Source organism: Micromonospora sp. NPDC005324 (assembly GCF_040607155.1).
Taxonomy (GTDB): Bacteria; Actinomycetota; Actinomycetes; order Mycobacteriales; family Micromonosporaceae; genus Micromonospora; species Micromonospora trifolii.
Genome location: NZ_JBEXGE010000001.1, coordinates 291,875 through 346,927, shown reverse-complemented (window position 1 = coordinate 346,927; position 55,053 = coordinate 291,875). Strand labels below are relative to the sequence as shown.

60 protein-coding genes and 3 pseudogenes (2 of these 63 only partly in view) are annotated in these 55,053 nt (G+C 71.3%); 29 read left to right on the top strand and 34 right to left on the bottom strand.

Annotated features, from left to right (window positions below):
- A protein-coding gene (locus ABZS40_RS01755) for an HAD-IB family hydrolase (RefSeq protein ID WP_354940685.1) crosses the window boundary here: on the top strand, nt 1-668 show its 3' portion. Its footprint begins 202 nt before the window's first position; 668 of the gene's 870 nt are visible here — the last part of the coding sequence; the start codon falls outside the window, past its left edge; it ends in the stop codon at nt 666-668.
- Nucleotides 669-703: 35 nt separating this feature from the next.
- Here the strand turns inward: ABZS40_RS01755 and ABZS40_RS01750 are convergent, their stop codons facing one another.
- The 11 genes from ABZS40_RS01750 to ABZS40_RS01700 form a co-directional block, all read right to left on the bottom strand.
- Nucleotides 704-1,585: a lysophospholipid acyltransferase family protein gene (locus ABZS40_RS01750; protein ID WP_238682137.1), complete on the bottom strand. Its 882-nt coding sequence runs from the start codon at nt 1,583-1,585 to the stop codon at nt 704-706.
- Nucleotides 1,586-1,785: 200 nt separating this feature from the next.
- The gene (locus tag ABZS40_RS01745) at nt 1,786-2,865 is read right to left on the bottom strand and encodes an NAD-dependent epimerase/dehydratase family protein (RefSeq protein WP_354940682.1); all 1,080 of its coding nucleotides are present in this window, start codon (nt 2,863-2,865) and stop codon (nt 1,786-1,788) included.
- Between the two features lie 116 nt (nt 2,866-2,981).
- Entirely contained in the window at nt 2,982-3,083 is a 102-nt protein-coding gene (locus ABZS40_RS01740; RefSeq protein WP_007465623.1) for an AURKAIP1/COX24 domain-containing protein, read from the bottom strand.
- A gap of 270 nt (nt 3,084-3,353) precedes the next feature.
- Nucleotides 3,354-3,563 (bottom strand): helix-turn-helix domain-containing protein, encoded by a 210-nt coding sequence (locus tag ABZS40_RS01735; RefSeq protein ID WP_007465625.1) that lies wholly within the window; start codon nt 3,561-3,563, stop codon nt 3,354-3,356.
- Nucleotides 3,564-3,775: 212 nt separating this feature from the next.
- Nucleotides 3,776-4,960, bottom strand: coding sequence for an ABC transporter permease (locus ABZS40_RS01730; protein WP_354940679.1), 1,185 nt, complete (start codon nt 4,958-4,960; stop codon nt 3,776-3,778).
- On the bottom strand, nt 4,957-5,883 hold the full coding sequence (locus tag ABZS40_RS01725; protein WP_354940676.1) for an ABC transporter ATP-binding protein: 927 nt from the start codon (nt 5,881-5,883) through the stop codon (nt 4,957-4,959). Before ABZS40_RS01725 ends, ABZS40_RS01730 begins: the two co-directional genes overlap by 4 nt.
- Complete coding sequence (locus ABZS40_RS01720; RefSeq protein WP_354940874.1) at nt 5,880-7,235, bottom strand: efflux RND transporter periplasmic adaptor subunit; 1,356 nt, start codon at nt 7,233-7,235, stop codon at nt 5,880-5,882. The genes ABZS40_RS01725 and ABZS40_RS01720 overlap by 4 nt, the downstream gene beginning before the upstream one ends.
- A 79-nt stretch (nt 7,236-7,314) precedes the next feature.
- Nucleotides 7,315-8,604, bottom strand: coding sequence for a hypothetical protein (locus ABZS40_RS01715; RefSeq protein ID WP_354940673.1), 1,290 nt, complete (start codon nt 8,602-8,604; stop codon nt 7,315-7,317).
- Between the two features lie 69 nt (nt 8,605-8,673).
- A complete protein-coding gene (locus tag ABZS40_RS01710; protein WP_354940670.1) occupies nt 8,674-9,249 on the bottom strand; it encodes a WHG domain-containing protein in 576 nt (191 codons plus the stop codon).
- A complete protein-coding gene (locus tag ABZS40_RS01705; RefSeq protein WP_354940667.1) occupies nt 9,242-10,042 on the bottom strand; it encodes an alpha/beta hydrolase in 801 nt (266 codons plus the stop codon). The genes ABZS40_RS01710 and ABZS40_RS01705 overlap by 8 nt, the downstream gene beginning before the upstream one ends.
- A 105-nt stretch (nt 10,043-10,147) precedes the next feature.
- On the bottom strand, nt 10,148-11,068 hold the full coding sequence (locus ABZS40_RS01700) for a proline dehydrogenase family protein (protein ID WP_354940664.1): 921 nt from the start codon (nt 11,066-11,068) through the stop codon (nt 10,148-10,150).
- Nucleotides 11,069-11,174: 106 nt separating this feature from the next.
- Here ABZS40_RS01700 and ABZS40_RS01695 point away from each other — a divergent pair, with 106 nt between their 5' ends.
- The 3 genes from ABZS40_RS01695 to ABZS40_RS01685 are packed head-to-tail and all read left to right on the top strand — an operon-like array spanning nt 11,175 to nt 13,221.
- Nucleotides 11,175-11,447, top strand: coding sequence for a hypothetical protein (locus ABZS40_RS01695; protein WP_354940662.1), 273 nt, complete (start codon nt 11,175-11,177; stop codon nt 11,445-11,447).
- A gap of 1 nt (nt 11,448) precedes the next feature.
- Nucleotides 11,449-12,615, top strand: coding sequence for a glutathionylspermidine synthase family protein (locus tag ABZS40_RS01690; RefSeq protein WP_354940659.1), 1,167 nt, complete (start codon nt 11,449-11,451; stop codon nt 12,613-12,615).
- A gap of 18 nt (nt 12,616-12,633) precedes the next feature.
- Nucleotides 12,634-13,221 (top strand): CGNR zinc finger domain-containing protein, encoded by a 588-nt coding sequence (locus tag ABZS40_RS01685; protein ID WP_091402753.1) that lies wholly within the window; start codon nt 12,634-12,636, stop codon nt 13,219-13,221.
- Between the two features lie 32 nt (nt 13,222-13,253).
- On the opposite strand, the gene ABZS40_RS01680 is transcribed toward ABZS40_RS01685, so the two are convergent.
- Nucleotides 13,254-14,060, bottom strand: coding sequence for a sugar phosphate isomerase/epimerase (locus ABZS40_RS01680; RefSeq protein ID WP_354940656.1), 807 nt, complete (start codon nt 14,058-14,060; stop codon nt 13,254-13,256).
- A gap of 75 nt (nt 14,061-14,135) precedes the next feature.
- On the bottom strand, nt 14,136-15,080 hold the full coding sequence (locus ABZS40_RS01675) for a Ppx/GppA phosphatase family protein (RefSeq protein ID WP_354940653.1): 945 nt from the start codon (nt 15,078-15,080) through the stop codon (nt 14,136-14,138).
- An 80-nt stretch (nt 15,081-15,160) separates the two neighbouring features.
- Here ABZS40_RS01675 and ABZS40_RS01670 point away from each other — a divergent pair, with 80 nt between their 5' ends.
- The 3 genes from ABZS40_RS01670 to ABZS40_RS01660 are packed head-to-tail and all read left to right on the top strand — an operon-like array spanning nt 15,161 to nt 16,577.
- Entirely contained in the window at nt 15,161-15,958 is a 798-nt protein-coding gene (locus ABZS40_RS01670; protein WP_354940871.1) for a hypothetical protein, read from the top strand.
- 35 nt (nt 15,959-15,993) lie between these two features.
- Complete coding sequence (locus ABZS40_RS01665) at nt 15,994-16,194, top strand: hypothetical protein (protein WP_354940650.1); 201 nt, start codon at nt 15,994-15,996, stop codon at nt 16,192-16,194.
- The gene (locus ABZS40_RS01660) at nt 16,194-16,577 is read left to right on the top strand and encodes a type II toxin-antitoxin system death-on-curing family toxin (RefSeq protein ID WP_354940647.1); all 384 of its coding nucleotides are present in this window, start codon (nt 16,194-16,196) and stop codon (nt 16,575-16,577) included. Before ABZS40_RS01665 ends, ABZS40_RS01660 begins: the two co-directional genes overlap by 1 nt.
- 15 nt (nt 16,578-16,592) lie before the next feature.
- Here the strand turns inward: ABZS40_RS01660 and ABZS40_RS01655 are convergent, their stop codons facing one another.
- Nucleotides 16,593-17,171 carry a TetR/AcrR family transcriptional regulator gene (locus tag ABZS40_RS01655; RefSeq protein WP_354940644.1) on the bottom strand — a complete coding sequence of 193 codons (579 nt, stop codon included), beginning with the start codon at nt 17,169-17,171 and terminating at the stop codon, nt 16,593-16,595.
- A gap of 311 nt (nt 17,172-17,482) precedes the next feature.
- Between ABZS40_RS01655 and ABZS40_RS01650 the strand changes: the two genes are divergently transcribed.
- Entirely contained in the window at nt 17,483-18,136 is a 654-nt protein-coding gene (locus tag ABZS40_RS01650; RefSeq protein WP_354940641.1) for an NAD(P)-binding domain-containing protein, read from the top strand.
- Between the two features lie 61 nt (nt 18,137-18,197).
- On the opposite strand, the gene ABZS40_RS01645 is transcribed toward ABZS40_RS01650, so the two are convergent.
- Both ABZS40_RS01645 and ABZS40_RS01640 read right to left on the bottom strand, forming a co-directional pair.
- Nucleotides 18,198-18,881, bottom strand: a complete 684-nt coding sequence (locus tag ABZS40_RS01645) for a response regulator transcription factor (RefSeq protein ID WP_030329696.1) — start codon at nt 18,879-18,881, stop codon at nt 18,198-18,200.
- 24 nt (nt 18,882-18,905) lie between these two features.
- The gene (locus ABZS40_RS01640; RefSeq protein WP_354940637.1) at nt 18,906-20,189 is read right to left on the bottom strand and encodes an ATP-binding protein; all 1,284 of its coding nucleotides are present in this window, start codon (nt 20,187-20,189) and stop codon (nt 18,906-18,908) included.
- Nucleotides 20,190-20,393: 204 nt separating this feature from the next.
- Between ABZS40_RS01640 and phoU the strand changes: the two genes are divergently transcribed.
- The gene (phoU, locus tag ABZS40_RS01635; protein ID WP_091403559.1) at nt 20,394-21,047 is read left to right on the top strand and encodes a phosphate signaling complex protein PhoU; all 654 of its coding nucleotides are present in this window, start codon (nt 20,394-20,396) and stop codon (nt 21,045-21,047) included.
- 64 nt (nt 21,048-21,111) lie between these two features.
- Here phoU and ABZS40_RS01630 read toward each other — a convergent pair whose 3' ends face one another.
- Nucleotides 21,112-21,879 carry a phosphoglyceromutase gene (locus ABZS40_RS01630; protein ID WP_354940633.1) on the bottom strand — a complete coding sequence of 256 codons (768 nt, stop codon included), beginning with the start codon at nt 21,877-21,879 and terminating at the stop codon, nt 21,112-21,114.
- A gap of 152 nt (nt 21,880-22,031) precedes the next feature.
- Here ABZS40_RS01630 and ABZS40_RS01625 point away from each other — a divergent pair, with 152 nt between their 5' ends.
- Together ABZS40_RS01625 and ABZS40_RS01620 are read left to right on the top strand one after the other, a co-directional pair.
- Nucleotides 22,032-23,312 (top strand): MFS transporter, encoded by a 1,281-nt coding sequence (locus ABZS40_RS01625; protein WP_354940630.1) that lies wholly within the window; start codon nt 22,032-22,034, stop codon nt 23,310-23,312.
- Nucleotides 23,313-23,386: 74 nt separating this feature from the next.
- On the top strand, nt 23,387-24,682 hold the full coding sequence (locus ABZS40_RS01620) for an MFS transporter (protein WP_354940627.1): 1,296 nt from the start codon (nt 23,387-23,389) through the stop codon (nt 24,680-24,682).
- 365 nt (nt 24,683-25,047) lie between these two features.
- Here ABZS40_RS01620 and ABZS40_RS01615 read toward each other — a convergent pair.
- The 4 genes and pseudogenes from ABZS40_RS01615 to mshA all read right to left on the bottom strand — a co-directional run.
- Nucleotides 25,048-25,416 (bottom strand): annotated as a pseudogene (locus ABZS40_RS01615) (hypothetical protein); the annotation flags it as partial.
- Nucleotides 25,417-25,992: 576 nt separating this feature from the next.
- Nucleotides 25,993-26,295, bottom strand: a pseudogene (locus ABZS40_RS01610) (hypothetical protein); the annotation flags it as partial.
- Between the two features lie 336 nt (nt 26,296-26,631).
- Nucleotides 26,632-27,147, bottom strand: a complete 516-nt coding sequence (locus ABZS40_RS01605) for a YbjN domain-containing protein (protein WP_266304348.1) — start codon at nt 27,145-27,147, stop codon at nt 26,632-26,634.
- Nucleotides 27,148-27,204: 57 nt separating this feature from the next.
- On the bottom strand, nt 27,205-28,569 hold the full coding sequence (gene mshA / locus ABZS40_RS01600; RefSeq protein ID WP_354940624.1) for a D-inositol-3-phosphate glycosyltransferase: 1,365 nt from the start codon (nt 28,567-28,569) through the stop codon (nt 27,205-27,207).
- Nucleotides 28,570-28,774: 205 nt separating this feature from the next.
- Between mshA and ABZS40_RS01595 the strand changes: the two genes are divergently transcribed.
- A complete protein-coding gene (locus ABZS40_RS01595; protein ID WP_354940621.1) occupies nt 28,775-29,542 on the top strand; it encodes an SDR family oxidoreductase in 768 nt (255 codons plus the stop codon).
- A gap of 125 nt (nt 29,543-29,667) precedes the next feature.
- Complete coding sequence (locus ABZS40_RS01590; RefSeq protein WP_354940618.1) at nt 29,668-30,456, top strand: class I SAM-dependent methyltransferase; 789 nt, start codon at nt 29,668-29,670, stop codon at nt 30,454-30,456.
- 172 nt (nt 30,457-30,628) lie between these two features.
- Here the strand turns inward: ABZS40_RS01590 and ABZS40_RS01585 are convergent, their stop codons facing one another.
- Nucleotides 30,629-31,711, bottom strand: a complete 1,083-nt coding sequence (locus ABZS40_RS01585) for a UDP-N-acetylmuramate dehydrogenase (protein ID WP_354940615.1) — start codon at nt 31,709-31,711, stop codon at nt 30,629-30,631.
- Nucleotides 31,712-31,780: 69 nt separating this feature from the next.
- Between ABZS40_RS01585 and ABZS40_RS01580 the strand changes: the two genes are divergently transcribed.
- From ABZS40_RS01580 to ABZS40_RS01545, 8 genes are all read left to right on the top strand, one after another.
- Nucleotides 31,781-32,539, top strand: coding sequence for a maleylpyruvate isomerase family mycothiol-dependent enzyme (locus tag ABZS40_RS01580; protein ID WP_354940612.1), 759 nt, complete (start codon nt 31,781-31,783; stop codon nt 32,537-32,539).
- A 227-nt stretch (nt 32,540-32,766) separates the two neighbouring features.
- Entirely contained in the window at nt 32,767-34,071 is a 1,305-nt protein-coding gene (locus tag ABZS40_RS01575; RefSeq protein ID WP_354940609.1) for an extracellular solute-binding protein, read from the top strand.
- Between the two features lie 69 nt (nt 34,072-34,140).
- Nucleotides 34,141-35,124, top strand: coding sequence for a sugar ABC transporter permease (locus tag ABZS40_RS01570; protein WP_354940606.1), 984 nt, complete (start codon nt 34,141-34,143; stop codon nt 35,122-35,124).
- A complete protein-coding gene (locus tag ABZS40_RS01565) occupies nt 35,121-35,954 on the top strand; it encodes a carbohydrate ABC transporter permease (protein WP_354940603.1) in 834 nt (277 codons plus the stop codon). The genes ABZS40_RS01570 and ABZS40_RS01565 overlap by 4 nt, the downstream gene beginning before the upstream one ends.
- A complete protein-coding gene (locus ABZS40_RS01560; protein WP_354940600.1) occupies nt 35,951-37,399 on the top strand; it encodes a GH1 family beta-glucosidase in 1,449 nt (482 codons plus the stop codon). The genes ABZS40_RS01565 and ABZS40_RS01560 overlap by 4 nt, the downstream gene beginning before the upstream one ends.
- Nucleotides 37,400-37,418: 19 nt before the next feature.
- Nucleotides 37,419-38,426 carry a LacI family DNA-binding transcriptional regulator gene (locus tag ABZS40_RS01555; RefSeq protein ID WP_354940597.1) on the top strand — a complete coding sequence of 336 codons (1,008 nt, stop codon included), beginning with the start codon at nt 37,419-37,421 and terminating at the stop codon, nt 38,424-38,426.
- Nucleotides 38,427-38,484: 58 nt separating this feature from the next.
- Complete coding sequence (locus ABZS40_RS01550; RefSeq protein WP_354940594.1) at nt 38,485-38,898, top strand: RidA family protein; 414 nt, start codon at nt 38,485-38,487, stop codon at nt 38,896-38,898.
- Between the two features lies 1 nt (nt 38,899).
- On the top strand, nt 38,900-39,796 hold the full coding sequence (locus ABZS40_RS01545; protein ID WP_354940591.1) for a GNAT family N-acetyltransferase: 897 nt from the start codon (nt 38,900-38,902) through the stop codon (nt 39,794-39,796).
- A gap of 273 nt (nt 39,797-40,069) precedes the next feature.
- Here the strand turns inward: ABZS40_RS01545 and ABZS40_RS01540 are convergent, their stop codons facing one another.
- On the bottom strand, nt 40,070-40,375 hold the full coding sequence (locus ABZS40_RS01540) for a hypothetical protein (protein WP_354940588.1): 306 nt from the start codon (nt 40,373-40,375) through the stop codon (nt 40,070-40,072).
- Between the two features lie 199 nt (nt 40,376-40,574).
- Between ABZS40_RS01540 and ABZS40_RS01535 the strand changes: the two genes are divergently transcribed.
- A complete protein-coding gene (locus ABZS40_RS01535; RefSeq protein ID WP_354940585.1) occupies nt 40,575-41,378 on the top strand; it encodes a helix-turn-helix transcriptional regulator in 804 nt (267 codons plus the stop codon).
- Nucleotides 41,369-41,560 carry a DUF397 domain-containing protein gene (locus ABZS40_RS01530; protein ID WP_354940582.1) on the top strand — a complete coding sequence of 64 codons (192 nt, stop codon included), beginning with the start codon at nt 41,369-41,371 and terminating at the stop codon, nt 41,558-41,560. Before ABZS40_RS01535 ends, ABZS40_RS01530 begins: the two co-directional genes overlap by 10 nt.
- Before the next feature lie 256 nt (nt 41,561-41,816).
- Here ABZS40_RS01530 and ABZS40_RS01525 read toward each other — a convergent pair whose 3' ends face one another.
- On the bottom strand, nt 41,817-42,341 hold the full coding sequence (locus tag ABZS40_RS01525) for an O-acetyl-ADP-ribose deacetylase (RefSeq protein ID WP_354940579.1): 525 nt from the start codon (nt 42,339-42,341) through the stop codon (nt 41,817-41,819).
- Nucleotide 42,342: 1 nt separating this feature from the next.
- Complete coding sequence (locus ABZS40_RS01520) at nt 42,343-43,134, bottom strand: EI24 domain-containing protein (RefSeq protein ID WP_354940576.1); 792 nt, start codon at nt 43,132-43,134, stop codon at nt 42,343-42,345.
- A 200-nt stretch (nt 43,135-43,334) separates the two neighbouring features.
- Between ABZS40_RS01520 and ABZS40_RS01515 the strand changes: the two genes are divergently transcribed.
- Genes ABZS40_RS01515 through ABZS40_RS01495 form a run of 5 tightly spaced genes read left to right on the top strand, consistent with a single transcriptional unit; the run spans nt 43,335 to nt 47,899 of the window.
- Nucleotides 43,335-44,243 (top strand): ABC transporter ATP-binding protein, encoded by a 909-nt coding sequence (locus tag ABZS40_RS01515; RefSeq protein WP_354940573.1) that lies wholly within the window; start codon nt 43,335-43,337, stop codon nt 44,241-44,243.
- 11 nt (nt 44,244-44,254) lie between these two features.
- The gene (locus ABZS40_RS01510; RefSeq protein WP_354940571.1) at nt 44,255-44,989 is read left to right on the top strand and encodes an ABC transporter permease; all 735 of its coding nucleotides are present in this window, start codon (nt 44,255-44,257) and stop codon (nt 44,987-44,989) included.
- A gap of 11 nt (nt 44,990-45,000) precedes the next feature.
- On the top strand, nt 45,001-46,269 hold the full coding sequence (locus ABZS40_RS01505; RefSeq protein ID WP_354940568.1) for a sensor histidine kinase: 1,269 nt from the start codon (nt 45,001-45,003) through the stop codon (nt 46,267-46,269).
- The gene (locus tag ABZS40_RS01500) at nt 46,266-46,907 is read left to right on the top strand and encodes a response regulator transcription factor (RefSeq protein ID WP_354940565.1); all 642 of its coding nucleotides are present in this window, start codon (nt 46,266-46,268) and stop codon (nt 46,905-46,907) included. The genes ABZS40_RS01505 and ABZS40_RS01500 overlap by 4 nt, the downstream gene beginning before the upstream one ends.
- A 23-nt stretch (nt 46,908-46,930) precedes the next feature.
- On the top strand, nt 46,931-47,899 hold the full coding sequence (locus ABZS40_RS01495; RefSeq protein ID WP_354940562.1) for a WYL domain-containing protein: 969 nt from the start codon (nt 46,931-46,933) through the stop codon (nt 47,897-47,899).
- Here the strand turns inward: ABZS40_RS01495 and ABZS40_RS01490 are convergent.
- From ABZS40_RS01490 to ABZS40_RS01465, 6 genes and pseudogenes are all read right to left on the bottom strand, one after another.
- Nucleotides 47,890-48,804, bottom strand: coding sequence for an SDR family oxidoreductase (locus ABZS40_RS01490; protein WP_354940559.1), 915 nt, complete (start codon nt 48,802-48,804; stop codon nt 47,890-47,892). The genes ABZS40_RS01495 and ABZS40_RS01490 overlap by 10 nt on opposite strands.
- Before the next feature lie 55 nt (nt 48,805-48,859).
- Nucleotides 48,860-49,597: an alanyl-tRNA editing protein gene (locus tag ABZS40_RS01485; RefSeq protein ID WP_354940556.1), complete on the bottom strand. Its 738-nt coding sequence runs from the start codon at nt 49,595-49,597 to the stop codon at nt 48,860-48,862.
- Nucleotides 49,598-49,608: 11 nt separating this feature from the next.
- A complete protein-coding gene (locus tag ABZS40_RS01480; RefSeq protein WP_354940553.1) occupies nt 49,609-50,496 on the bottom strand; it encodes an alpha/beta hydrolase in 888 nt (295 codons plus the stop codon).
- Nucleotides 50,493-50,807: a DUF2516 family protein gene (locus tag ABZS40_RS01475; protein ID WP_030327754.1), complete on the bottom strand. Its 315-nt coding sequence runs from the start codon at nt 50,805-50,807 to the stop codon at nt 50,493-50,495. Before ABZS40_RS01475 ends, ABZS40_RS01480 begins: the two co-directional genes overlap by 4 nt.
- Before the next feature lie 71 nt (nt 50,808-50,878).
- Nucleotides 50,879-51,517, bottom strand: coding sequence for a hypothetical protein (locus tag ABZS40_RS01470; RefSeq protein ID WP_354940550.1), 639 nt, complete (start codon nt 51,515-51,517; stop codon nt 50,879-50,881).
- A gap of 113 nt (nt 51,518-51,630) precedes the next feature.
- Nucleotides 51,631-52,089, bottom strand: a pseudogene (locus ABZS40_RS01465) (helix-turn-helix transcriptional regulator); the annotation flags it as partial.
- A 112-nt stretch (nt 52,090-52,201) separates the two neighbouring features.
- On the opposite strand from ABZS40_RS01465, the gene ABZS40_RS01460 reads away from it, so the two are divergent.
- On the top strand, nt 52,202-52,999 hold the full coding sequence (locus ABZS40_RS01460) for an alpha/beta hydrolase (RefSeq protein WP_354940547.1): 798 nt from the start codon (nt 52,202-52,204) through the stop codon (nt 52,997-52,999).
- A gap of 21 nt (nt 53,000-53,020) precedes the next feature.
- On the opposite strand, the gene ABZS40_RS01455 is transcribed toward ABZS40_RS01460, so the two are convergent.
- The 3 genes from ABZS40_RS01455 to ABZS40_RS01445 all read right to left on the bottom strand — a co-directional run.
- Nucleotides 53,021-53,980, bottom strand: coding sequence for an asparaginase (locus tag ABZS40_RS01455; protein ID WP_354940544.1), 960 nt, complete (start codon nt 53,978-53,980; stop codon nt 53,021-53,023).
- A gap of 94 nt (nt 53,981-54,074) precedes the next feature.
- Nucleotides 54,075-54,902 (bottom strand): 3-keto-5-aminohexanoate cleavage protein, encoded by an 828-nt coding sequence (locus ABZS40_RS01450; RefSeq protein ID WP_354940541.1) that lies wholly within the window; start codon nt 54,900-54,902, stop codon nt 54,075-54,077.
- 23 nt (nt 54,903-54,925) lie between these two features.
- Nucleotides 54,926-55,053, bottom strand: the 3' end of a protein-coding gene (locus tag ABZS40_RS01445; RefSeq protein WP_354940538.1) for a folate-binding protein. The gene runs 985 nt beyond the window's last position; 128 of the gene's 1,113 nt are visible here — the last part of the coding sequence; its start codon lies beyond the right edge, outside the window — the gene reads right to left on this strand; the stop codon is at nt 54,926-54,928.

Sequence of the window (55,053 nt, the reverse complement as noted above, 5' to 3'; positions counted from 1 at the left end):
ACCTGGCCCGATTCGCCTGGCAGCAGCTCCGCTTCCGCCTGCTGGCCCGGGAGCACGCCGGTGACATGTCAGTGGCCAAGGAGGCGGCGCTGGCCTTCGTCCAGGGCTGGAGGGTCAACGAGGTCGAACACCTCGCCGAGGAGATCTTCGACGAGATGATGGCCCCTCGGATCTGGGCCGGCACCCACCAGCTCGCTCAACGTCACCTGGACGCCGGTCAGCGGGTCTGGCTGGTCAGCGCCGCCCCCGTCGAGATCGGCCGGGTGATCGCCGCCCGGCTCGGCCTGACCGGCGCCATCGGCACTGTGGCCGAGGTGCTCGACGGGGCGTACACCGGGCGGTTGGTTGGTGACCTGATGCACGGGCCGGCCAAGGCTGAGGCGGTCACCCAGCTCGCCGCCGTGGAAGGGCTCGACCTGGCCCGCTGCGCGGCCTACAGCGACTCGACGAACGACCTGCCGCTGCTCTCCGCGGTGGGCCGGGCGGTGGCCGTCAACCCGGACGGCGCCCTGTTGCGGCAGGCCCGCCAGCACGGCTGGGAGGTGCGGGACTTCCGCGCCGGCCGCCGAGCGGTCAAGATCGCGGTGCCGTCGACCGCGGCGGCGGGGCTGGTCGCCGGCGCCGTCACCGCCGGCCTGGCCCTGCAACGCCGCCGCCGCGCCGCCTGAGCCGCCCGTTCGGGGCGTACGTCGAAGCCCGCGCCCTAGGGGCCGAACGGGTCGGGGCGTCGCTCCAGCAGCGTGTGCAGGGTCTGCTGGATGGTCTCCCGCACCTGGTCGGCGAGGTTGAAGACCACCAGCGGGTCGTCCGCCGAGTCGGTCAGGTGTGCGGTGGGGATCGGCGGGCAGAACTCGATCAGCCACTTGCTGGGCAGCGGCACCATGCCCAGCGGGCCGAGCAGCGGGAACGTCGGCGTGACCGGGAAGTAGGGCAGCTTCAGCAACCGTGCCAGGGGCTTGATGTCGGCGAGCATCGGATAGATCTCCTCGCCGCCGACGATGGCGACGGGCACGATCGGGGTGCCGGTGCGCAGCGCCGCCGAGACGAACCCGCCCCGCCCGAAGCGTTGCAGTTTGTAACGGTCGGCATAGAGCTTGCCGATGCCCTTGAAGCCCTCAGGGAACACACCGACCAGATCGCCGCCGCCGAGCAGCCGCTCGGCGTCCGGGTTGCAGGCCACAGTGCCGCCGGTCTTGCGGGCCAACTCGGAGACCACAGGCATCCGGAACACCAGGTCGGCGCCGAGCAGCCGCAGGTAGCGGTGGGCGGGATGCTTGTCGTGCAGCGCCGCCGAGAGGATCAGGGCGTCCAGTGCCACAGTCCCGGAGTGGTTGCCGACCACCAGGGCGGGCCCATCCACGGGGACGTGCTCCACCCCACTGACCTCGGTGCGGAACCAGTCCCGGTAGAGCAGCCGCAGCAGCGGGTGGAAGACCGCGTCGGTCAACTCCGAGTCGAAACCGAACTCGTCGACCTCGTAGTCACCGGAGAGCCGCCGGCGCAGGAACGCCAACCCGTTCGCGACCTTGCGGTCCCAGTGGTCCCCGGGCCGGTCCGACACCGCCGGCTCGGTGCCGCCGGACAACACGGCGTCGACAGCGTCGGCCGGCGTCGGGGTCGGGGTCGACGGCACGGTCGGGGCCAGCGGCGCGGTCGGGGTCGGCGCGGCCTGTGCGGCCGGTCGATGTCCGTTGCGCCGCGCCGGCTCCGCGTCCGGCGGAGGCACCTGCGCGGGTACGTCGAACCGCCCGACCGACTGCGGGTCGCGCCCCTCCTCCGGCCCACTCATGATGAACGCTCCCGGACCGCTGAACGGACCTGCCGGATGCCGTCCAGGACGAGTTGCTCGGCGGCGGCCAGTTGATCCCGCGTGACCACCACCCCACCGTGGTGGGCCCGGATGAAGTCCTCGAACGCCTCGGCGGTCGACCGGGGCGTGAAGCCGTACTCCTGCTCAAGCCGGCTGGTGTCGACCACCCGGCCGTGCACGAAGAGGTCGACCTGGTCCAGGCCGTAGCGGCCGAAACCCATGGTGCGGGCCATCGCGGCAGCCCCGGAGAGACCTGGCTCCAGCACCGGCACGGCGACCCGTCCGGCGCGCCGGATCGCCTGGGACAGCGACAGCACCCCGGGGCCGGCGACGTTGTACGTGCCGGGATGGTCCTCCACGATCGACCGGTGCAGCACCTCCAACGCGTCGTCGAAGTGCAGGAACTGCAGGCGGGGGTCACGGCCGAAGACTGTCGGCACGAACGGCTGCGAGAAGTAGCGGGTCAGCGTGGTGTCGGCGGTCGAGCCGATGAACGGGGCGAAGCGCAGCACCGTGGCGGTGACGTCGGACCGGCGGCGGCGGAAACCGCGCACGTACCCCTCAAGGTCGAGAATGTCGCGGCCGAAACCGCCGCGCGGCACCTCGCGGGGTTCGGTCTCCTCGGTGAAGACCGCCGGATCCCGGAACGACACCCCGTACGCGGCGGTCGACGAGCGGACCACGAGCTTGCGCAGTCGGGGCGCCCGCTGGCAGGCGGCGAGCATCTGCATGCTGCCGATGACGTTCTGGTCCTTCATCCCGGACCGGCCGCCGTGCTGCGGGTCGGGTGAGGTGACCAGCGCGAGGTGCACCACCGCGTCGACGTCCAGGTCGGCGAGGAGGCCACCGAGGGAAGCGCCGTCGACGCGGATCCGTTCGACCCGGTCCAGCAGGTCGGTGAACTCGGTGCCGGAGTCCGGTGCGTCGACCCCGATGACCCGTTCGATGCGCGGGTCGGCGGCCAGCCGGGCCGCCACGTGGGCGCCCAGGTAACGGCCCACTCCGGTGACGACGACGACCCCCGGAGCACCTGATGAGGTGCCACCGGGGGTCATCTGACGCACCTACGCCGGCAGGATGGACCGAGCCGGGACGACCACGGCCTGATCACCTGAGCCTCCGGGGGTCGACAGTTTGGCAAGTGACGCCGGGCCCATGAGCCCGGCGGCGATCACTTGCCGAGACGGCGACGCTGGACGCGGGTCTTGCGCAGCAGCTTGCGGTGCTTCTTCTTAGCCATGCGCTTACGGCGCTTCTTGACCACCGAGCCCATACGACAGCCTTTCGATACAACGTGCGGGGCGGACCGGATGACACCACGCAGGTGGCGACGGCGACCGCTTGCGGACAACGGACCGGACCAGTCTGGGCGGCGGGGCGCACCGGTGGGGTCTCGGTCGGGCTCCAGGGTAGCCGGAGGGCGTCAGCCGGACCAACGCGCCCCCGTCGCGGCCGCCTCTGGTTCGCGACCGCGGGGCCCGCGGGCTCACTTCTTACGCCCCCCGACGCCGGTCAACCGGCGATCGGAGGGCGGGGCGGTGGCTCAGGCGGTCTCCTGAAAGGCACCCCGGAGATATTCGTGCACCGCATGCTCGGGCACCCGGAATGACCGGCCGACCCGGACGGCGGTGAGCTCACCGCTGTGCACCAGGCGATAGACAGTCATCTTCGACACCCGCATGACCGTCGCCACCTCCGCAACGGTCAGGAACTTGACCTCCGACAGCCGTCCGTCGGACTGTGACCCGGCCATGGCTCACCGACCCATCCCATGCCCGGCGCGTGCCAACCCGACGGATGCTCCGGGCCGGGCCGGCGACGCGCGTGTTACCAGTACGGTAGCGGGGCGGTTGTGACCGGCGCGATCCCTTCCTGCAACTGATCATGCTTCGGTGGCCGGTTCACCCGATCCGTGCTCCCGGTAACCGCCCGTCCGCGTCCGTCGTCCGGTTGCTCCGGCACTGCTCATTCGGTGCGCAGCGCGACCACCGGGTCGAGACGGCCGGCGCGCTGCGCGGGAACCACCCCGAAGACGATGCCCACCACCGCCGACACACCGAAGGCGAGCGCCAACGACCACCAGGTGATCGCCGCCGGAATTGGCGACAGCGCGTTGACCAGCAGTGCGGTTCCCACGCCCAGCGCCATCCCGGTGAGCCCGCCGATCGTGGTGAGCAGCACCGCCTCCAGAAGGAACTGCACGCCGATGTCGCGGGGACGCGCGCCGACGGCCTTGCGCAACCCGATCTCCCGGGTCCGCTCCCGGACGCTGACCAGCATGATGTTGGAGACGCCGACGCCGCCGACGAGCAGCGAGATGCCGGCGATGGCCGCCAGCACGCCGGTGAGGACACCGAGGATGTCGCCGAGCACGCCGAGGATCTGCTGCTGGGTGACGGCGCTGAACTCGGTGTCCGGGTGGCGGCGGTTCAGCTCGGCGACGATCCGTTGGCCCAGCTCGTCGATCCGCTCCCGGTCCGGTGCCTTCACCGCGATGCCGTCGACCCGCTGGGTGCCCCAGAGTCGTTGCGCGGCGGTCACCGGCACGTGCACCTCGTCGTCCCGGTCGACGCCGAGGCTCTGCCCGAGGGGCGCGAAGACACCGATCACCCGGAACCGCACCCCGGCCAGCGCCACCTGCTGGCCGAGCGGGTCCCGATCGGGGAAGAGCGCACGGGCGACCGAGTCACCGAGCACCGCCACCCGTCGGCTGGTGTCCACGTCGGTACCGGTGAGGTAGCGTCCCCGCGCCAGCGACCTGGTGAACACCGCCGGGGTCGTCTCCAGGACGCCCTGCACCGTGGTGAAGTCGGATCGGGCGCCGGCCCGCGCGGTCGCCCCGGAGGCGACGGTGACCGCCACCCGATCGGGGTCGCCGACCACCCGGGTGACGGCGTCCACGTCCTTGAGGGTCAGCGGCGAGACCACCGGCGCGTTGCCCACCTCGATCCGGCCGGGGACGACCAGCAGCAGGTTGGAACCGAGACCCTCGACCTGTTGCTCGACCTTCTGTTTGGTGCCGGTGCCGATCGCCACCAGCAGCACCACCGAGGCCACCCCGATGATCACCCCGAGCATTGTCAGCGCGCTCCGCAGCCGGTTGGCCCGCAGGGCGTCCAGCGCCACCCGCCACGCCTCGGCGACCCTCACGCCGTACCCCCGGGCCGCTCGACCTCGCGCGGAAGGCGCCCGGTGGCTCCGGCGGCGCCACCGGAGCCACCGGACGGGTGCCCCGGACCGCTTCCGGACGCGGACCGGGGCTCCGCGCTGGGAGCGGGGACCAGTGTCGCAGGTCGACCGTGATCAACGGACGGCGGTCGATCATGGGCGGAGCGCGGGTCGGCGCTGTCCGCCACGACCACCCCGTCGCGCATGGTGATTCGGCGGCGGGCGCGGGCCGCCACCTCCTGGTCGTGGGTGACCATCACCAGCGCCACCCCGGACTCCGCGTTCAACTGTTCCAGCAGCTCCAGCACCGCGGCGCCGGTGACGCTGTCCAGGTTGCCGGTGGGTTCGTCGGCCAGCAGCACCGTCGGCTCGGTGACCAGAGCGCGGGCGATCGCCACCCGCTGCTGCTCACCGCCGGACATCTGGTTGGGCCGGTGTTCCAACCGGTGCCCGAGGCCGACCCGGCCCAGCATCGCCGCCGCCCGCTCCCGCCGCTGCCGGGCCGACACCCCCCGGTAGACCAGGGGCAACGCCACGTTCTCCACCGCCGAGGTACGCGGCAACAGGTGAAACGCCTGGAAGACGAAGCCGATCGTCTCGTTGCGCAGTGTCGCCATCTCCGGTGGGGCGAGGGCGTTGACGTCCCGCCCGCCGATCACCAGACGGCCACCGGTGGGCCGGTCCAGCCCTCCGAGGAGGTGCATGAGGGTCGACTTGCCCGAGCCGGACGGGCCGACCAGTGCCACGTAGTCCCCCGGCTGCACGGTGAGCGACACCCCCCGCAGCGCCTCCACCGACACCCCGTCGAGCTGGTACGTCCGGGACACGTCCACCGCCTCGATGGCCGGAACGCGCTCCCCTGCCGGCCGGTCGTCGCGCGGATCGGCGACGGCGGACTCGGTCACCGGACTTCCTGGCCGTCGCGGACCTGGTCGGCGCCACGCACCACGATCCGATCTCCGGGCTGCACGCCGTTGAGGATCTGCACCAGGTCGGACCCCTGGACGCCCACTGTCACCGACGCCCGGCCCGCCCTGCCGTCACGGACCACCCAGACCGCGTCCCGGCCGTCGGCGGAGAACACCGCCGAGGCGGGGACGGTCACCGCGTCGACGGCCTCGCGGACCCGCAGGTGCACTATCGCGTTCATGCCGGGGCGGGGCGTCGGGGCCGGCTCGTCCTCGGCCAGCTTCCCGGCGCCCAGCGCGAGGCGGACCCGGTAGGTGACCCCGCCCTGCGCGGAGTTGGTGGGCAGCACGTCGACCGAGCGGACGGTGGCGTCGTAGCTGGCGCCGGTGACGGCATCCAACTCGACGGTGGCCGGGACGCCGGCCTTGACCAGCAGCACGTCGGTCTCGTCCACCTCGGCGAGCAGACCCAACTGCCCGGTGTCCACAACTGTCAGCACCGGGGTGCCGGCGGTGACCTGACCGCCGACCGCGACGGCGTCGTCCACGCCAGCCGGCGGCCCACCCTGGTTGGGGGCCAGCACGGACGGGTTGAGGCCGGCCGCCTGCGCGCCACCGGCCTGCTCCAACAGCCCGGCCAGGCCGCCGTTCGCGCCACCACCGGCCCGGGTGCCGCCGGGCTGCACCACCCCGGCGATCGGGGCGCGCAGGGTCAGCGCGTCGACGCTCGCCTTCGCCAGGTCGTACGCCTGCTGGGCCTGGAGCCGTTGCGCCGCGGAGAGCGCGCCGACGGCGGAGCTCAACCCGTTGATCCCCCGCTGCACCGCGCGGACCGCCTGGTCGGCGCTGCGCGCGGCGGCCGTGTACTGGCGTTGCGCGGACGTCACCTGGGTCAGCAGCGCGTCGCGCAGTTGCGGGTCGGCGATCTTCTCGGCGGCCTTCCTGGCCGCGTCGAACGCCTCGTCGGCGGCCTTGTCGGTGCCACGCCGGCTGCTGGTCAGACTGCCCGCCCCGACGCCTCGACCGGCGCGCTTCGCGGCGGCCAGCGCCTCCTTGGCCTGACGGAGACGCTGTTGCGCGCTCGGTGAGTCGACCACGGCCAGCACCTGACCCCGCTTGACCCGCTGTCCAGGTTGGACGCGCAGGCTGGACAGGGTGCCGTCGGCGGAAGCGGTGAGGGTGGCGGCGGCGCGGGCGGTCACCGTGGCCGGTGCGTCGATCACCTCGGTGACCGGGTTGCGGGCGGCCGACGCCAGCGTGAGATCGGGGCCTTCGTCGCCACAGGAGGCGGCGGTGGTGGCGGTGAGGACGACGACGGCGGTCAGGGCGATGAGCAGGCGGGGCCGCATGGTGCCGGCGGGCCGTGACAACTGGGGACGGCGCACCCATCGATGGTACGGCGCACCCCCGCACCGCCTCCGAGCTGCGTCAGGCGGCGGTGGCGCGGACGTACGCCACGCACTCGTCGTGCAGGGTCGACCACTGCTCACCGAACGCCTTCTCGGAGGCCGCGTCGATGGTCCTGCCGTCGTGCACCACGGTCTTGAAGAAGGTGAGCAGCCGCAGCGGCCCGTACCTGTCGACGAGGTGCCGAACGGCCAGGTAGCCGATGCCGTAGCTGGCGGCGACCCGTTCCGCCGACGCGTCGTCGGCGGGGTTGACGCCCTCCAACTTGCCGTCCCAGCCCCCCCGGACCATCTTGCGCACGTCGGCGATGCCCTCGTACCGGTCGACCGCCTGACCGCCGGCGCCGGCGAACTCGGCCAGGCCCTCGACCAACCACCAGGTGAGCTTGCCCGGGTAGCCGCGCTCCGGCAACGACGCCGCGTGGGTCAGCTCGTGGCGCAGCAGGTCGTCGGTGCCGCTGTTGGAGAGCCCTTCGGCGTTGAGCACCACCTCGTGGTGGCCGCCGCCCACTGTCACCGCGTAGCCGCCGGTCCATTCCGGGCGCTCCCCGCCGTACCAGCGCTGCCACTCGGTGCGGCCGGCGTAGAAGATCCGGTATCGGTCCGGCGGTGAGCCGGTCACCGCGTACCCGTCGGCGACCTTCGCCGCCGCCTCGGCCTGGGCGAGCAGGCCGGGAAGCTTGCCGCGCAGCGCCGGGGTGGTGGCGACGATGGTCCGCGCGCCGACGGCGACCGCCAGGTCGCTGATCTCCCACGGTCGGGTGCCGGTCTCCACCGACTTGGATTCCTCCATGGCGACCATCTGGGGCTGGTCGCCGTTCTCCCGCCACCGGGTGCCGATCAGCACCGGGCTGGGCCGGCAGTTCGGCGTGACGAAGCAATACTGGAAGCGCACCAGCAACCGCCACTCACCCGGCTTGCCGATGATCGGCACGGGCAGGCCACTCGGCTCGGCCCGCCAGCCGGTCACCCTGAGCTCGCGGAGCGCGGCGAAGCGGCGGCGCAGGTCGTTGTGGGCGGCGGGATCGGCGACGGCGAGGAACCCGGCCCGGTCGCCGCCGAGGAGTGCCGCGGACTGCTTGTGGAGCTGGGCGGTGATCCGGTCGGACAGCCCACGGGCCACTGCGGTGGCGGGGTCGTCGGCCGCCGAGGAGCCGACCCGGCTGACAGTGGGGCGCGAGTCTGTCTCCCGGATCACTCCGACGACGAGCGCCGCCGGCAGGCCGCAGCCCAGCACCAGGACGACCACCACGAGCACCGTCCACAGCGGCCAGAGCCGCCGTGGTGCTGGCTGCTGCACCTCGTCAGTCACCCGCCGAAGGGTACGACCACTACCTGGATGCGGCGAGGCCGCCCCGTGCCGATCGGCCCGGTCGCTGGCTCACCCGCCGCTGCGCGGCCAGGAGCGGAACGAGATGTCCATGCTCGCGACCAACTGGTGGTACGAACGGCCGACGTCGCGGGGCAGGCCGAAGCCGCCTGCGGCCTCCAGGGTCACGAAGCCGTGCAGGGCGCTGCGCAGCGCGCGGGTCGCGTCCACCGCGTCGTCGCCGGTGAGCCCGTACCCGCGCAGCACCGCGAAGATGGCACCGACGGCGCGTTCGCCCGCCTCGACGTGTTCCGGGTCGGCCGGGTCGGGCACCCGCTGCGTCGCCGGGTAGCGGCCGGGGTGCCGGAGGGCGTAGTCCCGGTAGGCGTCCGCCATGGCCCGGAGCGCGTCGCCACCGGAGCGGCCGACGGCGGCGGTGCTCATCTCGGTGGCCAGCTCGGCGGTGGCCAGGGCGGCCAGTTTCTGGGCCAGGGCGTCCGCCCCCCGCACGTGCTTGTAGAGGCTGGGCAGCGCCACACCGAGACGGCTGGCGAGCGCGGCGAGGGTGAGCTGTTGGAAGCCGACCTCGTCGGCCAACCGGGCCGCCTCCCATACGACTGTCTGCTGGTTCAGGCCGACCCTAGGCACCGGCGCACACCGCCAGGAAGCCGAGCAACTGCTCCGCGGTGCGCTGCGGCTGGTCGGCGTGCGGGTAATGGCCGGACTCCTCGATCATTCGGGCCTCGGCGGTGCCGAAGAGCCGCCGGGCGGCTCGCGCCTCGGCTCCGGGGTCGGGGAAGTCCGGGTCCTTGGACCCCATCAGCACCAGCACGGGTTGCCGCACCTGCGGGGCGCGGGCGGTCCAGTGCGGCTCGGCCGGTGCGATCACGCCGCGCGTCGCGGCCATCCGGCCGGGCTCGCGCAGGTTGGTCACCATCGAGCGGCGGTAGGCGGCGTCGTCGGCGGGTCGGTGCACCGGGAACAGGGTGTTGTGGAACATCCCGAACAGTCGAGGGCTGTGCAACACGGACCACATCGCCATTCGCAGCAGCGGGTTGAGCTTCGGCTGACCGACGAAGGCGCCGATCTGCACGATGCCGGTGACCAGCTCGGGCGCGTCGGTGGCGGCGAAGACCACCGCCGCCGCGGCGGACGAGCTGCCGACCAGCACGGCCGGACCGGCGTCGAGGTCGCGGACCACCGCCAGCAGGTCCGCGCCGACCTCCGCCGGGGCGTACGTGGGCCAGCCGGCGCTGGACTCGCCGTGCCCCCGGACGTCGACCGAGGCGACCCGGTGACCGGCGGCCACCAGCAGCGGCACGAGGTGCCGGAAGCTCGCCCTGTTCTCGCCCATGCCGTGCGCGAGGACCACCAACGGCCCCTCGCCCTGCACCTCGTACGCGATGTGTCCGCCGTCCCGCCGCACCTGGCTAGTAGTCATAGCTTTAAAGCTAAGGCACTTAGCCAACGCTGGCAAGCCGGATATGCGAAACGGGCCGACGGTGACCCGAGGGGTCGCCGCCGGCCCGTCGCCGCACCGTGGGGACTACTTCTTGGAGATCAGGGCGCGGCCGAAGAAGACCAGGTTGGCGGGGCGCTCGGCGAGCCGGCGCATCAGGTAGCCGTACCACTCGTCGCCGTACGGGACGTAGGTGCGCACCGTGTAGCCCTCGCCGGCCAGCCGGGCCTGCTCCTCTGGGCGGATGCCATAGAGCATCTGGAACTCGAAGCGCTCCGGCCCCCGGTCGAACCACCGGGCCCGGTCCTCACCGATCGAGATAATCCGCGGGTCGTGGGTGGCCAGCATCGGGTACCCGTCGCCGGACATCAGGATGTTCATGCAACGCACGTACGACTTGTCCACCTCACGGGCCGACTGGTACGCCACCGACTCCGGCTCCTTGTAGGCGCCCTTGCACAGTCGCACCCGCGACCCGGCCGAGGAGAGCTCCCGGCAGTCCGACTCGGTCCGGCGAAGGTACGCCTGGAGCACCGCGCCGGTCGACGGGAAGTCCTTGCGCAGCCGGCTCAGCACCTCCAACGTCGAGTCGGTGGTGGTGTGGTCCTCCATGTCCAGGGTGACAGTGGTGCCCGCCGCGTCGGCCGCCGCGCAGATCGCCCGCGCGTTGTCGTACGCCAACTGCTCGTCGAACATCTGGCCGAGGGCGGAGAGCTTCACGCTCACCTCGGCGGCCGGGGTGAGCCCCGCGTCGCCGAGCATCTTCAGCAGTTTCAGGTATTCGTCGCGGGTGGCGGTGGCCTGTTCGGGGCGGACGGTGTCCTCACCGAGGTGGTCGAGGGTGACCGCGAGGCCGTCGTCGACGAGCCCGCGGGTCGCGCGCAACGCGTCGTCGGTGGCGGCGCCGGCGACGAACCGGCGGACGACGTCCCGGGTGTACGGGGCAGTCGCGACGAGCCGCTCGACCTGGGATGACCGGGAGGCGGCGAGGATGACGGAACGGAGCATGAGCCGAGCGTAACGCCCCTGCGAGGGGCCCCGCCGAGGGGCGGCCGGGCCACCTCGACATGGGGGCGGGGCGGCGGCGGTGGCGTCGATCGGCTACAACGATGCCGTGGACCAACGCCCCCGCCGCCGACTCCGCTCGGCCTCCGTGCAGCTCGGCGCGCTCACCGCTCTCGCGCTCGCCCTCTCCGGCTGCAACATGACCTCGGACGACGACGATGACGACGACTGCGCCCTCGGGCCGGTCGGCGGCGGTGACACCGTCGCGCTGGCGATGCGGGTCACCGACCCGGCCGCCGGCCGCACCGCCCCGGAGCCGACCACCACGGCCCTGCCCGATCGCGGCGGCTTCGGCACCCACCTCGCCGCCTGCGGCGGCTGACGTGCGCCGCGAGACGGTCACGCCACGCCCCGACTGGGACGCCACCATCCGGTCGCAGGGGCTGGTCTACGTCGACACCGAGCTGCCCGACGGCGGGATCATGTCGTACTGGGACGAGACCGCCGCGTACGCGTTCGACCTGGACGAGGTGAGACGTCTGGAGGAGGCCACCGAGGAGCTGCACCGGATGTCGGTGGCCGCCGCCGAGCACGTGGTGGCGCAGCGCCGGTACGCCGAGTTCGGCATCCCGGAGTGGGCGGCCGAGGCGGTGGCCCGGTCTCTGCGGGAGGCTCCGCCGACCCTGTACGGCCGCTTCGACCTCGCGTACGACGGCACCTGGCCCCCGAAGATGTTGGAGTACAACGCGGACACCCCCACCGCGCTGGTCGAGGCGAGCATCATCCAGTGGTACTGGCTGGAGCAGACCCGCCCGGAGCTGGATCAGTGGAACAGCCTGCACGAGCGGCTGGTCGGCGCCTGGGCGAAGATCGGGGCCGGGCTGCACGACCTCCGGGTGCACGTGCTCTGGTCGAACGAGGAGGAGTCCGGCGAGGACCACATGACCGCCGGCTACCTCGCCGAGACCGCCCGGCAGGCCGGCCTCAGCGTCGAGCTCCAGCCCATCCAGGAGATCGGCTGGGACGGCCGACGCTTCGTCGACGCCGACGACAACCCGGTGACGACCTGCTTCAAGCTCTACCCGTGGGAGTGGATGCTGGCCGAGCCGTACGGGCCGGCGGCCCTGGCCCCGGGCACCCCGACCACCTGGATCGAGCCGGCCTGGAAACTGCTGCTCTCCAACAAGGCGCTGCTCGCGGTCCTCTGGGAGCTGTACCCCGGCCACGAGTACCTGCTCCCGGCGTACCTCGACTCGCCACGCGGCATGGCGGAGTACGTCGCCAAGCCACTGCTCGGCCGCGAGGGCGGGTCGGTACGCATCGTCACCGCCGATGAGGAGATCACCAACCCGGGGATCTACGGCGACGAGGGCTGGTGCTACCAGGAGTTCCGCGCGTTGCCGCAGTTCGCCGGCTACCGGATGGTGCTGGGCAGCTGGATCGTCGACGGCGAATCGGCCGGCGTGGGTGTGCGGGAGAGCGCGAGTCTGATCACCGATGGCTACGCGCGGTTCCTGCCGCACTACATCGACGCGCCGCGCACCCGCTGAGTCGTCTACCGTTGGGGCGTGAACTTCGACGCGTACGCCCGGACCGGCGTTGACCTGGTCAACGCCCGCCTGGACGACCTCGACGACCTGCGGGCCCTCTTCCCCGACGAGAACGCCTGGATGCGCGACGAGGTCGCGGACCGGGACGTGGCTATTTTCCGCCGGGCGCAGAAGCGGTTGCGGGACGTCTTCGAGTACGGCACCTCGGGGCGGGACGCCCAGGCGGTCACCGAGCTGAACGCGCTGCTCGAGGCGTTCCCGGTGCAGCCGCGCATCTCCGGGCACGACTCCAGCGACTGGCACATGCACGTGACCAGTCGGGGCGCCTCGGTCAGTGCCGAATACCTGGCCGGCGCGGTCTGGGGGCTGTCGGTCTGGCTCTGCGAGTACGGCAGCGCCCGGTTCGGGGTCTGCGCCGACGAACGGTGCGGCAACGTCTACCTGGACACGTCGTCCAACTGCTGCCGGCGGTTCTGCTCGGAGCGCTGCGCCACCCGCTCGCACGTCGCCGCCCACCGGGCCCGTAAGCGGGCGGCGGTCGGCGAGCAGGTGACTGTCGCCCCGCAGCCGACCTCCGCAGCCGATTCCCTCTCACCGGTCAGCTGACGCCGCTGCCGCCCGATCGTGGGCGGAGGAGGTCAGGCGTCGACCGGTGACGACGCGGTCAGGTGCTGGCGGGCGAACTCCAGCGCGGCCCGCAGGTCCGCCTCGCGCACCGCGCGGCTCTTCGCGCCCCGGGTGGCGACCTCCACCGCCACCGCCCCGGTGAAACCCCGGCCGGCCAGCGAGGAGAGCAGCTCCCCGCAGGGCTGGGTGCCGCGCCCGGGCACCAGGTGCTCGTCGCGGCCCTCGCCGGTGCCGTCACCGAGGTGTACGTGCGCCAGCCCGGCGCCCATCCGGTCGGCCATCTCCAGGGGGTCGCTGTGCGAGGCCGCGCAGTGCGACAAGTCCAGGGTGTACGACGGGTAGCCGGCGTCGGTCGGGTCCCAACCGGGCACGTACGGGACGAACTGCCGGCCCGCCATCCGCACCGGGTACATGTTCTCCACAGCGAAGCGCAGCCCGGTGAACCGGTCCGCGACGGTGGCCAGACCCTCGGCGAAGTTGCGCGCGTAGTCGCGCTGCCAGCTGAACGGTGGGTGCACCACGACGGTCGGCGCGCCCAGCGTCTCGGCCAGCTCCGCGGCCCTGCGCAGCCGCTCCCACGGGTCCGGGCTCCACACCCGCTGGGTGACGAGCAGGCAGGGCGCGTGCACCGAGAGCACCGGCACGTCGTAGTGCGTGGAGAGGCCGCGCAGCGCGCCCGCGTCCTGGCTGACCACGTCGGTCCAGACCATCACCTCGACGCCGTCGTAGCCGAGCGCCGCGGCCAGTTGGAACGCCGCCGCGGTCGGCTCGGGAAAGACCGACGAGCTGGACAGGAGCACGGGAACGCGGGAAGTCACATCAGCCAGCGTAGCCCGGCAGCGCCGGGGGCATCGTGACGAGCGCCGGCAAACCGACCGAAAACGGCCGCCTGATCAGATCGGTTCAAGTTGATCGAGCCGGCGGAGAATGACACCCTCCCGCAGCGCCCACGGGCAGATGTCCAGCGACTCCAGATCCAGGCGGCGCATCACCGCCTCGGCGACCACGGCACCGGCCAGCAACTGGTGGGCCCGACCCGCGCTGACCCCCTCCAGCTCCATCAACTGCGCCGGTGGGATGTGCCGGATGAAGCCGATGACCTGCCGCAGACCGGGCCGGGTCAGGCTGCGTCGCGCCCACAGCCCGGAACCGGACGGGGCGGCCCCGGCCAGTCGGGCCAGGGTGCGGAACGTCTTCGAGGTGGCCACCGTCCGGTCCCAGCCGACCTGGGTGATCTGGTCGACGACCTTGTCCAGCCTGCCGTCCACGTACTCCCGGAGCTTGTCGACGGCCTCCGCCGACGGCGGGGCCGCACTGGCCGGATCGACCCGCAGCCGCTCGCGGGTCAGCCGCCCGGCCCCGAGCGGCAGGGAGACCGCGACGTCCGGGTCCTCGTCGATGCCGGCGGCGATCTCCAACGAGCCGCCACCGATGTCGAGCACCAGCAGCCGGCCCGCCGACCAGCCGAACCACCGCCGGACGGCCAGGAACGTCGACCGCGCCTCGTCCGCCCCGGAGAGCACCGCCAGGCGTACGCCAGTCTCGTCCCGGACCCGGGCCAGCACCTCGGCCGCGTTGGTGGCGTCGCGCACCGCGGACGTGGCGAAGGCGATCAGGTCGTCGGCCTCCAACCCGGCCGCCGCCGCCTTGGCCATGCCCACCGCCTTGACCAGGCCGTCCGCGCCCGCCTCGGTCAGCGCGCCGTCGGGGCCGATCTGCTCGGCGAGCCGGAGCACCACCTTCTCGGAGTGCGCCGGCCACGGGTGCGCGCCATGGTGCGCGTCCACCACGAGGAGATGCACCGTGTTGGATCCGACGTCGAGGACACCCAGTCGCATGGTGAAGACAGTAGGCGCAACACGTTTGCGCGGCTCACCGGCCTGCGGACGTCACCGCGCGTACGCTGGGCCGAGTGACGATGGAGCTCCGTGTGCTGGTGGACGACCCGGGTGACCCGCGTAGCCGTGAGGTGCCCCTGGACTTCCCTCGGGAGTGGATCGAGTTCACCGACCCGGCCGACGAGACGCACCTGATCCGGGCCGACCTGACCTGGTTGCTCTCCCGCTGGACCTGCATCTTCGGCAAGGGCTGCCACGGCATCATCGCCGGTCGGGCCGCCGACGGTTGCTGCTCGCACGGGGCGTTCTTCACCGACTCGGACGACGAGAAGCGGGTCCGCAACGCCGTCCGGCGGCTCATTCCGTCGACCTGGCAGCATTTCCGGCGCGGGTTCAAGAACTGGACCGACGAGGACACCATCGACGGCAAGACCCCGGCCCGTCGTACCGCCACCCAGGGCCCCGACGGTCCGTGCGTGTTCCTCAACGACGCCGACTTCGCCGGCGGTGGCGGTTGCGCCCTGCACGCCCAGGCGCTGCGCGACGGGGTGCACCCGTTGGAATACAAGCCGGATGTCTGTTGGCAGCTGCCGATCCGCCGCGATCAGGACTGGGTGAAGCGACCGGACGACAGCAAGGTGCTGGTCTCCACACTGTCCGAGTTCGACCGGCGGGGCTGGGGAGCCGGCGGGCACGACCTGGACTGGTGGTGCACCTCCTCGACGGACGCGCACGTCGGCGCCGAGCCGATGTACCTGTCGTACTCCCCGGAGTTGACCGCCCTGATCGGCGCCGCCGCGTACGAGCGGCTGGCTGAGCTGTGCGCGACCAGGACGAAGCAGGGCATGATCGCCCCGCATCCGGCCGACGAACTTTAACGGATCTTGGTAGCAACCTTGCTACCATCTGCGGCATGGCCATGACGCTGCGACTCGACGACGACCGTGAACGGCGACTTCGTCTCGTTGCGGACGAAGAGGCGCGGTCGATGCACGCCGTCGTCGTCAATGCAATCGACGACTACCTGGCCCGGCGGAACGCCAAGGAGTTCGGAGAACTGGCGGACGAGATCATCGAACGCCACGCCACACTGCTCGCCCGCCTGGCGGAGTGATGACGGAAATCCGCTACCCCACACTCGCTGACGTTGCCAGCATCGCCCACAAGATCGGCGTCGGAATCCGGGACGCCGGCCTGGTGGAGTCGGCCGTGGCCCGGCCGCAGACGAGCGTGTTCGGGGAAGACGCCTACCCCGACCTGTGGACCAAGGCCGCGGCGCTGCTGCATTCGCTGGTCAACAACCACCCGTTCGTGGACGGCAACAAACGGATTGGCTGGATCGTCGCCATCACCTTCCTGCTTCAGAACCGCGTCATCACTGTCGCGCAGCTCGACGAGACCGACCAGGACGTCGCGTATGACATGGTCATCAGCGTGACGGAGAGCCGGCTGACCGAGGTCGCCGAGATCGCCGCCGCGCTGCGCAAGCTGTTCTGAGCGCTTAGCGGCGGGTCAGCGCAGGGCGTCGTCGACCAGGGTGCGGGCGCTGCGTCGGGCCGCCTCGGCGATCGCCGGGTCGCCGTCCAGCACACCGCTGGCGAGCCCACCGTCGAGCAGCAGTGTGAGCTGCCGGGCGAGCAACTCCGGGTGGGCCGCGCCCGCCTGACGGGCCAGCTCGGTCACCCAGGCGCGGACCACGGTCTTGTGTTCGACAGTCCGGGCGTGCACCGGGCCGCCGGCCGACGACTCGGCGGCGGTGTTGATGAACGCGCAGCCGTGGTAACCGTCCCGGCGGCAGGCTCCGGCCAGCGCGTCGAACATCCCGATCAGCTGCTCGCGCGGCTCGTCGCCGGCATCCCGGGCCGCCGCCCGCAGCGCGCCGAACCACGCCTGGTCGACCCGGTCGAGGTACGCCAACACAAGGTCGTCCTTGCGCGGGAAGTGCTTGTAAAGCGTCGCCTTCGCCACGCCCGACTCGGCGATGACGGTGTCCACCCCGACGCCGCGCGGCCCGTGCGCGTAGAAGAGCCGGAACGCGGTGTCCAGGATCCGATCCCGGGCTGAGCCGGCCGGTGTGCGTTGCGCGGGCATCGGGACTCCCTCGACGTGCTGGTGGCGGACCGATTCTACAGACAGCTCCGTCTGCGGGCCGCATCCGCACCACCGTTGACGAGCAGCCAGGAAACGCGTCGAGATGCCTCTGGAGCTGATTCGTTTACGACATCAGCGGTTGACTCGTTTACGACATCAGCTCCACAGCGCCGCAGCAGGGTCCCTGTCCCGGCCGGAGCATCGCCCCGGCGCCTTCAAACATCAAGAGGGCAGACGGTAGACAGACCTGTCTGTTAGCCTGCCTGCAACCGGCGCGACTCCACCCGCGCCCGAGTGGAGGATCGATCGACATGCGCATCGCAGTTCTCGGCACCGGCTCGGTCGGCCAGGCCGTCGCCGCCCGCGCGGCGGAGCTGGGCCACCAGGTCACCATCGGCACCCGCGACGTCGAGACCACCCGGGCCGGCGGGTACGCGGCCTGGGCGGCGCAGCATCCCGAGGTGGGCCTGGCGACCCAGGCAGACGCGGCCGTCGACGCCGACCTGGTGGTCAACGCCACTAGCGGCGACGGCTCCCTGCCCGCGCTCACCGCGGCCGGCGCGGCGAACCTGTCCGGCAAGGTCGTGCTCGACATCTCCAACCCGCTCGACTTCGGCGCAGGCTTCCCGCCCACCCTGTCGGTGCACAACACCGACTCCCTCGCCGAGCGGATACAACGGGAGTTTCCGCAGGCGAAGGTCGTCAAGTCACTCAACACGGTGACGGCGGAGCTGATGGTGCGCCCACGTCAGCTCGCCGACGGCGCGCACAGCGTCTTCGTCTCCGGCGACGACGCGGAGGCCAAGCGCATCGTCACCGGGCTACTCGTCAGCTTCGGCCACACCGACGTGATCGACCTCGGTGACCTCTCGACCGCCCGGGGCGTCGAGATGCTACTGCCGCTCTGGCTGCGACTCTACGGGCGGCTCGACACCGCCATCTTCAACATCAAGGTCGTCCGCTGACCAGGCTCGGACAGACCGAAGGGGGCCTGCGTCGATCGCAGACCCCCTTCGGGTACGCCGATCACGGCTCGAACTTGTAGCCCAGACCCCGAACGGTCACGATGAAGCGCGGCGCGGACGGCTCTGGCTCGATCTTGGAGCGCAGCCGCTTGACGTGCACGTCCAGCGTCTTGGTGTCACCGACGTAGTCGGCGCCCCAGACCCGGTCGATGAGCTGGCCGCGGGTGAGCACCCGGCCCGCGTTGCGCAGCAGCAGCTCCAGCAGCTCGAACTCCTTCAGCGGCAGCTGCACGGCCCCGCCGTCGACTGTCACCACGTGCCGCTCGATGTCCATCCGCACCGGGCCGGCGGCCAGCGTCGGCGCACCCGCCTCGGCCACCTCCGGGCTCTGCCGGCGCAGCACCGCCCGGATCCGGGCGACAAGCTCCCGCGGCGAGTACGGCTTCGTGACGTAGTCGTCTGCGCCGATCTCCAGCCCGACCACCTTGTCAATCTCGCTGTCCCGGGCGGTGACCATGATGATCGGCACGGCGGAGCGCTGCCGCAACTGCCGGCAGACCTCGGTCCCCGACATCTCGGGCAACATCAGGTCGAGCAGCACGATGTCGGCGCCGGTCCGGTCGAACTCGGTGAGGGCGTCGGTGCCGGTCGCGGCGACCGAAACCTCAAAGCCCTCCTTACGGAGCATGTACGACAAGGCGTCGGAGAACGACTCCTCGTCCTCGACCACGAGAACGCGGCTCAACGGGGATTTCCTTTCCATTTGCTGTCAGACCTGCCGTAGCCCAGTCGGACCGGACTCGATCCCAACCGGCGGCAGTGTCGCCAGGAGGTCATCCGGTGGACTGGCGGGCAGCCGGAGGGTGAACGTCGATCCACCACCAAGAGTGCTCGACACCTCGACCCGTCCGCCATGGTTGCTCGCAATGTGTTTCACGATCGCCAGACCGAGCCCGGTGCCGCCGGTGGCACGCGAGCGGGCCTGGTCAGCCCGGTAGAACCGCTCGAAGATCCGGTCGACGTCGGTGGGGGCGATACCGATGCCCTGGTCAGCGACGGCGACCTCGACGTGCTCGTCGTCGCCGCGGAGGGTCACCCGCACCGTGGTGTCCTCGCCCGAGTAGTTGATGGCGTTCTCCACCAGGTTCGCCACCGCCGTGGCGAGTTGAGAGTCGCTGCCGTACGCGGTGAGACCACGCGCCCCGTCCACTGTCACCGCGACACCCCGGGCGGAGGCCGTGGTGCGCGTCCGGTCGACCACCTCGGCGATCACCCAGTCCAGCGCGACCGGCTCCGGTGGCGGCTGCGGCTCAGCACCCTGCAACCGGGTCAGCTCCAGCAACTCCTGCACCAGCCGACCCAGCCGGGTCGACTCGTGTTGGATCCGTTCGGCGAACCGGCGGGCGGCCACCAGGTCCTCGGAGAGGTCGGGCGCTGCGGCGTCGGCCGGCTCGGTCGCGTCCAGCAACGCCTCGGCGAGCAGTTGCAGGGCCCCGATCGGGGTCTTCAGCTCGTGGCTCACGTTGGCCACGAAGTCGCGTCGTACCCGGGCAAGCCGGTGCGACTCGGTCACGTCGACCGCCTCGACAGCGATGAAGCCGTTGCCGAGACCCATCGCCCGCAGGTGCACGCCGAGCGGGTTCTCCCCCGCGCTGTCGCGACCTCGGGGCAGGTCCAGCTCGATCTCGCGGCGCACGCCGGTGCGTCGCACCTGGCCGGCAAGGGTACGGATCAGCGGGTGCGCGGCGATCGAGCCGGGGGTGCTGCCGGTACGCAGCAGTCCCATCGCGCGGGCGGCCGGGTTGATCAAAACGGGAACGTCGTCGTCGTCCAGAACCACGACACCGGCCCGGAGTGAATCGATCGTCCGTCGGCCGAGCCCGGCCTGCTGCTCGTCGGCGATCGCGGGCCTCCCCCTGCTCCAGCGGAAGCTGACGCTCCCCGTCGACGTGGAGTGACCGGCCCGCCTCGACAGGAACCGGGGCAGCAGCAGACCGGCGGCCATCCCGGCCACCAACGCCAGGGCCACCACGACCGCCACCGCCCACTCCACCCGGCGATCGTAGGGTCATTGTTAACCTGGCTACCACACAGAACGGGACGAACTACCCTCACTTACGGAAGTGTTCACCCCCACGTCTGGCGTCGTTCACCGTGGTTCATCCGGGATCCGTCCACGCGCCCTACCGTTGGCGTCGCACCTGCTCAACCCCCTGCGCCGGCACCCGTCGGCGGCGACCGACCACAGGACGTGATGATGCGCGACGAGTTCCGGGCCGACCTCCAGATCGTCAGCCAACTGCTGGTGGACATGGCGGAGGGCGTCCGCGCCGCCATGCGCCAGGCCACCCGGGCCCTGCTCACCGCCGACCGGCAGGCCGCCGAGACGGTCATCGAGCGGGACGCCGAGATCGACGACCTCTACCGGCACGTCGAGGAGCGGGTCTGTGACCTGCTCGCCCGACAGGCGCCGGTCGCCTCCGACCTCCGGGCGATGATCACCGCGCTGCACGTGGCCGCTGATCTGGAGCGGATGGGCGACCTCGCCGAGCACGTGGCGAAGACCGCGCTGCGCCGGCACCCCTCCCCCGCCGTCCCGGCCGAGCTGCGGACGGTCTTCACCGAGATGTCCGAGATCGCCGACCGGATGGCCGTGAAGATCGGTTCGGTGCTGGCGAAGCCCGACGCCGACCTCGCCGGCGAACTGGACCGCGACGACGACGCCATGGACGAGCTGCACAAGAACCTGTTCGCGGTGCTGCTCGGCGACGACTGGCCGTACGGGGTGGAGACGGCGATCGACGCCACCCTGCTGGGCCGCTTCTACGAGCGCTTCGCCGACCACGCTGTCAACGCCGGGGAGCACGTGATCTACCTGATCACCGGGGAGAGCGCGCCCAGCAGCAACTGACCCGACGGGAAGGGGCCCCTCGGCATCGCTCTCCGCGATGCCGAGGGGCCCCTTTGCTGGTCGCTCAGCGCCCCTGGTTGGCCACCGCCGCGGCGGCTGCCTTCGCAGCGGACGGGTCGAGGTAGGTGCCGCCCAGGGTGAGCGGGCGCAGCTGCGGGTCGAGGTCGTAGCGCAGCGGGATGCCCGTCGGGATGTTCAGCTTGGCGATCGCCTCGTCGGAGATCTGGTCGAGGTGCTTGACGAGGGCGCGCAGCGAGTTGCCGTGCGCGGCCACCAGCACCGTCCGGCCGGCCAGGATGTCCGGCACGATCGAGTCGTACCAGTAGGGCAGCATCCGGTGGACGACGTCCTTGAGGCACTCGGTGCGCGGCATCAGCTCGGTCGGCAGCAGCGCGTAGCGCGAGTCACCCACCTGCGACCACTCGTCGTTGTCGTCGATCGGCGGCGGTGGCGTGTCGTACGACCGGCGCCAGAGCATGAACTGCTCCTCGCCGTACTCGTCGAGGGTCTGCTTCTTGTCCTTGCCCTGCAGGGCGCCGTAGTGGCGCTCGTTGAGCCGCCACGACCGGCGCACGGCGATCCAGTGCCGGTCGGCGGCGTTGAGCGCCAGCTCGGCGGTGCGGATCGCACGGCGCATCACGCTGGTGTGCACGACGTCCGGCAGCAGGCTGTGCTCGCGCATCAACTCGCCGCCGCGCCGCGCCTCGCCCTCGCCCTTCTCGGTCAGGTCGACGTCCACCCAGCCGGTGAAGAGGTTCTTGGCATTCCAGTCGCTCTCACCGTGTCGCAGGAGGACCAGCGTCCCGACGGTGGGCCCTTCGCTCGCAGTCATGCGGATCATCCTGCCTCAACCGCCGGGCGGACACGCGGGCAGCCGTCGTGACGACCACCACGTGAAAAAGCTGATGACCAGCGGATCCGGCCGCCACTAGGGTTGTAAGGCACGCCAGACACATCGGTCATTACTTGCAAGCGGGGCGCCATATGCGGACGATGCGGAGTTGGTTCCGGGACACCACCGGCGGCCTACCGACCACCTTCTGGTACCTGTGGTCAGGCACTCTGATCAACCGACTCGGCTCGTTCGTCCTCGTCTTCCTCGCCATCTACCTGACTCAGGAACGTGACTTCTCGGCCTCGCAGGCCGGCCTGGTGATCGGCCTCTGGGGCGTCGGAGGGGCGTTCGGCACGACCGCCGGCGGCACCCTGGCGGACCGGTGGGGCCGGCGGCCGACGCTGCTCACCGCCCACGTGGGCGCGGCGGCCATGATGCTCGGGCTCGGGCTGGCCCGGGATCTCTGGGCGGTGGCGTTGGGCGCGCTCCTGCTCGGCATGTTCGCCGAGGCGGCCCGTCCCGCGTTCGGGGCGATGATGATCGACGTGGTGCCGGCGAAGGACCGGCTGCGCGCCTTCTCGCTCAACTACTGGGCGATCAACCTGGGCTTCGCCTGCGCAGCCGTCCTCGCCGGCCTCGCCGCACAGGCCGACTACCTGCTGCTGTTCGTGGTGGACGCGGCCACCATGCTGATCACCGCGCTGATCATCTTCAGCAAGGTGCCGGAGACCCGACAGGCCGGCCCCGCCAACACCGCCACGGCAGCAGCGGCTCCGCGCGGCGCGCTGCGCACGATCCTCAACGACCGGGTCTACCTCGGCTTCGTGGCACTCAACCTGTTCGCCGCGCTGGTGTTCCTCCAGCACATCTCGATGCTGCCGATCGCGATGGGCGACGACGGTCTGAGCCCGGCCACCTACGGCTCGGTGATCGCGCTCAACGGCGTCCTCATCGTGGTCGGCCAGCTCTTCGTGCCCCGACTGATCCGGGGGCGGAGCCGCTCGCACGTGCTCGCGCTGGCATCCGTGGTGATGGGCGTGGGGTTCGGGCTGACCGCGTTCGCCGGCACCCCCTGGTTCTACGGGCTGACAGTGCTGATCTGGACGGTCGGCGAGATGCTCAACTCGCCCTCCAACTCCACGCTGATCGCCGAGCTGTCCCCGGGCGAGCTGCGCGGTCGCTACCAGGGAGTCTTCTCCCTCTCGTGGCAGATCGCCGGGGCCAGCGCGCCGATCCTCGGTGGCCTGGTGCGCGAGCACGCCGGCAATGACACGCTCTGGTACGGGTGCGCCGCGCTCGGCCTCCTGACCGCGGTGGCCCACCTGGTGTCGGGCCCCGCCCGCGAACGGCGAGCGGCCGCGCTGCGCCGCTCCGGCGAGGCACTGGTGCCGGCCACCGCCTCCCGCACGCCGCAGCCCGCCGAGGCGTGACAACTGGCGCTACGGTGCCGGATTTTCTACTGTGCAGCGGAAACAGTTAACAACCTGAACTGTCGGGAGGTCGGGTGCACGCCCTGCGGCGCTGGTGGCACGACACCGCAGGCGGACTCCCCGCCACCTTCTGGTACCTCTGGGCCGGCCTGCTGATCAACCGGGCCGGCGCGTTCGCCATGCTGTTCCTCTCGCTCTACCTCACCGACGTACGCGGCGCGAGCGAAGGACTGGCCGGCACCGTGGTCGGCGCGTACGGGGCCGGCGGGGCGGCCGGAGTGCTGCTCGGCGGGGTGCTCGCCGACCGGTGGGGCCGCCGGGCGACACTGCTCGCCGCGCATCTGACCACCGTCGGCCTGATGGTGACGCTCGCCTTCACACGACCCCTGCTGCTGATCGCGGTGCTCTCCGCGCTGATCGGCGTGGTCCACTCGATGCCCAGCCCGGCGTTCGTGGCGGCGATCGTCGACGTGGTGCCCGCCGAGCGCCGCTCACGGGCGTTCAACCTTCAGTTCTGGGCGTTCAACCTGGGCATGGCGGTCGCCTCGCTGCTCGCCGGGGTCCTGGCCGAGGCGAGCTTCACCGCACTGTTCCTGGTCGACGCGGGCGCCACACTGACCGCCGCCGCCGTGATCGCCTGGAAGGTGCCCGAAACGCTGCGGCTGACCCGGCCAGCGGCCGGCCCACCACCCACCACAGGCGCGGCACCGAGCTCCATCCGGACCCGCCGGCCGGGACTGCACACCGCACTCACCGACCGCACCTTCCTGGTCTTCGTCGGGCTCACCTTCGTGCTGGCCGTACTCACCATGCAGACGTCGACCATCATGCCGCTGGCCATGCGCGCGGACGGCCTGGGCCCATCGTCGTACGGGCTGGTGGTGGCGCTCGGCGGCGCGCTGATCGTGGTCGGGCAACTGTTCGTGCCCCGGCTGATCGACCGGCACCGCAAGGACGTCGTGCTGGCCGCCTCCACGGCGCTGCTCGCGCTCGGTTTCGGGGCGCTCGCCATCGCCGACGAACTGACCGTCTACCTGGGTGCCGCAGTGGTCTGGACGGTCGGCTCGATGCTCGCCGCCCCGCCCAACGCGCAGATCAACGCGGATCTGGCGCCACCGCAGCTACGAGCGCGCTACCAGTCGGTCTTCTACCTGACGTTCCCAGCCGCGGCGTTCGTCGCGCCCACCCTCGGCGGGGTGAGCCTCCAGCACCTCGGCGACCGGCACTGGCTGATCGTGGGCGGGCTGGGTCTGCTGGCCGCGCTCGGGCACCTGCTCGCCGGACCACGCCGGGAGCGGCACGTTGCCGCGCTGCGCCGGGTGGTCGACCAGGAGCCGACAACCCCCGCAGACCGCGTACCGACCGGATAACCGACGCAAAGCGCCCACCACGTCCCTGAGGTCGTGGTGGGCGCCCGCCGGTGGGGCCGGCGGCGGCGGGCAACACTCACCCCCGTAAGCATCGCCCGCTCACGCCGCCGGTCCAAACAGGTGGGAACCGTCCCCCAACGGTTAATCCACCCGTCCCCTCGCGCCTCGTCTGGTGCGCGGATCTGATCGATCCGCCGCTCCCCCGAACGTTTCCAAACGTGGCGCGGTGCAATAAAGCTAGTTCGCCCGGATTCTGGATTCAACCCAGAACGGCTGTCTCGCCGGTCACAACTGGCGAGTATCCGCTGCTCCGGCCTCGTCCGTTGGCAACAGGCGTCTACCCGTCGGCCATTCCCGCAAACACCTCAACCGTCTTCCCGATCGGGTGACTCGGTCCGGAAGAAGCTGCTCTGCCGTCCGTTGCGCAACTGTTCCTGATAAATCAGGTTCAGCCGGCGCAGGTCAAACGTGTAAAACCACTCATCCCAGGTGATCTCGCGAATCCGGCTACTTTCCCGGTATCCGGGAATGTTGAAGGTCAACACACCCGCCCGACCGTCCCGCTCGGTGCCGGCGATGGTCGCCGGCTTCGCCCCGCGTTCCCGGGCCCAGCGCTGGATCACCTCGTGGTTCGCCGTGATCAAACTCCGCCCCGGCCGCTCCGGCCGATCCATGATCGACGAGATCACCTGCGAGCTGCGGACCGACCGACCCGTACCCCGTCCGGTCCGGATCCCGCCGGCCGCCGTCCCGCCACCGGTCGACGGCGTCAGCGTGCGCCTGGCCGCCGTGCTCTTGGCCGGTGCCGTGTCCTTGGCCGGTGCCGTGCTCTTGGCCGGTGCCGTGCTCTTGGCCGGTGCCGTGCTCTTGGCCGGTGCCGTGCGCTTCGCTGCCGCGCTCTTGGCCGGCGCCGTGCGCTTGGCAGTCGTGCGCTTGGCAGTCGTGCGCTTGGCAGTCGTGCGCTTCGCTGCCGTACTCCTGGCCGGCGCCGTGCGCTTCGCCGCCGGTCGTGCCGGCGCCTTCTTCGGCGGCGCCTTGCGCGCGGGCGCCGTACGCGCCGTCGCTGTCTTACGGGCCGCGGCGGTCTTCCGGGCGGCGGTGGTCCTGCTCGCAGCAGTGGTCTTGCGGGCGGCCGTCGACGTCGCCGCTGTGGTCCTCTTCGCGGTGGTCGCCTTCTTCGCCGGCGCCCTCTTCGCCGCCGCCGTCGACTTCCGCCCGGCGGTCGCCTTCGTGGCGGCGGCCCGCTTGGCGGGCGCGCTCTTGTTCGCCGGCGCGGCCTTCGCGCGGCTCGACGCCGGCCTGGCCGCCGACTTCCTGGTGGCGGCGGCACGACCCGCCGACGCCCGCGTGCCGGTGGCCCGGCCCGACGGGCCGGTGCTGCTCCGACCCGCGCCGGCCCGCATCGAGCGCACCAGCTGTTTCACCAGCTCGGGCTTGCGCAATGCGGAGATCCCGGAGACCCCGCGTTTGCGCAGTTGCCCGCGGATGTCGTCCACCCGCATCCGGGAAATCTCCGACTCGGAGACTCCGGGCGTACCCGGCGTCTGGTTGCCGGCCTGTCGCTTCGTCCTGGTCGCAGTCGCGCCGCGACCTGAGCTGTTCCGCTGAGCCATGGGACGCTCCGCTCCTTGGCACTCCGTCATCGGCGCGCGGGGGTCCCTTGCCGCACCGCGCGGTGCGGCATACCCGTCAGGAGCAGTCCGAACCACAGTCAGCTCGCCATGACGTGCTGGCCCGCGCCGATCTTGCGTTTTCGGTCGCCGAAAAGCGTGGAACGCCCCCTGTGCCGGGACAGTAAGTGCAAGATCGCGGCCGCACCCTGTCGATCATGGAGTTGTGGTGCCTGGTTTGGTGCGATGCAGGAACTTTGTCACCCACCACAACTCCATGATCGGCGGGGTGCGAGGCCGAGGGCGGGGGTGCGAGGGCGAGGGCGGGGTGGGGGTGGGTCAGGTTGGGTCGGGGCCGGCGCCGGAGGGCTCGAAGAGGTGGGCGAAGGCGGCCAGGTTGGCGGTCGACTCGCCCCGCTTCACCCGCCACTCGTACTCGCGGCGGATCGAACTGCCGAAGCCGATCTCCAACATCGTGTCGAACGACTCGTCGGCGTACGTGAGCACAGCGCCGAACAGTCGGTCCAACTCGTCGGCGTCCACGCCGGCCGGGTTGACCCGACCGGTGAGGTACACGTCGCCGACCGCGTCTGTGGAGAAGGAGACGCCGTACATCCGGGCGTTGCGCTGCAACAGCCAGGCCCACAACTCCTCGCGGCGCTCGTCCGGCTGGCGCATCACGAACGCCTCGACCCGCAGCGCGTGCTCGCCGACGATCAGATTGCAGATCGTCTTGAGCTTGTGGGTGCCCGGCAGCGTCACCGCATACGAGCCGGGGCCGGTCGACTCCCAGGCCAGGTCCCGCTCGGCGCAGACCGACTCGATCAGGGTCGCAAGATCGCTCTTCGGGCTCACCGGACCCACTCTACGACCGACAGGGCTCGCCCACCGGGTGGCGACCGACGCCCGCGGTCACCAGGAGCAGGAGAGCGCCGGGTCACACGCCAGGTCGGCCGCGAGCCGGGCACGCTGCCCGGCGATCGCCTCGCCGTAGACCCTGAGCAGACCGGCGACCGTACGTTCCCAGGAGAAGTGCCGGGCGTGCTGCTCCGCACCTCGGGCGAGCACCGACCGGAGGGCCCGGTTCGGCAACAGGCTTCCCATCGCACGGGCCCAGTCGACCGGGTCGTGCCCGTTGATCAGTACGCCACTGACCTGGTCCCGTACCGCGGTGACCAGCCCTCCGACGGCGGCGGCCAGCACCGGCGTACCGCAGGCCTGCGCCTCCAGGGCGACCAGCCCGAACGATTCGTTGTGCGACGGCACCGCGACCAGGTCCGCCGCCCGGTAGAGGGCCGGGAGGTCGTCCCCGGTGAGCGGTGGCAGGAACCGCACCCCGTCGGTGACCCCGAGCTTGGCGGCCAACTCGATCAGGGCGGTCGGTCGGTCCAGCCCACTGCCGCTGGGCCCACCACAGATCACCACTGTCACCTGGTCGGCCAGCGCCGGGTCGCGCTCCCGCAACGCGGCGATCGCCCGGATCAGCACGTCGGGGGCCTTGAGCGGCTGGATCCGACCGACGAAGGCAACCACGTACCCGTCGACGGGGAGCCCCAGCCGGCGACGGGCCTGGCGGGCGGCCGCGGACCGGTCGCCCGGCGCGGGCCGGAACCGGGCCAGGTCGACACCTGGCTGCACGACGGACACCCGGGTCGGGTCGGCGTCGTACCGGTCGAGCAGGTCGCTGGCCTCGACCCGGGTGTTGGCGACCAGCCGGTCCGCCTCGGCGACGACCTGCTCCTCGCCGATGACGCGGGCCTTGGGCTCCGGCCGGTCACCGGCCGCGAGTTGCGCGTTCTTGACCTTCGCGAGGGTGTGCGCGGTGTGCACCAGCGGCACCCCCCAGCGCTCCTTGGCCAGCCAACCGACCTGGCCGGAGAGCCAGTAGTGGGAGTGGATCAGGTCGTAGTGGCCGGGCGGGCGGGACGCCTCGGCCCGCAGCACCCCGGCCGTGAAGGCGCAGAGCTGACCGGGCAGCTCCTCCTTGGTGAGACCTTCCAGGGGGCCGGAGGTGATGTGTCGGACCTGCACGCCGGGCGCCATCTCGACCACCGGGGGGAGATCACCGGAGGTGGCCCGGGTGAAGATTTCCACCTCCACGTTGGCCTCGGCGAGACGCCGGGCGACTTCGAGGATGTAGACGTTCATTCCGCCGGCATCACCCGTGCCGGGCTGGTGCAGGGGTGAGGTGTGAACCGACAGGGTGGCGATGCGGCGAGGACGGGGCCACGGTCGGGCACCTCGCTGACGCCCGACACCGGTGTGCATTTCCGCCACATCCGCTCCTTCTTCACGGTTGATGCCGTCTCGCACGACCGGCGCTTCTCGGTCAACCTGTACGCCGGATCTCATCTTCCCCATCGGGCTTCGGAAATTCCCCGGCGCGGCCCCTCGGGGTGACGGACCTCATCACCGAACACCCGTCAATGGCTGCCGTACGCCCGGTCGGGGCGTGTCGTACGCCCGCTGTGACAATGTCGGAATGACCTCAGTCGCCATCGTCACCGGAGCGTCCAGCGGAATCGGCGCTGCCACCGCCCGCCGGCTCGCCGCCGAGGGCTTCCACGTGCTCGCCGCCGCCCGCCGCGCCGAACGGCTCGCCGACCTGGTCGCCGAGATCACCGCCGCCGGCGGACAGGCCACCGCGGTGACCTGCGACATCACCTCGGACGAGTCGGTGGCCGGGCTGGCCGAGGCCGCCGCCCAGGCGCCCGGGCCGGTCACCCTGCTGGTCAACAACGCCGGCGGAGCGCGCGGGCTGGACCCGGTGGAGTCCGGCTCGGTCGCCGACTGGCAGTGGATGTACGACGTGAACGTGCTCGGCACCCTGCGGGTCACCCAGGCGCTGCTGCCGGCGCTGGATGCCTCCGGTTCCGGCACCATCGTGGTGGTCTCCTCCACCGCGGGCCTGACCCCGTACGAGGGCGGAGGCGGCTACACCGCAGCAAAGCACGCGCAGACCGCCATCGCCGGCACGCTGCGCCTGGAGCTGTGTGGCCGGCCCCTGCGGGTCATCGAGATCGACCCGGGCATGGTGAAGACCGACGAGTTCGGGCTGGTCCGCTTCGAGGGCGACGCGGCACGGGCGGCCGCCGTCTACGCCGGGGTGCCCGGGCCGCTGGTCGCCGAGGACGTCGCCGACTGCATCGCCTGGTGCGCCACCCGCCCCGAGCACGTCAACATCGACCGACTGGTGGTCCGGCCACGGGCACAGGCGGCCCAGCACAAGGTGCACCGAGTCGGCCAGTGAAGCGCGAGGAGTGAGCCGGGTTTGCGAGCCCCGCAGTCGCAAACGAAGACCACGCAGTGAAGCGCGAGGAGTGAGCCGGGTTTGCGAGCCCCGCAGTCGCGAACGAAGATTGGCCTGAGGTCGACATGAGCCCTGCGGCGCGGCGCCGGCCGGTCGGCGCGGTCACGCGCGGCACGACGAACCCGAACCGGCTCCGTCGGGTGGACAACTGGATCGTCGCCACCTGCGCCGACCGGCTGTTGGCGGCGGACGACCCTTTGGTGGTCGACCTCGGCTACGGCGCCACCCCGGTGACCGCTGTGGAGTTGCGCGCTCGGCTGGCGGCCGGGGTCCGTCCGGACGTACGGCTGGTCGGGTTGGAGATCGACGCGGCCCGGGTGGCGGCCGCGGCACCGGCCGCCGACCCACCCGGGCTGACATTCGCCCGGGGTGGGTTCGAGTTGGCCGGGCTCCGGCCGGTGCTGGTCCGCGCGTTCAACGTGCTGCGACAGTACGACGAGAGCGAAGTGGCCGCGGCCTGGCAGACGATGACCGCCGCGCTCGCCCCCGGCGGAGTGCTCGTCGAGGGCACGTGTGACGAGTTGGGGCGGCTCGCCAGTTGGCTGCTGATCGACGCCGACGGCCCCCGGACACTGACCCTGGCCGCGAAGCTCACCACGCTGGGCAGCCCCGCCGAGTTGGCCGAGCGGCTACCCAAGGCGCTGATTCACCGCAACGTTCCCGGTGAGCCGGTGCACGCGCTGATCCGCGCCCTGGACGACGCCTGGCAGGCCGCCGCCCCGTACGCCACCTTCGGCCCCCGCCAACGCTGGCTGCGCGCCGTGACCCGCCTCCGCGAAACGGGCTGGCCCATCCTCGACAACCCCACCCGCTGGCGCCAGGGCGAACTAACGCTCCCCTGGCCCCTCCCCTAACCCGCACCCCACCCCACCCCACCGCTCCACTGCGCGCCGTCCCCCCACGTCGGCGTCGATCATGGAGTCGTGGTGGGCGCTTTAGCCCCGACAGAAGCAAATGCCCCCCACCACAACTCCATGATCGACAAGGTTGGGCGGGGTGCGGGCGCGGGGAGGGGTGGGTGGGGGTTTAGAGGGTGCAGTTGATGAGGACTGGCTCGGGGTGCAGGGTTACGCCGAAACGGGCGTGGACCTGGTCGCGGATGGTGCGGGCCAGGGTGAGCAGGTCGCCGGTGTGGGCGGTGCCGCTGCGGTTGGTCAGGGCAAGGGTGTGCTTGCTGGAGATGGCCACCCCACCCTCGCCGGGGTGGCCCTTGGCGAAGCCGGCCTTGTCGATCAGCCAGGCGGCGCTCACCTTGACCAGGCCGTCCGCCCCCGGCCAGGCGGGCGGGTCGCCCAGCTCGGCGGAGCGTTCCAGGAGCTGTTCGTACGTCGCCCGGTCGAGCACGGGGTTGGTGAAGAAGGAGCCGACCGAGCGAGTGTCGGGGTCGTTGGCGTCCAGCACCATCCCCTTGCCCGCCCGCAGCCGCAGCACGACCGCTCGGGCGTCCGCCAGCGGCACCTGGTCGCCCACCTCGACACCGAGGGCTCGCGCCAGTTCCGCGTAGCGCACCGGCCCGGAGAGCGGAGACCTGGTGAGCCGGAAGTCGACCGAGAGCACCACCCAGCGGTCCACGTACTTGAAGATGCTGCCCCGGTAGGCGAAGCCGCAGTCGGCGGCGGGGATGACCTGACGGGTGCCCTCGACCCGGTCGTACACCTCGACGCCGGTGATCGTCTCGGCGACCTCCTGGCCGTACGCGCCGACGTTCTGGATCGGGGTGGCGCCGGTCGAGCCGGGGATGCCGGAGAGGCACTCCAGCCCGGCCCAGCCGTTGGCGACAGTGGCGGCGACGAGGTCGTCCCACGGCTCGCCGGCGTCGACCCGTACGGTGACCGAGGTGGCGTCCTCGGCGATGACCCGCACGCCACGGGAGCGCACCAGCACGACGGTGCCGCGGAAGCCGGTGTCGCCGATCACCACGTTGCTGCCCCCGGCCAGGATCAGGACCGGCTCTGCCGCGGCGCGCACCGCCTGGACGAGCTCGTCGGCACTGCCCGCGGCCACGATCCGCTCGGCCGGCCCACCCGTTCGGAGGGTGGTGTAGCCGGCGAGTGGACCGGGGATGGCACGATCGGCGTCGGTTGTCGGCTGGGCGGAGGCGTCTGGCACGCCCTTCACCTTAGGCTGACAAGTAGCCGTGGCACCCACTGGTCGCCCGGCACCCCCGGGAGGATGGCGATGAGCAGACTGCAGGGCAGCAAGGATTTCTGGATCGGGGCGCTCCGGACGGAGGGTCCGGCTTTCGCGGCAGCGGTGGCCGAGGCACCGCCGGAGACACCGGTGCTGTCCTGTCCGGGCTGGACGGTCAACGACCTCACACTGCACATGACCGGCATCTACCACTGGGTTTCGTCGTTCGCCGGTTCCGGCCAGACCAGCCAACCGCCTCGGCGGGAGAAGATCGAGGCCGACCCGGGCGTGAACGCGCTCCAGCTGTGGCAGCAGGGTTACGACCGGGTGATGACCCTCTTTGACGGGCTCGACCCGGAGGCGCCGACGTGGAACTGGGCCCCGCAGCCGAAGAAGGCCGGTTTCTGGCCGCGTCGGATGGCGCACGAGACGGCCGTGCACCGCTGGGACGCCCAGCTCGCCATCGCCGCTGGTGACCCCGTGGAGGCCAAGCTCGCGGCCGACGGCGTGAGTGAGGTGCTGGACACCTGGCTGCCGGCGGGCCGGCGGCAGGTGCCGGGCGACTGGCACGGGGTGGTGCAGCTCTGCGCGACCGACGCGGCCCAGGAGTGGTATCTGCGGTTGCGCGGCGAGGGGGTGGCGCTGCTCGACACCGCGACCATTTTCGACCACGACGATCACCATGCCCGCGCCCAGGTCAGCGGCACCGCGAGCGACCTGCTGCTGGCGCTCTGGGGTCGGGTGAGCTTCGAGACGCTGGACGTCGTCGGTGACCGCACCCTGTTGAACGGTCTGCGCACCGGCTGACCGACCCACCACGAACGAGGGCGTCATCCCGGCGGGGGTGGCGCCCTTGTCGGCGTCCGGGGGTCCACCGCGCACCGGCCCCCTGTGCCCGGGCGACCGTCCATCACGGGACCACAACGCTGAGAGAGCGCTCTCTTGACAGCGGGTTGGCGACCCACCACCCTGTCGTGAGAGCGCTCTCTTAGCCATCTGCCATCACCCGCCCGCCTTGAGAGAGGTCGAAATCCATGGCTGTCTTCCCGCGCCGCCGCCTCGCCGCGGTGGCCCTCGCCGCCGCCACCGCCCTACTCGTCACCGCTGGCTGCGGCGGCGGCGACGAGCCGGGCGACGGACCGGTCACTCTGACCGTCGACGTCTTCGGCCAGTTCGGCTACGAGCAGCTCTACCAGGAGTACATGACCGCGAACCCCGGCGTGAAGGTCGTCGAGCGCGGCACCGGCACCAACCTCGACGAGTACTCACCGAAGCTGACCCAGTGGCTCGCCGCCGGCCGAGGCGCCGGCGACGTGGTGGCCATTGAGGAGGGTCTGCTGGTGGAGTACAAGGCCAATCCGGCGAACTTCGTCAACCTGCTGGACCACGGCGCCGCCGACCTCAAGGGCAACTTCCTGGAGTGGAAGTGGAACGCCGGCCTGACCGCCGACGGCAAGCAGCTCATCGGCCTCGGTACCGACGTCGGCGGGATCGCCATGTGCTACCGCAAGGACCTCTTCCAGAAGGCCGGCCTGCCCACCGAGCGGGAGGCGGTCTCGAAGCTCTGGCCCACCTGGCCGGACTACATCGCCACCGGCGAGAAGTTCACCGCGGCGAAGACCGGCGCGTCGTTCCTCGACGGGGCGACCAACACCTTCAACACCATCCTGCTGCAGACCGCCGGCAACAGCAGCGGCTACAGCTACTACGACACCAGCGAGAAGCTGGTCGTCGACAGCAACCCGGCAGTGCGACAGGCCTACGACATTACAATGGACATGATCGACTCAGGGCTCTCCGGAAAGTACGGCTCCTGGTCGGAAGAGTGGGTCTCCGCCTTCAAGCAGTCGAAGTTCGCCACCATCGCCTGCCCCGCCTGGATGACCGGCGTCATCGAGGCCAACGCCGGCACGGGCGCCCAGGGCAAGTGGGACATCGCCCAGGTCCCCGGCAACGGCGGCAACTGGGGTGGATCGCACCTCGCCGTGCCGAAGCAGAGCAAGCACCAGGCCGAGGCGATCAAGCTGGCCAAGTTCCTGACCAGCGCCAAGGGGCAGATCGGGGCGTTCAAGGCCAAGGGTCCGCTGCCCTCCTCGCCGCAGGCGCTCGACGACCCGGCGATCACCGGCGCGACCAACGCGTACTTCTCGGGGGCGCCGGTCGGCGCCATCTTCGGCACCGGCGCGAAGAGCCTCAAGCCGGTCTACATGGGCCCGAAGAACCAGGCCGTACGGACCGAGGTGGAGAACGCGGTACGAACCGTGGAGCTGGGACAGCGCAGCCCCGCGCAGGGCTGGACCGACGCGGTGACCAACGCGAAGAAGGCCGCCGCCAAGTAGCCCAACCAGCGTGCGGGCGGACTCCGACGACCGGAGTCCCGCCCGCACGGCGGAAAGGAGTTCCCGGGCATGACCGTCCAGCTCGACGTCCGACCGCCGGTCGTACCGGCACCCCAGCGTTCGCCAGGCCGGCTCAGCCGGCTCGACACCCGGTTCTCGCCGTACCTCTACATCGCCCCGTTCTTTCTGATCTTCGGCATCTTCGGGGCGTACCCGCTGGCGTACACCTTCTGGGTCTCGCTGCACGACTGGGACCTGCTCGGGGCCGATCACCCCTTCGTCGGAGCGGAGAACTACACCCGGCTGCTGGCCGACGCCGACTTCTGGCACGCGCTGGTCAACACGCTGGGGATCTTCGTCATCTCGACCGTCCCGCAGTTGCTCGCCGCGCTGTGGCTGGCGAACCTGCTCAACCGCGGCCTGCGGGGGCGCACCGGTTGGCGGATGGCGGTGCTCGTCCCCAACGTCACGTCCACCGCCGCGGTGGCGATCGTGTTCGGGGTGCTCTTCGGCCGCGAGTTCGGCATGATCAACTGGGCGCTCGACCTGGTCGGGCTGGACGCGATCGAGTGGAAGTCCAACCGGTTCGCCTCCTGGGTGGCCATCTCCGCCATGGTCGACTGGCGGTGGACCGGCTACAACGCGCTGATCCTGCTGGCCGCGATGCAGGCCATCCCCCGCGACCTGTACGAGGCGGCGGCGATCGACGGCGCCAACCGGGCCCGACAGTTCTGGTCGGTCACCGTGCCGCTGCTCAAACCGACGATCATCTTCTGCGCCATCATCGCCACCATTGGCGGCCTGCAACTCTTCACCGAGCCCCGGATGTTCCACTCCGGCACCAACCCGATCCGCGGTGGGCCGCTGCGCGAGTCGCAGACGCTGACCATGTACATGTTCGAGAACGCGTTCGCCCCGCACTACAACTTCGGGTACGGCTCGGCCGTGGCCTGGCTGCTCTTCGCGCTCATCGCGATCGTCGCGGCGGTCAACGTGCTGCTCCTGCGCCGCCTCGGCGGCGGGGACCGACCGCAGAAGGGAGCGGCGCGATGAGCCGACTCTGGCGGGCCAGCCCGCTCACCTACCTCGCCCTGGTCATCGCCGCCGGCCTGTCGGTCTTCCCGATCTGGTGGATGTTCGTCGTCGCCAGCCGCAGCAACGACGCGATGGGCCAACTGCCACCCCCGGTCACCCCCGGCGGCAACCTGGGCGCCAACATCGCCCGCCTGTTCGACAACACCGACGCGTACTTCCTGACCGGCCTGATCAATTCAGCTGTCGTCGCGACCACGGTGACCGTCTCCGTGGTGTTCTTCTCCAGCCTGGCCGGGTTCGCCTTCGCCAAGCTCAGATTCCATGGCCGCAACGCCCTGCTGCTCGTCATCATCGCGACCATGATGGTGCCGACTCAGCTCGGCGTGATCCCGCTCTACCTGCTCATGACCAAGCTGCACTGGAACGACCGGCTGCCAGCGGTCATCGTCCCGGTGCTGGTCACCGGGTTCGGGGTGTTCATGATGCGGCAGTACGCCGGCCAGGCGGTCAGCGACGAGCTGATCGAGGCAGCCCGGATGGACGGCTGTGGCACCGCCCGCATCTGGTGGCACGTCGTGCTGCCCGCCCTGCGTCCCGCCGCCGCAGTCCTCGGTCTGCTCACCTTCATGACCACCTGGAACGACTTCCTCTGGCCGTACGCTGTATTGAACGATCCGGCGAATCCGACGGTGCAACTGTCCCTACGAGCACTGTCGGACGGGTATTACCAGGACATGTCGCAGGTGTTCACCGGAACGGCCATCGCGACGCTGCCCCTGCTACTGGTCTTCGTGGTGTTCGGCCGGCAGATCATCGGCGGAATCATGGAAGGTGCGGTCAAGGCGTGAACGAGCGGAGCGAGCGAACCAACAGGCACAGCAGCGAAGCGTCGGCGACGCCGCGAAGCGGTGGTGCCAACGCATCCCGTTTTCCTGAGCACTTCCTCTGGGGAGCGGCCACCGCCGCGTACCAGATCGAGGGCGCGGCCCGCGACGACGGTCGCGGTCCGTCCATCTGGGACACCTTCAGCCGTACGCCGGGCAAGGTGTACCGGGGCCACACCGGCGACGTCGCCTGCGACCACTACCACCGGTACGCCGACGACGTGGCGCTGATGGCCGAGCTGGGCCTGCGGGCGTACCGGTTCTCGGTCGCCTGGCCGCGGATCCAGCCCGACGGCACCGGCCCCGCGAACCCCCGTGGGCTGGACTTCTACGACCGGCTCACCGACGCGCTGCTCGATCGGGGAATCGACCCGATCGTCACCCTCTACCACTGGGACCTGCCGCAGGCCCTCGGTGACCGGGGTGGCTGGACCAACCGGGACACCGCCGAGCACTTCGCCACCTACGCCACGGCGGTGTACGCCCGCCTCGGCGACCGGATCGACGTGTGGACCACGCTCAACGAACCGTGGTGCTCGGCCTACCTCGGTTACGCCAACGGGCTGCACGCACCGGGCGAGCAAAATCCGGCGGCGGCCTTCACCGCCGTACACCACCTGCTGTTGGGGCACGGCCTGGCGGCGCGGGCGTTGCGGGCAGCCGGCGCGCGCAGCGTGGGCATCACCGTCAACCCGGCCGACGTACGCCCGGCCGACCCGCAGAGCGCGGCCGACGCCGCAGCGGTCCGCCTGGTCGACGGCCTGCACAACCGGATCTTCCTCGACCCGCTGCTGGCCGGCGGCTACCCGGACGACGTCCGCGAGCACGTGGCCCGGATCGTCGAGCCGACGTTCATCCGCGACGGCGACGAGAAGGTGATCGCCGCCCCGATCGACCTGCTCGGCATCAACTACTACGCCCCGAGTTACGTGGCCGGTCGGCCCGACGGCGCCGGCAACGGGGCGTACCCGGGCACCGAGGGCGCTGTGCACTTCCTGCCGCCGGCCGGTCCGCTCACCGACATGGGTTGGATGATCGAACCGGCCGGGCTCACCCGGCTGCTGGAGCGGATCGCCGCCGACTACCCCGGTGTGCCGCTGCTGATCACCGAGAACGGCGCGGCGTTCCCCGACAAGGCCGGCGCCGACTCGCCCGACGGTCCGGCGCAGGTGATCGACGCCGATCGCATCGCCTACCTCGACGGGCACCTCCGTGCGGCGCACGAAGCGATCTCCCGGGGCGTGGACCTGCGCGGTTATCTCGTATGGTCATTCCTGGACAACTTCGAGTGGGCGGAGGGTTACCGCAAGCGGTTCGGGATCGTGCACGTCGACTACCTGACCCAGCGGCGCACACCGAAGGCCAGCGCCCGGTGGTACCAGGAGGTGATCTCCCGGAACGGGCTGTGACGAGCGGGGGGAAAGCGCGATGACGACGGCGCAGCGGCCGACGCTCGAAGCGGTGGCAGCGCGGGCCGGGGTGTCCCGCGCCACCGTTTCCCGGGTGGTCAACGGCTCCACCACCGTCGCCGAACCGATCCGCGAGGCGGTCACCCGGGCGGTCGCCGAGTTGGGGTACGTCCCCAACCTGGCGGCCCGCAGCCTGGTCACCCAGCGCACCGACTCGATCGCCCTGGTCATGCCGGAGGCGGCCACCCGGGTCTTCTCCGACGACCAGGTCTTCCCCGGCATCATCCGGGGCGTCAGCCAGGAGTTGGAGGCGGCCGACAAGCAGTTGGTGCTGATGCTCGCCGGCTCGCCGGCCGGGCACCATCGGGTCGAGCGGTACACCACCGGCCGGCACGTCGACGGTGTGCTCTTCGCGTCGCTGCACGGCGCCGACCCACTGCCCGGCACACTGGCCCGACTCGGCATCCCGGTGGTGGTCAGTGGTCGCCCGCTCGGCGACGTGCCCGTCCCGTACGTCGACGTCGACCACGTGGGCGGGGTGACCGCAGCCGTCCGCCACATGATCGACAGCGGTCGCCGACGGATCGCGACCATCGCCGGGCCACAGGACATGGTCGCCGGGATCGAACGGCTCAGCGGCTACCGCAGCACGGTCGCCGACGCGGGGCTGCCCGAGCTGATCGCCATCGGTGACTTCACCCGGGAATCCGGGTCGGCGGCGATGCGCCGGCTGCTCGCCGAGCATCCCGACCTCGACGGCGTCTTCGCCGCCTCCGACCTGATGGCGCACGCCGCCCTGCGGACGCTGCGCGAGGCTGGTCGGCGGGTGCCCGACGACGTGGCGGTGGTCGGCTTCGACGACATCGAGACCGCCGCCTACACCGAGCCGCCGCTGACCACCGTCCGGCAGCCGATCGTGGAACTCGGCCGCCGGATGACCCGCCAACTGCTCCGGTTGGCCGCCGGGGAGAGCATCGAGCAGGCGATCATGCTCCCCACCGAGCTGATCCGCCGCGCCTCCGCCTGACCGCGCCGGGCAATTTATTGCGTCGCTCGGGCGGGCGATCCTGGTTAGCCTCGCCGACATGCCGGATCCCGTCTCGCTGCTGCACGTCCCCGCCCTCTCCGACGCAGCCGAGTACGCGTACGCGGCCACCGTCGACGCACCTGCCCGGTTGGTGTTCACCGCCGGGGCGTGCCCGCTGGACGCCGAGGGGCGCACTGTCGCGCCGGGCGATCACGCCGCACAGGCCCGGCAGGTGATGACGAACCTGGAGACCGCCCTCGACGCGGCCGGCGCGCGCATGACCGACGTCGTCAAGACCACTGTCTACGTGGCGTCGTCGCAACAGGCTGACCTGGTGACCGTCTGGGAGGTGGTGCGCGACTTCTTCGGCGACCACGACCCGCCCAGCACCCTGCTCGGGGTGGCCGTGCTCGGCTACACCGACCAACTCGTCGAGGTCGACGCCGTCGCGGCCGTACGGATGGAGGGCTGACATGCGCATCCGTGTGGCCAAACCGGACGACGCTCCAGGCGTGGTGGCGCTGCGGACGATCGTCTACCCGTACCAGGTGCGCGGCGTCGAGTCGACCCGGAAGATGCTCGCCGAACCGCCACCTGAGGAGGGGTGGACCGCCTTCGTGGCCGAGGTCGACACCCAGGTGGTCGGCTGGGTGTCGGCCGAGTGCACCGGCTCGACCTCCACACCGGACTTCGGTGACATCTCGCTGCTACACGTCCACCCGGAGCACCGGCGGCGCGGCATCGGCAGCGCCCTGCTGACGGCCGCGACCGACCACCTCGCCCCGCTGGGGGTCCGCCGGCTCCGCGCCTTCGCCCAGCCGGACGCGCTGCCGTTCGCCCGTCGGCACGGCTACGAGCCCAGTCGTGAGCTGCGCTTCTCGGCGCTCGACCTGAACCCGGCACCCGCGCTGCCCGACCCGCCGCCGGGCGTACGGCTGCTCCCGATCACGGAACTGGCCCCGCGCCGGCTCTATGCGGCGGACGTGGCAGCGGCGCTGGACGAGCCGAGCGACGTACCTGTCGACTCGATCAGCTACGAGAGCTGGCTGTACGACGTCTGGGACAACCTGGGCCTGGACAAGGAGGCCAGCACCGCCGTCGAGGTCGACGGTGAGGTGGCCGCGTTCAGCCTGGTGAAGCGGGACGGCGACCGGATGTGGTCGGACTACACCGGCAGCCTCCCGGCGTACCGCGGCCGAGGGCTGGCCCGGCTGGCCAAGACGGTGGCGCTGCACCGGGCCGCCGCGAACGGCGTGCGCGTCGCGTACACCTCGAACGACGAGTCGAACGGGCCGATGCTCGCGATCAACACCCGGCTGGGCTATCGCCCGGTGGCAGCCGAGTGGTCCTGCCTGGCCGACCTGACCTGATCATGAATCACCCTGACCGGCGCGGTCGTCGAGCCAGGGATAGCCACCCGAGGAAGCGGGTGTGCATCACGGCGGGATCCGGGCGACCGCCCAGGCCGTACATGTCGTCGACGGCCTCTTGCATCGACGAGGCCAGGTAGAACGCCAGAGCGATCGAATGACCGTAGAATTCGGCAATGAGGTCGAGTTGGCCTGGACCGCAGGGCCAAGGCGCAGCGCAGTTGCGACACAGCCACGCGGGGCGCATCGGCAGGTGCGGTCGAGGGCGGGCGTTCATCCGACCCGCACCGATCCTCGGCGCACCTGCCGACGGGCCGTCGGCCGGACGGCCGGTGCCGGAGGGTCCTGCCAGATCAGCCCGGCCGTCTGCACGAACAGCGACCGCCGTACGACGGCCTCACCTTTTGGGCCTAACTCGTAGCCCTCAATCCACAGCCAGCCGTCATACGTCACCCAGTCGGGGAGCCGGATCACGCGGACGAAGATCGGTCGGAGGAACTGCACACTCGCCGCGCTGGTCAGATGCAACACGTCGCCCGACTTCACCTCCTGCGCAGATTCGGGCTCGTTGTTGGGCAAGGGATCCCCCTACTCGTAGATCCAGAGGGGACCGTCCCGGCCAGTTCTCCGGAAGCGGTCCTGTTCATGGAACTCTTCTCGGTGACCGCCTAACCTCGATAGCGAATGGGCCCTGATGGAGCGGCCTCGGCGGGATGCGTTGCCGCTGGCGAGGACCCACGAGGGGCCGGGTTTGCATGTTGGGGGAGGGTTGGGGAACGTGAGCATTACGGCGGCCGAAATCCTGCTCGACGAGCTGCGCCATGCGCGGACCGCCCGGGGAATGAACCAAGACGAATTCGGCAGGTTCATCAGCTACTCCGGCACTCATGTCAGCGCCGTAGAGACCGGCACCCGCCCGCCCACCAGCGACTACGTAGCAGCCATCGATAAGGCCCTGAAGACGGGCGGGATCTTCGTGCGGCTACTCGAACGGCTCGCCGCACTCGACATGGCTCCTGTATGGCTGCGGGAGTGGATCAACTTCGAGGAGCAGGCGAAGGCCCTGAGGTGGTACGAGCCGGCCTTCGTGCCGGGGCTTCTGCAGACCGAGACATATGCACGAGCGACGCTTCAAGCCGGTGGGCTTCTCACCGTTGAACAAATCAGGCGGCGGGTTCGGTCGCGGATGGACCGGCAGGCGGTACTCAATCGCGAGGACCCGCCGCACGTGGTGATCGTGCTTGACGCCGCAGTGCTCCGACGGACCGTGAACGACGACCGCACGCTGATACGTGAGCAGCTCGAACACCTCGCAGCCGTCGCCGGGCTGCCGCACGTACAAATTCATGTAGTGCCGGATGATGCGGGGCTCTACCCTGGCCTTCAAGGCGGGTTCATCCTTGCCACAATGCCCGACGAGACAATCGTTGGGCATACGGACTATCAGGTGCGATCGCAGACCGTCAGCGGCGCGGGCGAGATTGCTACGCTCCAAAAGACGTGGGAGGCCGTCCTGCGAGACGCACTCCCCCGCCGACCCTCTCTAGATCTGATCAAGGAAGCGGCGAAGACATGGACATGACCGACGCCCGTTGGCGCAAGTCAACGAAGTCCGGGACGAACGGCGGCAACTGTGTCGAGGTCGCTGACAACCTGTCCGGCGTCGTGCTGGTCCGGGATTCCAAGGCCCGTGATGGCGGGACCCTGACCTTCGGCCCGGCAGCCTGGCGTGCCTTCATCGCGGACTTCCCCGAGCAGCCGTAACCACGCTACTCACCAACACCGTTGCGTTAGCGATCTCCCCACCTGCGCCGATCTTGTAGTTTCTGTCGCCGCAATGTGCAGAGTGGCCTCTTTGTCGCGACAGAAAGTGCAAGATCGCGAAAGGGTGCGGCTCAACCTCGTCGATCATGGAGTTGTGGTGCCTGCTTTGGTGCAACAAGTGCACTTTGTCACCCACCACGACTCCGTGATCGACGAGGCAGCGCGGGGGTGAGGTGAACTACTCAGCATAAAGTGATCAAGGCGAGGATAGCTTCTCGAAGACCCGATGGGCTGTGGCGTGGGTGTCGGCGCCGAAGAGCACCAGGCGGGCCTCGGTGACGGTGGCCGGGGTGGCCGAGCGCAGCACCGCCAGCGCCTGGCCGACCGCGTCGTCGACCGGCCAGCCGTAGATGCCGGCGGAGATCAGCGGGAAGGCCACAGTCATCGCGCCCAGGTCGTCGGCTACCCGGAGGCTGTTGGCGTAGCAGTCGCGCAGCAGCGCCGACCTGTCGTCGGTGGCCGACCAGACCGGCCCGACGGTGTGGATCACCCAGCGCGCCGACAGCTCCCCGGCGGTGGTCGCCACCGCCTGGCCGGTGGGCAGGCCCTTGCCGTAGCGGGACGCCCGCAGCGCCCGGCATTCGGCCAGGATCGCTGGGCCGCCGCGCCGGTGGATCGCACCGTCGACCCCACCGCCGCCGAGCAGGGACGAGTTCGCGGCGTTCACGATGGCGTCGACCCGCTGGGTGGTGATGTCCCCCTCGATCGGGGTGATCTCCATGTCAGTCCTTCTCGATCGACTGGCCGAGCGATCGCCGGGCCAGCAGCGTGGCACCGGCGACCGCGGCCGGCATGATCAGCACGGCGCCGAGCGGAATCAGGAAGCAGAGGAAGACGGCCACCCCGAAGCCGAGCGCGGTGGGCCGGTCGGCCTTCAGGATCGTGCGGCGCTGCGGCAGCCGCATCCCGCGTCGGTAGAACGGCGCACCGACCAGCTCCACGGCGAGGAACCACCCGCCCACGGCCGCCCCGATGACCGGGACGACAGTCTGGCCGACCACCGGGATGAAGCCGGCGACGAAGAGCGGGATGCCGACCAGCGCCGTGAGCGCCACCAGGCGTACCGAGTCGGCGAGGCTGCGGCGCAGCGACGACCAGAACGGCACGTCCACCGCGCCCGGCGTGCCGCCGTACCGCTGCTCGACCTGCTCGGAGATCTTCTCGTAGAAGGGGTCTCCGATGACCAGGGTGACAGCGGTGAAGGTGAGCACGCCGAGCAGGCCGCCGAGCCCCAGGAAGGCCAGCCCGGCGATCACCCGGACCAGGCTGCGGCCGGTGCTCGACCAGTCGTCGGCGAACGGGGTGACCAGCGCGGCGAGGTCGTCCACGAAGTACACCAGCGTGGCGAGCGCGGCGAGGAAGAGTGCGCCGGAGATCAGCGCCGGCACGATGCCGAGCAGCACCAGCCCCGGGCTGCGGGCGTAGAGGCCCAACCCGCGCAGGAGCAGCCCCGCCCCGGCGAGGAAGCGTCCGACGACCCCGGTCACCGGGCTGGCGATTCTGCTGGCATCCACGATCGAGCAGCCTAGCCAGCCGTGATCGGATCCGCCGGGCGGAGCGCTAGCAGCGACTCACCGCGTACACATCAACCGGTTGACGGACGGCAGTGATCCACCGGGGACGCCGAGGTTCGTCGCTGACCGGTCGATTCGCCGCCGGGTCACCCCGACAACCCTTGAGGGGTACGAAGTCAGCGGCGGCGGAAGGCGGCACGATGCCGGTTATCGAGGTGACCCACCTGAAGAAGCGGTACGGCGGCCTGGTGGCGGTGGACGACGTGTCGCTCGCCGTGGAGGCGGGCGAGATCTTTGGCGTCCTCGGTCCGAACGGCGCTGGCAAGACCACCACAGTGGAGTGTGTCGCCGGGCTGCGTGTCCCCTACGGGGGCGGGGTGTCGGTCCTCGGGCTCGACCCCCGCCGGGACTCGGCCCAGCTACGCCAGCGGGTCGGGGTGCAACTCCAGGAGAGTCAACTGCCGGATCGGTTGCGGGTGGCCGAGGCACTGGAGTTGTACGCCTCGTTCTACCGCAACCCGGCCGACCCGGCCGAGCTGATCGACAAGCTGGGCCTCGGCGACAAGCGGAACACCGCGTACAAGAAGCTCTCCGGCGGTCAGAAGCAGCGGCTCTCCATCGCGCTGGCCCTGGTGGGCAACCCGGAGATCGCCATCCTCGACGAGCTGACCACCGGGCTCGACCCGCAGGCTCGTCGGGACACCTGGGGCCTGATCGAACAGGTCCGCGACAGCGGGGTGACGATCGTGCTGGTCACCCACTTCATGGAGGAGGCCGAGCGGCTCTGCGACCGGGTCGCGGTGATCGACCGGGGTCGGGTGGTCGCCCTGGACAGCCCGGCGGGCCTGGTGTCGACGGTGGCTCCGGAGCAGCGGATCCGGTTCCGGCCCTCGGCTCCGGTCGACGACCGGCTCCTCACCGACCTGCCCGAGGTCTCCGCCGTGCAGCGCACCGGCAGCCAGGTGGTGGTGACCGGCACCGGTGAGCTGCTGCACGCCGTCACCTCGGTGCTCGCCCGTCACCAGATCGTCGCCGCGGACCTGCGGCTGGAACAGTCCACCCTCGACGACGCCTTCGTCGAGCTGACCGGGCACCGGCCCGCCAACTGAGAGGAGCCAGCATGCACGCCTTCCGCAACATCCTGAGAATCGAGGCGCGGCTCTACCTGCGGGACCTGCCGACGCTGCTCCTCACCGTCGGGCTGCCCACAGTGATCCTGGTGGTGCTCGGGCTGGTTCCCTCGCTGCGCAAGCCGGATCCGACCTTCGACGGGCAGACCTTCGTCAGCTACTTCGCCCCGTCGCTGCTGGTGGTCACCCTCGCCATGGTGGGGGTGAACATCCTGCCGGCCGTGCTGGCCACCTACCGGGAACGAGGCGTGCTGCGCCGGCTGGCGACCACCCCGGCGCATCCGGCGGCGCTGCTCGCCGCCCAACTGGTGCTTGCCCTGGCCGGGATCCTGGCCAGCGCGCTGCTGCTCATCCTGGTCGCCCGGCTCGCGTTCGGGGTGCCGTTTCCCCGGCACCCGCTCGGCTTCACGCTGGCGTTCATCCTCGGCACGGCCGCCCTGCTCTCGCTCGGCCTGCTGGTCGCCGCCGTGGCTCGCACGACGAGGGCCGCACAGGCCCTGGCCGTGCCGCTGTTCCTGATAACCATGTTCTTCGGCGGGGTCTACCTTCCCCGGTTCCTGCTCCCGGACGTCGTGGCGCGGATCGGCGACTACACGCCGCCCGGGGTGCAGGCGCTCCTCGACGCCTGGACCGGCACTCCGCCGCAGCCGTTGCACCTGGGGATAATGGCGGTGATCGCCGTGGTGGCCGGCGCCGGCGCGGCGAAACTGTTCCGCTGGGAGTGAGCGGAGATGCGATGACCTGCAACGGTGGGCACGACCGTCTGGCCAGTTGGCGAGAGCGCGAGGCGAGCCTCTATCGGGTGTTCCCCTTCGGCGGGCTGGCCCTGGGCACCGTGCTGGCCCTCGTCGCACCGGCACCCGATCATCTCGGGGCGCTGCCCACCCTCGCCATCGCCGTGGCGGCCGGATGCTGGGTCGCCTGGTTCGTCACAGTGCACCCCGGCTGGCAGAGCCGGCGCACGCTGATGGCGGTCTACTACGCCGGGCTGCTCACGTTCGCCGCCGCACTGGTGGCCGCCAGTCCGTGGTACGGCTTCTTCGCCTGGATCGGCTACATCCACGCATTTCCGGTGCTGCCCGGGCGCTGGCGGTTCGCCGGCGTGGTCACCACGGCCGCCCTCGTCGCCACCTCTCAGGGCGGTGGCCTGTCGGTGGTGCTGTCGCACTGGCCGCTCTGGGTGTTGCTGGTGCTGTTCAACCTGGTGGTGGCCGGCTCGGTGAGCTGGTTCGCGATGGTCGCCGAACAGGAGGACGCCAGACGCAAGCGGTTGGTGGCGGAACTCGGCGAGACCAACCGCCAGCTCACCGAGACGGTCAGTGAGAACGCCGGGCTGCACGCCCAACTGCTCACCCAGGCCCGGGAGGCCGGCGTACTGGACGAGCGGCAACGGATGGCGCGCGAGATCCACGACACCCTGGCGCAGGGGTTGACCGGCATCATCACCCAGCTGGAGGCGGCCGAGCAGACCCGCGACCGGTCCGCCGACTGGCGCCGGCACGTCGACAACGCGCTCGCGCTGGCCCGGGAGAGTCTCACCGAGGCCCGCCGCTCGGTACAGGCGGTCCGTCCGGAACCGTTGGAGACGGCCCGGCTACCGGACGCCCTGGTCGAGCTGGGCGGGCGCTGGGCGGCCCTGAACGGGGTACGGGCCGACGTGGCCACCACCGGCACGCCCCGCCCGCTGCACCCGGAGGTCGAGGTGACACTGCTCCGGGCCGCCCAGGAGGCGCTGTCCAACGTGGCCCGGCACGCCGCCGCGTCGCGGGTCGGGCTGACCCTGTCGTACATGGCGGACGTGGTCACGCTCGATGTCCGTGACGACGGGACGGGTTTCGACCTCACCGACCAGCCGCTGCCCCGTGAGCCGGGCGGCGGATACGGGCTGACCGCCATGCGGCAGCGGGTGACAAGGGTCGGTGGCGAGTTGGCCATCGAGTCCGAGCCGGGCAGCGGCACCGCCATCTCGGCGTCCGTCCCCGCGCTACCCGGAGGTGCCGGTTGACCGCCCCGGTTCGACTGCTGATCGTCGACGACCATCCGGTGGTGCGGGACGGGCTGCGGGGAATGTTCACCGGTGACCCCGATTTCGAGGTGGTGGGCGAGGCGGCGGACGGTTCGGAGGCGTTGGTCCTGGTCGCGACGCTGCGGCCGGACGTCGTGCTGATGGACCTGCGGATGCCCGGGATGGACGGGGTGACCGCCATCGGCAGGCTCGCTCGCGCCGGGAGCACCGCCCGGGTGCTGGTGCTCACCACCTACGACACGGACGCGGACGTTCTGCCGGCGATCGAGGCAGGTGCGACCGGTTACCTGCTCAAGGACACCCCTCGGGAGGATCTGGTCCGGGCGGTCCGGGCCGCGGCCCGGGGTGAGTCGGTGCTCGCGCCGAGCGTCGCCGGTCGGCTGATGGGCCGGCTGCGCGCACCCGCCGAGGAGCCGCTCAGCCAACGGGAACTGGAGGTGCTCACCCTGGTAGCCCGGGGTGCCTCCAACCGGGAGGCGGCGACCCGCCTGTTCATCAGCGAGGCCACAGTCAAGACGCACCTGCTGCACGTGTACGCCAAGCTCGGGGTCAACGACCGGGCCGCCGCGGTGGCCACCGCGTACGACAGGGGGTTGCTGACGCCCGGCGGGCGGTGAGCGGCACCGGGCAGGATGGGCGGGTGCGCGCGTCCCGACTGATCTCGTTGCTGTTGCTGTTGCAGTCGCGCGGGTCGATGACCGCGAGCGAGCTGGCACGGGAGCTGGAGATCTCCGAGCGGACGGTCTACCGGGACGTCCTGGCGCTCTCCGCCGCTGGCGTGCCGGTCTACGCCGACCGGGGGCGGGCCGGCGGTTACCGCCTGCTCGGCGGGTACCGCACCCGACTGACCGGGTTGACCCGGGACGAGGCGGAGGCGCTCTTCCTCGCCGGACTGCCCGGGCCGGCCGGCGAGATGGGGCTCGCCGACGCGGTCGCGTCCGCCGAGCTGAAGGTGCTCGCCGCGCTGCCACCCGCCCTGCGCGACGCGCCGGCCCGTGCCGGGCAGCGGTTCCACCTGGACGTGCCGGGCTGGTTCCGGGAGACCGCGCCGCCTCTCTGGTTGCCCGAGCTGGCCCGGGCGGTCTGGGGTGACCGGGTGGTGCAGCTGCGCTACCGACGCGGCGACCGGGAGGTGACCCGCCGGGTCCAGCCGTACGGCCTGGTGCTCAAGAGCGGGATCTGGTATCTGGTTGGCCGGGTCGGCGACGACGTGCGCACCTACCGGGTGGACCGGGTCACCGGGGTCGAGGTGGGCGACGAGCACTTCGACCGCGACGAGGGCTTCGACCTGGCCGGGCACTGGCGCGAGCAGGCCAGGTCGTTCCTGCGGACCATGCTGCGGGCCGAGGTCGCCGTCCGGCTGAGCCCCGCCGGCCTGCGCCAGCTCCGGCGCCTGGTCGATGCCCCCTTCGTGTACGACGAGCTGGTCGCCGCCGCCAGCCCGCCCGACGGGCAGGGCTGGGTGGTGGCGCGGCTGCCCGTCGAGTCGGTCCAGGTGGCGTACCACCAACTGCTGGGGCTCGGCCCCGAGGTGGAGGTCATCGACCCACCCGAGCTGCGGCAGTTGTTCGCCGAGAGCGCCGACCGGCTCGCCGCGCTCTACCGGTAGCCGGTCACGTCCGCCGGCTTGCCCGCGTCGACCACCTCGGTGATGTAGCGGAAACCCTCGGGTTGGCTGCCGTCGAGGTCGGTGAACCCGTACACCTTGGACAGCGTGCCGGCGTCGACGGACTTGCCGCTCCAGCGGGCCTTCTCCTCGTCGGCGGCGAGCGCGGCCACCGCCCGGCCGACGAAGGCCGGGGTCTCCGAGATGAGGAAGTTCGGGTCGGTGGCGGCACCGTCACGCCAGTTCTCCTCGGTCACGCCGAAGTGCTCCAGCATCGCCTCGGAGCGGATCCACCCGGGGGTGAGCGCCACTGCCGTGCACCCGTGCGGCTTCAGCTCGTGCGCCTGGCTGAACGCGAGCCGGTTGACCGAGACCTTGGCCAGGTCGTAGAAGACCGACAGCCGGTAGTTCTCGTCGTTGTACGCCTTGGTGCCGTCGCCCATCTCCACCACCAGGCCGCCGGGCTTGCGGATCAGCAGCGGCAGGGCGAAATGGCTGGTGATGATGTGCGTGTCGACGGCCAGTCGCAGGGTACGGAAGCCGGCGTCTAGTGGCTGCTCCCAGACCGGCTTGTCCCAGGTGACCAGTGGGTCGCCGCCCCAGATGTCGTTCACCAGCACGTCGAGCTGACAGTGCTCGGCGTCGATCCGGGCGACCAGGTCGCGGACCTGCTCGGGCACCAGGTGGTCGACCTGAACGGCGATGCCGGTGCCGCCGGCCGCGCTGACCAGCTCGGCGGTCTCCTCGATGGTCTCCGGTCGGTCCATCTCGGAGCGGCCGGCCCGGGTGCTGCGACCGGTGGCGTAGACAGTGGCACCGGCCGCGCCGAGCTGAACGGCGATCTGCCGCCCGGCACCACGGGTGGCACCGGCGACGAGCGCGATCTTTCCTGTGAGCGGTTGTGTCATGCCTGCGACGTTGTCAGCAATACCTGACAACCGACGTCCGAATTTGGTACTCGATCTAGTCGACCAGCCGGACCCGGACCCGGCGGTTGGCCCGGCCCTTGCTCTCCACCTTGACCACCTGCACCTTGCCGATCTGGGCGGTGGAGGCGACGTGGGTGCCGCCGTCGGCCTGCACGTCCAGCCCGACGATGTCGACGATCCGGACCTCCTGCTCATCCGGCGGGATGAGGTTGGACTGGGTACGGATGATGTCCGGCAGGGCCAGCGCCTCGGTGCGCGGCAGCACCCGGGTGGCGACCGAGCGGTCGGCGGCCACCTCGGCGTTGACCAGCTCCTCGATGCGGCTCTTGAAGTCCGGGGGCACCTCGGGGAGGTTGAAGTCCATCCGGGCCTCGCCCACGTCCATGGAGTTGCCGGTCACCAGGGCGCCGAAGTCACGGAACACCACACCGCAGAGCACGTGCAGGCCGGAGTGGGTACGCATCAGCCGGGTGCGGCGCTCGTCCTCCACGGCGCCGACGACAGCGGTGCCGACCGGCGGCAGCGGGTCACCCTCGGCGGGGATCAGGTAGGGGTCGTCGCCCTTGCGGGTGCCGACGATCCGGGTCTGCACGCCCTGCCAGAGCAGCACGCCGTGGTCGGGTGGTTGACCACCGCCGCCCGGGTAGAACGCCGAACGGTCCAGCACGATGCCCTGCTCCGCGTCGGAGTGCAGGACGGTGCACGTCCATTCGCGCACTGTCGGGTCGGCAAGGTCCAGCCGGTGCGTGCGGCCATGCTGTGTGACGCCCATGACAGGGCAGGCTACTCGTTCAGGAAGCCGGAAATGCGGTCCCGCAGATCGGCGCGTTCCGACCAGAGCACGCCGGGCCGGTCGTACACGTGCAGGGTGGCCTGGGGCAGCGCGACGGCGAGCCGCTCGGCGACCTCGACCGGGTGCAGGTCGTCGCCGGCGCAACCGATCACCAGCGCCGGCGTGGTGACGCCCGTCAGGTCACCGATCTTGCGCAGCGGTGTCTGGTCGGTGAGCGTGGCCAGACTGTCGGCCAGACCGTCGCGGAGCAGTTGGTCGAGCCGTTGGCGCAGGTAGGCCCAGCCGGCCGGGGTGTTGCGCACTGCCGGGGGCAACTCCAGCGTGACGATGTCGGCGACCGCCGAGGCGTCCCCGCTCTCCACCGCCTCCAGCAGGTCGGTGACGCGTTCCCGGGCGATGGGCCCGCGTGGCTCGTCGAGGACCGCCGGCAGGAAGAAGACCAGTTTGTCGAACCGATCCGGGCTCTCCACGAGGAGTCGGCAGAGGGCACCCGCGCCGAGGCTCGCGCCGAACGCCCGGCTGGCGCCGCCGAGGTCGGCGATCGCCCGCAGATCCCGGGCCAGGTCCAGGTAGTCCCACGGCCCGTCCGGGGATTCGGAGCGGCCGTGCCCGCGGAACTGGAAGAACACCTTGCGGCCGTTCACCCCACTGCCGAACGGGCGGGTGGTGGCGATGCCGTTGCCCAGCCCGTGCGCGAACACGGTGACCGGATCACCGGTGCCGGTGACCAGCCGCTCCAGCCGTACGCCGTGCGGGGTGGTGACCAGCTCGGTCTCCGGCTCCGGCAGCGCCGGCCGGCCGGTACGCGGCCCACCCGGCCCGGGCCCCCAGGTGCGGGGCCCGCTGTCGGGTGGGGGCGGCCAGCGAAAACCTCTCACCAGAACCCTTTGCCGTCGCTCAGGTCGCGCAGACCGACCCGGACGTCGAGCAGGTAGATGAGCGCGGCGGCGATGCCGATCAGTCCGAAGAGGCTGATCGGACCGAAGCCGAGCAGTGTGAGCACGAGGCAGACCGCCAGGATGGCGATCCAGCCGCCCTTGGGCAGCGTCCCGATGGCGGGGAAGGCGTCGGAGCGCTGCGTGACGGCATGCACCAGCGCGACACCCTGGATGATCAGCGCGAAGACGAGCAGAATCAGCTCGATCACGTAGCGGACTTCGAACGCGAAGATCGGCGCGGCGTTGGCCATGTCGGCCAGTTTATGTCCACGACCCCGGCTACGTCCGACAAGGACGCCGCCGGGGTCGTCGGCAGGATGAGCTACTCGGCGGCCGGGCGGGTCCGCTTGGTGGCCCGGGGAAGCTTCACCGACGGGGTCTCGGCCGGCTTGGCAGCCTTCGGCGCGCGGGCGACCTTCTTGACCGCGGCCGGCTTGGCCTCGGCGATCTCGGCCACGTCAGCCGGGGTCGGCATGTCGGCGGGGGACACAGCGGCGGGGGTGGTGGTGGCAGCCACGGTGGCGGCCGGCGTCACGGCCTCGGTGGCCTCAATGTCGGCGTTGACCGTCTCGGCGGCCTCCAGCACGCCGGCACCGACGACCCGCTCGCCCCGGGCGACCAGCGCGCCGTACGCGGCGAACGCGCGCTCCTGGGCGACCTGGGCGCCCGCGACCACCAGGGCGGCGTTGCGGGTCGCGGCGGCGCGCAGCTTGTCGATGTCGGCCACCTCGCGCAGCTTCGCCAGGTCGGCGGTCTCGTTGGCGGTGCGCAGCGTCTCGGTGGCCTTCTGCTTCAGCTCGAAGCCGGTCAGCACGGCCCGGCCGCCCAGGTCGGCGACGACCCGGGTGCTGAGCACGCCGACCACGGCCGGCAGCTTGCGCAGCTGCTCGATGGCCAGCTCACCGGCGCCGGCGGCGGCGTAGATCGGGGCGGGGATGCGGTTGGTCTTCGGCTCGCTCATGACGTCTCCTCTTCGGCCGCCTCGGCGGCCTTCTTCTTCTGGGGGATGCTGGTGCTGCCCGGGGCGGGGGCGGTGCCCGCCTCGGTGACGGCGACCGACTCGAGCACGGCTTCGGTCGGGGTCCCGCCCGCTGTGGTGGGGCCGGTGGCGGCGACATTGGCCAGGTCCGCAGCCTGGCTGGCGGGCTGGTCGGCCTGCGCCGCCTCGGCTTCGGCCTGGGTCTCGGCCAGCCGGGTGTTCTCCCGGCGGAACGTCTCGTAGATCTGACTGAGCGACTGCTTCTGCGCCATCGTCAGGTCGGCGTCCACGGCGATGGCGGCGAGCACCCCGTGGCCTTCCTTGTCGTCGAGCAGACCGGCGCGCAGGTACATCGCCGGCGTGGAGACCCGCAGCGCGCTCGCCAGTTGCTGAAGCACCTCGGCGCTGGGTTTGCGCAGGCCGCGCTCGATCTGGCTGAGGTACGGGTTGCTGACCCCCGCCTGCTCGGCGAGCTGCCGCAGCGAGATCTTGGCGTTACGCCGCAGATCGCGGATGAACCCGCCGACGTCGGGAAGGTCCTTGGGTGTGGCCATGGCAGCGACGCTAATAGCCCGCGCTAGCTCTTGCAAGCAAAATGCTAACCATAGTTAGCAAGGTCTCAGCACCCCGTTTGCGCCCCGCTCGGCCGATCCGTACGGTCCGTCCGTGCACAAGATCACAGTCAATGGAGCAAGCATCGCGTACGACGAGGCCGGCACCGGTTCGCCAGTCGTCCTGCTGCACGCCGGAATCGCCGACCGGCGGATGTGGCGGGGACAGGTGTCCGCGCTCGCCGCCCGGCACCGGGTGATCGTCCCGGACCTGCGCGGCTACGGAGACTCGGCGCTCCCGCCGACCCCGTTCACGCACCACGACGACGTGGCCGGGCTGCTGGACGCGCTCGACCTCCCCCGGGCCGCCCTGGTCGGCTGCTCCTTCGGTGGGGCGGTCGCCATCGACACCGCGCTGGCCCACCCCGACCGGGTGAGCGCGCTCGCGCTGTTCGACACGGCGGTCTCCGGCAACGAGTGGTCCGACGAGGCGAACGACCTCTGGGACGACCTGGTCGGAGAGGTCGACCCGGACGACTTCGTCGCCGGCGCGGCCGGTGAGGTGCGGTTCTGGGTGGTTGGCCCGCGACGCCAGCCGGAGGACGTCGACAGGGAGCTGCTCGCGTTCGCGCAGGAGATGGACCAGCGTGCCCTCGCCGCCGAGCTGGCGCTCGGCGCGGTCGAGGTGGGAGAGCTGTCGCCACCGGCGATCGGCCGCCTCGGCGAGCTGAAGATCCCCGTCCTCGTCACCGCCGGCGCGGCGGACGTGCCGGACATCGGTCGGCTCGCCGACCGGATCGCCGCCGAGGTCCCCGGCGCGGTACGACTGCCCGACGTTCCGGACGCCGCCCACCTGCTGCCGCTGGAGCGCCCGGAGCCGGTCAACGCCGCGTTGCTCCACTTCCTGAGCTAGCCACCACCGCCGCCGGCGGTGTCACCAGAGCGGGCGGACCGCCCCGACCGGAACCCCGCCGCCGAAGAGCGGCACCTCGGCGTACTCGGTCAGCACCGGGGCGTCCACGCCGAGCCGGCGCAGCGCGGAGACCAGTACCGGCATCCGGGCCCGGTCGGCGCCGTCGTCGACCTTCAGTGCGACGGCGCCGACGCCCGGCAGCGCCACGGCGATCACACCCTCGGCACCGACCTTGGCCAGCAGCCCCGGGACACCACGCATCAGCCGGGTGTCGTCTGCCTGGGTGCCACCCACGATCTCCGGGTACGCCCGCATCGCGTCGGCCACCGTGCGCGGCACCGAGCCGGGCTCGGCGTCGACCAGCCGGAGGTACGCCCCGGCCAGGCCGGTCAGTGACACCGCGAGGACCGGGGCGCCGCAACCGTCGACCCCCACCGCCGCCGCCTGCTCGCCGGTGAACTCCTCGATGGCGGCCCGCAACCGCTGCTGCAGCGGGTGCTCGGGCCGCCAGTAGCCCTCCCGCGACCAACCGGCGGCCTCGCAGGTCAGCAGCATCCCGCTGTGCTTGCCGGAGCAGTTCATCTGCACCCGGCTCGGGCCGCCACCGGCGCGAAGCACCGCCTCCCGGGCCGCGGCACCCACCGGCAGGTCGGGCGGGCAGTGCAGCGCCGACGCGTCCAGCCCGGCGCGCTCCAGCAGCGCACCGACCCGGGCCATGTGGAATTCCTCGCCGGCGTGGCTCGCCGAGACCAGCGCCACGTCGGCCGGGTCAGTCAGGGTCAGGCCGGCCCGGAGCATCCCGATCGCCTGCATCGGCTTGCTGGCCGAGCGGGGGAAGATCGGCGAGGTCACGTCCCCGGCGGACGCCACAGCGACACCAGCGGCGTCCAGCACCACCACCGAGCCGCGGTGCGCACCCTCCACGAACCCGGACCGGACCACCTCGGCGAGCGGCGCGCCGCCCTCGTACGTCTTCGTCACGCGCTGGACGGTACCGACGGTCCGGGGGTGCCCGGCGGCGGGGTGACCAGGATGTCCGCCGCCCGGGTGACAGGGGCGTGGGACAGACTCGGCCTTACAGCCCGAGCAGCTCGCGGGCCTCGGTGGTGGTCAGCGGCGGGCGCTGAGCGAGCTGGGCGAACCCGACCGCGCGGGCGACCAACTGCATGTTGGACTCCACCGGGCGGCCCTTCGCGTACGTCACGGTGTCCTCCATGCCGACCCGCAGGTGCCCGCCGGTCGACAGCGAGGCCAACAGCACCGCGATGGTGCTCCGGCCGACGCCGGTGGCCGAGAAGGTGGTGCCCTCGGGCAGGTCCCGCAGCATCCGGTGGGCCGCGACCAGCGTCTCGGTGTTGCCCGGCATGCCTCCCGGCACGCCCATCACGAAGTCGACGTGCACGTGCCCGCCGGCCGGCAGCCCGTACCTGCCGAGCAGCCGCTGCAACGCGGACAGGTGGCCGAGGTCGAAGATCTCGTACTCCGGCACGATCCCGCGTTCCTGCATGCGGGTGTGCAGGTCGACGATGAACTCCCAGCGGTTGAGGAAGACGTCGTCGCCGAAGTTGACGGTGCCCATGGTGCAGGAGGCCATGTCCGGACGGGCGTCGAGCACGGCGAGCCGGGCGGCCTCCGGGTCGGTCACCGCGCCGCCGGAGGAGAGCTGCACGATCAGGTCGGTGCTCTCCCGCAGCGCCGCCACCGTGTCGGCCAGCCGCACCGGGTCGAGCGTCGGCCGGGCCTCGTCGTCGCGGATGTGGACGTGGATCACGGCGGCGCCGAGCGCCTCGCACTCCTTGGCGGTGAGCAGCAACTCGTCGAGGGTCACCGGCAGCGCCGGCACCTCCGCCTTGGCCGACTCAGCGCCGGTCGGGGCCACCGTGATCAACGTCCCTGTCGTCATGCCGGCGATCCTAGACGGCCCGCTCAGGACGGGTCGATCGCCGCCGCGGTCTCGCCGATCAGCAACGCGGCGTCGTCCGGGACGTTCCGCTTCAGCACCGCGAGCGCGACCTGACCCAGCTCGTGGTGCAGCACGGCGGTGCCGACGAAAC

Coding starts and splice junctions, on each gene's coding strand:
- ABZS40_RS01745 (WP_354940682.1), bottom strand. CDS start 2,865: ATGACCCCCGGTGGCACCTCATCAGGTGCTCCGGGGGTCGTCGTCGTC.
- ABZS40_RS01740 (WP_007465623.1), bottom strand. CDS start 3,083: ATGGGCTCGGTGGTCAAGAAGCGCCGTAAGCGCATGGCTAAGAAGAAG.
- ABZS40_RS01735 (WP_007465625.1), bottom strand. CDS start 3,563: ATGGCCGGGTCACAGTCCGACGGACGGCTGTCGGAGGTCAAGTTCCTG.
- ABZS40_RS01720 (WP_354940874.1), bottom strand. CDS start 7,235: ATGCGGCCCCGCCTGCTCATCGCCCTGACCGCCGTCGTCGTCCTCACC.
- ABZS40_RS01705 (WP_354940667.1), bottom strand. CDS start 10,042: ATGACTACTAGCCAGGTGCGGCGGGACGGCGGACACATCGCGTACGAG.
- ABZS40_RS01700 (WP_354940664.1), bottom strand. CDS start 11,068: ATGCTCCGTTCCGTCATCCTCGCCGCCTCCCGGTCATCCCAGGTCGAG.
- ABZS40_RS01675 (WP_354940653.1), bottom strand. CDS start 15,080: ATGCGACTGGGTGTCCTCGACGTCGGATCCAACACGGTGCATCTCCTC.
- ABZS40_RS01670 (WP_354940871.1), top strand. CDS start 15,161: ATGGAGCTCCGTGTGCTGGTGGACGACCCGGGTGACCCGCGTAGCCGT.
- ABZS40_RS01665 (WP_354940650.1), top strand. CDS start 15,994: ATGGCCATGACGCTGCGACTCGACGACGACCGTGAACGGCGACTTCGT.
- ABZS40_RS01660 (WP_354940647.1), top strand. CDS start 16,194: ATGACGGAAATCCGCTACCCCACACTCGCTGACGTTGCCAGCATCGCC.
- ABZS40_RS01655 (WP_354940644.1), bottom strand. CDS start 17,171: ATGCCCGCGCAACGCACACCGGCCGGCTCAGCCCGGGATCGGATCCTG.
- ABZS40_RS01650 (WP_354940641.1), top strand. CDS start 17,483: ATGCGCATCGCAGTTCTCGGCACCGGCTCGGTCGGCCAGGCCGTCGCC.
- phoU (WP_091403559.1), top strand. CDS start 20,394: ATGCGCGACGAGTTCCGGGCCGACCTCCAGATCGTCAGCCAACTGCTG.
- ABZS40_RS01630 (WP_354940633.1), bottom strand. CDS start 21,879: ATGACTGCGAGCGAAGGGCCCACCGTCGGGACGCTGGTCCTCCTGCGA.
- ABZS40_RS01625 (WP_354940630.1), top strand. CDS start 22,032: ATGCGGACGATGCGGAGTTGGTTCCGGGACACCACCGGCGGCCTACCG.
- ABZS40_RS01595 (WP_354940621.1), top strand. CDS start 28,775: ATGACCTCAGTCGCCATCGTCACCGGAGCGTCCAGCGGAATCGGCGCT.
- ABZS40_RS01590 (WP_354940618.1), top strand. CDS start 29,668: ATGAGCCCTGCGGCGCGGCGCCGGCCGGTCGGCGCGGTCACGCGCGGC.
- ABZS40_RS01580 (WP_354940612.1), top strand. CDS start 31,781: ATGAGCAGACTGCAGGGCAGCAAGGATTTCTGGATCGGGGCGCTCCGG.
- ABZS40_RS01575 (WP_354940609.1), top strand. CDS start 32,767: ATGGCTGTCTTCCCGCGCCGCCGCCTCGCCGCGGTGGCCCTCGCCGCC.
- ABZS40_RS01570 (WP_354940606.1), top strand. CDS start 34,141: ATGACCGTCCAGCTCGACGTCCGACCGCCGGTCGTACCGGCACCCCAG.
- ABZS40_RS01565 (WP_354940603.1), top strand. CDS start 35,121: ATGAGCCGACTCTGGCGGGCCAGCCCGCTCACCTACCTCGCCCTGGTC.
- ABZS40_RS01555 (WP_354940597.1), top strand. CDS start 37,419: ATGACGACGGCGCAGCGGCCGACGCTCGAAGCGGTGGCAGCGCGGGCC.
- ABZS40_RS01550 (WP_354940594.1), top strand. CDS start 38,485: ATGCCGGATCCCGTCTCGCTGCTGCACGTCCCCGCCCTCTCCGACGCA.
- ABZS40_RS01545 (WP_354940591.1), top strand. CDS start 38,900: ATGCGCATCCGTGTGGCCAAACCGGACGACGCTCCAGGCGTGGTGGCG.
- ABZS40_RS01530 (WP_354940582.1), top strand. CDS start 41,369: ATGGACATGACCGACGCCCGTTGGCGCAAGTCAACGAAGTCCGGGACG.
- ABZS40_RS01525 (WP_354940579.1), bottom strand. CDS start 42,341: ATGGAGATCACCCCGATCGAGGGGGACATCACCACCCAGCGGGTCGAC.
- ABZS40_RS01515 (WP_354940573.1), top strand. CDS start 43,335: ATGCCGGTTATCGAGGTGACCCACCTGAAGAAGCGGTACGGCGGCCTG.
- ABZS40_RS01510 (WP_354940571.1), top strand. CDS start 44,255: ATGCACGCCTTCCGCAACATCCTGAGAATCGAGGCGCGGCTCTACCTG.
- ABZS40_RS01505 (WP_354940568.1), top strand. CDS start 45,001: ATGACCTGCAACGGTGGGCACGACCGTCTGGCCAGTTGGCGAGAGCGC.
- ABZS40_RS01490 (WP_354940559.1), bottom strand. CDS start 48,804: ATGACACAACCGCTCACAGGAAAGATCGCGCTCGTCGCCGGTGCCACC.
- ABZS40_RS01485 (WP_354940556.1), bottom strand. CDS start 49,597: ATGGGCGTCACACAGCATGGCCGCACGCACCGGCTGGACCTTGCCGAC.
- ABZS40_RS01475 (WP_030327754.1), bottom strand. CDS start 50,807: ATGGCCAACGCCGCGCCGATCTTCGCGTTCGAAGTCCGCTACGTGATC.
- ABZS40_RS01470 (WP_354940550.1), bottom strand. CDS start 51,517: ATGAGCGAGCCGAAGACCAACCGCATCCCCGCCCCGATCTACGCCGCC.
- ABZS40_RS01450 (WP_354940541.1), bottom strand. CDS start 54,902: ATGACGACAGGGACGTTGATCACGGTGGCCCCGACCGGCGCTGAGTCG.